Source organism: Streptomyces sp. WAC04114, assembly GCF_019733245.1.
Classification (GTDB): domain Bacteria; phylum Actinomycetota; class Actinomycetes; order Streptomycetales; family Streptomycetaceae; genus Streptomyces; species Streptomyces massasporeus_A.
Genome location: NZ_JAIGQA010000025.1, coordinates 1 through 57671, shown reverse-complemented (window position 1 = coordinate 57671; position 57671 = coordinate 1). Strand labels below are relative to the sequence as shown.

The following is a 57671-nucleotide window of genomic DNA, read 5'->3' as shown; positions in this document are numbered from 1 at the left end:
CGCGCGTGGTGCGCACCGACGTGTACACGGCCAGGGCGAGGGCCGCGACCAGTGCGGCACCGAACCCGGCGATGCCCGCCCGGATAGTGGTGTCGGCGCGGTCCTCCAGACGCTGCTCTTCTTCGCTCATCTGGTCGTCCAGGCGGGCGTTGGTCACCTCGAACGCGTCGAAGCGCCGAGAGGCCTCGCGGGTGAGCATGACGGCCCGCGCGCTTCCCGGAGTGCTCTTCGCCTGGTCGTCCGCAACGCGCAGATACGCCTCGATCTGCCGCTGCTGTGTCGTGCGATCGTCTTCGTCCAGGACCTCGTGCGCACGGACGTCGCCGCTGATCGACGCAATGCTCTCCCGGGCCGCACGGAAGTCGGCGAGCTCACTCTGGTCGCCCGTGACCAGGTAGCCCCGCATCGAACGCTGCGCGCTGATACAGGCGCTGAGCAGGCGCACGTTGTCCTCCTGGGCGGGGAGCACGCGGTCGATGATCCGGTCGCGCTGGCTTTCCAGCGCCAGCGCGCCGATCAGCGTGCTGGCCCCGCACAGGGCGATCAGCAGGGTCAGCAGTCCGAATGCGAGGACGAGCCGGTGCGCCACCCGGCCGGCGCCCCGTCCGGAGGTACGGCTCATGCACGATCACCTCCCTTCTCCCTGACCGGGCCGGGAGAGTCGAATCCGGCCCGGGTCATGGCACCCCACACCTGGGGAGATCTGCGCAACCCGTCCCACATGCCGCGCAACCGCCACCACGCTGTCAGCTGGCGGTATCCGATGTTCTCGGCCACCACCCCGACGAGGCCTCCCCAGACGTCCCGCCACCGCGTGAACCGGTGGAAGGCGTACTCCTCCACCGCGACCGACACCATGCCGACGACGACGGCGTAGATGTAGGTGACGACCAGGAAGCGCCACAGGAAGTCCACGTTCACCGCGCCCATCAGTACGCCCAGGGGCACGAGGACGAGCCCTGCGAGCTCCACCAGCGGGGCCAGCAGTTCGAAGACCACGTAGAAGGGCAGCGCCAGCAGGCCGATCCGGCCGTAGCGGGGGTTACCGATCATGCGGCGGTGCTTGAGCAGGATCTCCGTCAGGCCGCGGTGCCAGCGCCGTCGCTGGTGGGCGAGGACCTTCCGCTGCGAGGGCGCCTCGCTCCAGGAGATGGGCTCGGCCACGAAGACGATGCGGTAGTCGCGGCCCAGCTCGCGCATGTGCTTGTGAAGGCGGATGACCAGCTCGGCGTCCTCGCCGATGCAGTCGGGGTCCATCCCGCCGATCGCCACGACCGCGTCCTTGCGGAAGAGACCGAAGGCCCCTGCGATGATCAGCAGGCTGCCGAGCTTGGACCATCCGGTGCGGCCGAGCAGGAAGGCGCGAAGATACTCGACGACCTGAACGCGTCCGAGCAAGTCCGGGGGCACGCGCGCCTCGACCACCCGTCCCGCCACGACGGTGCAGCCGTTGGCGAGGCCGACCACGCCGCCGGAGGCGACCACCCGCTGCGGGTCGTCGCAGAACGGTTTGGCCACCGCGAGCAGCGCCTGGGAGTCGAGGATCGAGTCGGCGTCCACCATGCACACCAGCGGGTAGCGCGCCAGGTTGATCCCGACGTTGAGCGCGTCGGCCTTGCCACCGTTGTCCTTGCGGGCCACCACGAGGCGTACGGGACCGCCCCTGGGCAGATGGACGGAGGTGACCCTGCCGCGTACCGGGATGTCCTCGGGCACCACGTACTCCACCTCGGCGAGGTCGAAGGCTTCCCGGAGAGCTTCCAGCGTGCCGTCGGTGGAGCCGTCGTCGACGACGACGACCTCGAACTCCGGGTAGCGCAGCAGCAGCATGGCCCGGACCGCTTCGGCGATGCCGGCCGCTTCGTTGTGCGCGGGCATGATCACGGAAACGGGTGGGGTGAGGGGGCTGGTGGCGGCTTCGTCGTGGCCTGCGAAGGGAGCCCGCCGCAGCGTTCTGACGAACTCCCCGAGGGCGATGAGGATCAGCACCAGATAGCTGGTGTTGATGGCCAGGAAGTACACGATCACCACGCTGTCACACGCGGTGATCAGCGTGTGCAGCGCGCCCAGCAGCGACGCCCACGGTTCGCCGGCCGCCACGCTCACAGCGCCACCTCCGCGCGGACGTCGTGGCGTGCGGCCCCGACCGCCGATTCGGCGAGCACGGCTCTGGCCTGGGCGGCGGCCGGTCCGCTGGAACGTTCGTCGGCCGCCGCGTGCAGCTCGGCACGTCCTTCCGGGCCGAGCTGCAACAGCGCGCGAGCGGCGGTGGCGGCCACATGCCGGTCGGAATCGCCGAGCAGCTCCGCCAGCGGGCCCGTCGCGGCGACGGCTCCCAGAGTGCCGAGGGCTCCGGCGCCCACCATGCGCAGGGCGACCGGCTGACCGGGCCGGACGGCCGCCAGCAGCGGCTCCAGGCCCTCGGGCATGCCCAATCTGCCCAGCGCGCGTGCCGCTTTGACGCGCACCTCGATCTGGGGGTCCTCGCGCAGTGCACGGGCGATCTCGGACGTACGGGAAACCACGCCGGTCGCGCCGAGGACCTCGATGGCGACGGCCCTGGCGAGGGGTTGCGGATGTTCCAGCCCGGCGACCACATTCCGTTGGCCCTCGGGCCCCAAGGAGACCAGCGCCCTGATGACCGCGGCGGGCGGCACGGCCCGCGGTCCGTGGAGGGACTCCAGCAGGTACGGCACGGCTTCCGGGCCCCCGCACCGGCCCAGCGCCCGGGTGGCGGCCAGGCGCACCTCGGGGTCGTGGTCGGCCAGCAGACGGCACAGCGACGGGGCGGCGGGGCGGTGGCTGAGCTGACCGAGCACCTGCGCGGCACGCCCCCGCCGGGCCGCGCTGCGGCTCGACAGGGCGGCGACGGCGTCCACGGCGGCCCCGCGCAGCTCGTACAGGCGGATCAGCGCAGTGCGGGCCCCACCGGCGACCTTGCCCAGCAGCGCGGTAAGGGTCGGCTCCAGGGCGGCCCAGCTCCGTCTGTCGATTTCTGCCAGCCGGTTCAGCAACTCGGTCTGCTCATCCCCTTCGGCGCACAGAAGCTCCAGCAGGGAGCCGCGCACCGGTGCCGCGATCCGCTCGCGTCTGCGCTCCCGGTGACTGCGGACGAGACGGTTGCCGACGATCAGCAGGCCCAGCGCCAGGACGACGGCCAGCAGGATCAGCAGCGCGCCACGGACGATGCCGGCGGAAATCACCGTTCCACCCGGTTGAGCACCGCGGTGACCCTGCTGGAGAGCTCTCGCGGGCTGAACGGCTTGATGATGTAGTCGTCGGCTCCCGCCGCGAAGCCGACCTCGACGTCCGCTTCCTGGGACCGGGCGGTGATCATGATGACGGGGAGTGTCGCGGTCTGGGCCGTGGCGCGCAGCTCCCGGCACACGTCCAGACCCGACATGCCCGGCATCCGGATGTCGAGCAGTGCCAGGTCCACGGTGTTCTCCCGCGTTGCCCGGAGTGCGGCCATGCCGTCCTCCACGGCCGTGACCTGATGACCGCTCTGAGTCAGCTTGAACGCCACCAAATCCCGGATGTCCGCGTCGTCGTCAGCGATCAGGACATGAGCCATTACTCCTCCTGGGACTCCTGGGACTCCTGGGCCACAGAGCTCCGGTAGGAGTCAACGAGCCGCACCACGGCCGACTGCCGGAACGGCTTGGGCAGCACCTCGTCCGCGAGGCCGATCAGATCTTCCGGATCGAGCACCGAGGTGACCACGAGACGGCATCTCCTCGTCCGGTCGTCCGCCCGCAGCCTGCGGACGACCTCCCGTCCGTCGATGCCGGGCAGTATCACGTCGACGACCGCGATGTCCGGCGGGTCGGCGAAGGCGAGGCCGAGCCCCTCTTCCCCCGAGTGCGCGACGGCCACGGGGCATCCCCGCTCGCGGAAGTGGCGCTCCAGCAGAGCGCTCACATCCTGGTCGTCGTCGATGACGAGTACGCGAGGTGGGAACATCACCGGCCTGTTCACGAAGTCGGACTGTCAGTCACACATTAGAACCGTTAGTTAACCTTCACCACATATGACCCACTTGCCCCATTCGGGGCGCGGGAGGAAGGCAGGGCTGACCCGGCCCGAGGCCTACGCCGCGCCCGAGGGGCGCCTGACGCCCATCACCCGGAGCCGGTGGGCCCGGGGTCATGCATCCAGGGCGCCGGACAGCACGACGAACAAGGTCAGCGTGATCCCGCGGTCCTGGCGAGGCGGCGGGCGGGCAACGTGGCGGCGGGCATCGGGAGGCCGTCGGGCGCGGTGCGGCGAAGGCGTCGCACGTACTGATCTCGCGGCATGAGGATGCCGCCGAGATCGCGGACGTGCGGGCTGTCCCGCTGCGCGTCGAGCAACTCGCCGCCGGCCTGCGCGAAACGCGCGGCGAGGTCGCTCACCGCCACCTTCGAGGCGCCGGGACGCTGGAAGAACATCGAGTCCATGCTGAAGACCGATCCGACCCTGAGGCCGAAGACGCCACCGATCAGATCGCCGTCCTCCCACACCTCGACGCTGTGCGCATGACCCAGCTCGTGCAGGCGGACCAGGCTTGCGATCAGTTCTTCGGTGAGCCAGAGCGGGACTCGGTCGCCGCGGCATGCACGCACGACCCGCTCGAACCCCTGGTCCAGGCTGGTCGACCACGACAGCCCGTTGCGCAGCCGCCGGGCGAGGCTACGGCTGAGATGCGCGGCCGAAACGGGCAGGACCGGCCTGGGGTCGGGCGACCACCAGGAAACGGCAAAGGGATCAGCCGGCTCCTGTTCCCCCACGAGCGGGATGCGGCCCGCCTGCACCTGATCGGCGAAAACCACCTCATTGAGGGCACGGGCGTACTCGTCGGCTGCCGGGAACGGATAGACCCCGGCGCGGTACGCCGCCAGGAGCCCGGCGGGGCTGAGGTCGGCGGAGAAGGCCACCGGGCCGTCGGCGGGGGCTTCCAGCACGTCCAGCGCATCCCAGTCGGGGCACCGGGTCACCACCGTGCCGCTCCCTGCCCCCGGTCGGCCACCGGCCCTGCCTGCTCGGCCTGTTGCAGGAAGTCGATGAAGCGGTCCATCATCAGCGCGTCCACGGGCGGAACGCCGATCCCGGCATCCACCAGCGCCCGCTCCGCGTTGGTGCGGGTGAACTCCGGGAAAACCCCCTGGAAGTACATCTCGCTCACGGTGATGTCGGCGCCGTGGCACAGGTCGACGAAGAGCGGGACGAATGGTGTTATCGCGTCGGTGGGGTGTCCGGCCGCATACTTCACCAAAGCGGCGATCCACTCTGTGTACGGGATCTCACGGACCGGATACCCACATTGGCGCATGCGCTCGGCCAGTGAACCGAGCAGTGCGGGACGGGGGTTGGTGAGGTGATAGACCTCGCCGTGCGGGGGACGGCGGGTGGAGATGTGTCCGATCGCGCGGACGAGGCGATCGACCGGCAGGAAGTCCAGCGGCAACCGGACGTCTGGGCACAGACCGGTCCGCGCGATGAAGCTGATGAGGGCGGCCATCTCGCTGCTGGTGTTCATCACGCCGGTTCCACTGCTGCCCGCGATGTCCATCAGACGGTAGACGGCGACCGGCAATCCCGCGTCGGATGCCTTCTTCAGCAGCGTCTCGGCGACCCACTTGGTCTCCACGTATCCGACCGACAGATACTCCGGAAAGCCCAGCGGCGTGCTCTCGGTCACCTCGCGCACCCCGGCCGGTCCGAATCCGGCGAGCACCGCCATGCTGGAGGCGAAGTGGACGGGGACGGCCCTGCCTGCGGCGAGGCGGATGATCTCGTATGTTCCGTCGACGTTGACCGCGCGCAACTCGTGGTACGGGTAGATGAAGTTGACCTGTGCGCCGAAGTGGTAGACGGCGTCGATGGTCGATCCCAGCTCCTCGAACCGCCCGGGAGGCAGCCCCAGTCCGGGCTTGCCCAGGTCGCCCACGACCGGCTGCACGCGCGTGCTGGACAGATCCCTGAGGACGTACCGCTGGTGGCTCGCGCGGATCATCTCCATGCCGTGCTGCTCGTCCGAGGCCCTGACCAGGCAAAGGATCCGGCCCTTCGTGCTGCGCAGCAGTTCGTCGATCATGTGGGCGCCGCAGAATCCCGTCGCCCCGGTGAGAAGGACATCGCCGGGGCGGCGGGGATCCGGAGCCGGCCCGTCACGGCCCACCTCCGGAACGCGCCGATCGGTCTCCGAGGCGAAGTCGACGCTCAAACCGCCTGGGCGCGTCAGCGTGCCGGAGCGTGCCTGGCGCACGGATTCGGCGAACGCGGCGAGCATCGGCTGCCGCAGCAGTGAACGGGTCAGGTCGCGGATCTGTGTGACGCCGATGCCGAATACGACGCGGGTGCGGGCGAGCATCTCCATGGCCAGCAGCGAGTTGCCGCCCAGCTCGAAGAAGTCATCGTGCGGACGGACGTAGTCCACACCCAGGATCTGGCACCACAGCTGGGCCATCCCCTGCACCACCGGACGGTCGTCGGCGCCGTCCGTGGTCGGCGCAGCCGCGGATTTCGGTACGGCCTTGCGGTCGAGCTTTCCGCTGGGCGCGACGGGCAGCCGTTCCACCGCGTGGAAGGCCGCCGGGACCATGTAGCCCGGCAGGACCTCGCTGAGTGCCGACCTCAGGCGTGCGCGCTGCGCCGCCTCGCCGCCGGTCGGTGGCGAGTCGGGCGTGTAGTAGGCGACCAGGTCCCGGTCACCGTTGTCACGCGTCCGGGCCACCACCATCGCCTGGCCGATTTCCGGACGGGAGACGAGCGCGGCCTCGATCTCCGCCGGGTCGACCCGGAACCCGCGGATCTTCATCTGGTCGTCGGCCCTGCCCAGCACTTCCAGATTGCCGTCCGAGCGCCGGCGGCCCAGGTCCCCGGTGCGATACATACGGTCTCCCGGCACACAGCCGTGCGGATCGGGCAGGAACTGCCGTGCGGTCAGGGCGGGTTGTCGCCAGACGCCGCGCGCCAGCCCCTGCCCGCCGATGTAGATCTCACCGCGCTCGCCCGGCTGCACCGGGCGTAGGTCGGCGTCGAGCACATGGACGTGACTCCCCTCCAAGGGCCGGCCGACCGGGGCGACGGCGGTGTCCGGCGCGGCGAGCACTTCCTGATTCAGTTCGCAGAGCGTGGAGGTGATGGTGGTCTCGGTGAGCCCGTAGGCGTTGACGAGCCGTACGCCGGGGATCTTGCCCAAAACGGCGCGGCAGTCCTTCGCGGTGACGATCTCCCCGCCGACGATGGCGAGCCTCAGCGACGCGAGCATCTCACCGCGGTCCGCGACGGAGACGACCCGGTGCCAGTACGCGGGGGGCAGGTCGGCGACGGTGATCCCGTACTCGGGCAGGCGGCGCAGCAGGTCGGTGGGCGCCCACGTCGGGGTTCCCGCGAGGATGAGCGTCGCGCCGCTGATCAGCGTGGCGAAGATCTGCTCCAGTGAGGTGTCGAAGCCGAGCGCCGCGGCGTGCAGCACCCGGTCGGACGGCGTCAGATCGTAGGCCCGGACCACCGCCGTGAGGGAGTGGGCCAGCGATCGGTGGCTGATCATCACCCCCTTGGGCGGCCCGGTGGAACCGGAGGTGTAGATCACGTAGGCGAGGTCGTCCGGGCCGGGGCCGGCTGTCGGCCGCGACGCTTCCGACGGCGTCTGCGCAGCCGGTTCCCCGGCCGCCTCGGCGTGGACGATCCGTGCATCGCACCCGGCGAACATCGGGGCGTGCTCGCGGCTCGTGATGATGAGGCGTGAACCGGCCTCACCGACCAGTGCGACCATCCGCTGCGGCGGGGTCGCCGGGTCGAGCGGCAGAAACGCGCCACCGGCTCCCAGCACCGCCAGCAGGGCGATGATCAGCTCGGGCACGCGGTCCAGGCACACGGTGACGACGCACTCCGGGCCGACGTCCCACTCCCGCAAGCGGCCGGCAAGCCGGTCGGCGCGACCGCTCAGCTCGGCGTAGCTGAGCCGACCGTCGTCCGAGAGCACCGCGAGAGCGGACGGCTCACGGGTCGCTCGCTCCCGCACCAGCCCGGGCACGCTGCCCGGCCAGGACTCCGGTGGCCGCTCGGCGCGGGCACTCGCGGGCCGCATGTCGGCCCAAAGGCGCTCGACCAGAGCCTCGCACCACGTGTCGGACTCCGGTCCGCCGATCCGATGCCACCCGGCCGGAATCCGGCGGTCCGCGGGCCAGACCGCGTACTGCGCCTCGTCGTTGCGCAGTACGACGCACGGTGCAACCGACTCTGCCGTCCGAGGATCACGTTCCGTCACCTCGAGCCTCCTGCCACGCCCGGCTCCTGCGGAGCACTATCCGAACTCCTGGCGGGTAGGGGCCGCCGCCATCACTGCTTCCCTTCCGCCGGCCTCACCGGCAATTCGGCCAAACGGCCGAGCGGCGGTGCGAGGACCAGTTGCGCCGCCTCCTCGGCACTGACCGGTTCTGCGAAGAGATAGCCCTGCGCCAACCGGCAGCCCATGGAGATCAGCAACTCCTGCTGCATCACGTTCTCCACCCCCTCGGCGATGACCGTGAGGCCGAGCGTGTCAGCGAGATGTGCGATGCCCTCGACGAGCGCAAACTGTTCCGGCGACCGCCCGAGTTCGTCGACGAACGATTTGTCGATCTTGAGTATCGAGATGGGGAACTCACGCAGATAGCTCAACGACGAGTAGCCCGTTCCGAAATCGTCGATCGCAATACGAATGCCGAGCTCCGTGAGCGCATTCATCTCGCCCAGAATACGCTCGTCGTTGTACAACAGCACACTCTCGGTCAGTTCCAGTACGAGAGAGGTCGGTTCGATGCCGGAGAGATCCAGGGCGCGCCGGACCATGTTGTAGAAGTCGTCGTCCCGGAACTGTCGGGGTGACACATTCACGCTGATGTACGGCGGTTTAAGACCGGCCGTCCCGTCGCGCAGGACGGAGCTTTCCCAACGGACCGCCTCGGCCGCGGCCTGGTCAAGCACCCAGGCCCCCAGGGGGACGATCTGCCCGCTCTCCTCGGCCAGCGTGATGAACTGCTCCGGCATCACCATGCCGCGCGAGGAGTGGGGCCAGCGAACGAGCGCCTCGAAGCCGGCGACCTGACCACTGGCCAGCTCCACGATGGGCTGGTAAAGCACCAGGAACGACGTCTCGATCGACGAACTGTCCAGGGCCTCCTGCAGGTTGGCGCGCTCGGCCATGCCACTCTGCAGTTCCGGGTGGTAGCGGCGCCACTGGCGCTTGCCCGCCGTCTTCGCCGAGTACAGCGCGAGATCGGCGTGGGTCAGCAGTTCGACCGAGTCGATGCTGTCTTCCGTCGTCGCGACGCCGATGCTGGCGTACGTGCTCATCGGCCCCACACTGAGCCGGAACGGCTCGTCGAACACGCTCATCACGTGTTCGGTGAAGCGCTCCACGCCCTCTGTCCCGACGGAGCCCTCCACGAGCAGTGCGAATTCGTCACCACCGACGCGCGCGGCGGTGTCGGATGCACGGACGGTCGTCTGCAGCCGGAGTGACAGCGCGACCAGGAGTTCGTCGCCCACACCGTGGCCGTGCATGTCGTTGACGACCTTGAAATCGTCCACGTCGATGAAGAGCACGCCGACCACCGTGCCGTCGCGCTGAGCCTGTGTCAGGGCGTGGTTGACCCGGTCCTGGAAGAGCACGCGGTTGGCCAGATTGGTGAGCGAGTCATGGAACGCCTGGTGGGTGAGCTCGCGTTCGAGTTTGCGCTGTTCTGTCACGTCCCGCAGCGTGAGCACCACTCCACCGACGGTCGCCTCCTCCCGCAGGTCGCTCCACTTCAGTTCGACCTCGATGGACGACCGGTCGCCGCGGACCACGCGCCAGTGCTCGCGCCCGGTCTGCGGCTCGCCCCTGCGGATCCGGCCGAGCGTCTCGACCACCGCGCGACTGTCCTGCGGTGGCACCAGATCGACGAGGAGGGTGCCTTCCAGGTCCGGCAGACCGAGGACCGGGTCGGCGGAGGGGCTGGCGTAACGGACCCGGTCGTCCTCGTCGAGGATCAGGATGACATCCGAGGCGTTCTGCACCAGCGTGCGGAAGTACATCTCGCTGTTGCGCCGGTTGACCTCGTGGGCGAGAGTGACCCTTTGCGCGGCAAGTGCGGCCTGCGCGCCGAGAGTCACCAGCGTATCGCGGAGCACGAGCAGGTCGTGCTCCTCCCCCACCACGATCAGCACTCCGATCAGCGGGTCGCCCGAGGGATGCCCCTGCGCGGCGAGCCGGCAGACCAGCGCGTGGTCGTTGCGGGGAGGCTCCACCGTGAGGTGGTCGACAAGGACGGGCCCCACACCGTCGAGGGTCACCAGGCGGTTCTCGCCGGACGCGGTCAGTTCCCGTACGGCTGTGGTCGCCCGCGCGGCCAGGGGCCCCCGCAGGACGCTGTGGGCCCCGTTCACCCAGAGTGTGCTGTCAGGCAGGGTGAGCAGCGCGGAACGGGGCGGGCCGACCGACATCAGCTGCGTCACCGCGGAGTGGACTGCCGCGGCCACGTCCCGCAGCTCGCCCGCTCCGCCCAGCGACGACACCGCGTCGCGCAGCGCCTTCTCCCGGCCGACCGCCCGCCGGTGGGTCGCCACCACCCCCGCCAGGCGGTAGAGCACGAGGAGGAAGAGCACCGCGGAAAAGACCCCGATGACGCCGACGTTGGACCTCACGCCGCGCACCGCCTCCGTCAGAAGGATGGCGGGCGCGATGAGCGACGCCAGAGTGAGCAGGGCCAGCCGGCCCGTGCCGGTCTCGGCTCGCCACGGCAGCGGTTGAGTCAGCAAGCGCATGGACGGATCGAGCGCGGCAACCGCCCAGGCGCCGTACAGGACGGCCCAGCCGAGTTCGACCGCGCTACCCGTGCGCCACGTCCCGTTCAGCTGGATCAGACCGTACAGCACGTCAGCGGTGAGCAGGCCGACGGTTCCCATGGTGAGCAGCATGAGCGAGCGGCTCTTGCCGCCGCGGCCGACGAGCAGCCGCAGCAGCATCGCCAGGACGAGGATGTCGCCGAGCGGATAGGCGATGGCGAACGCCTTCTGCACCCAGGTGAGACCCTCGGCACGGGCGTACGGATCGATGAGAAAGAGCCACGACAGCAACGCCAGGCCGACGGTCAGCGTCAGCGCGTCGACGAGACTCGCCCGGTCGCGCCAACTCGTGCGCCAGTGCGCGAAGCCCAGCAGTCCCGCCGCATAGAGCGGATATGCCGCGAGATAGAAACCGTCAGCGATAGACGGGAACGGGATGTCTTCATTGAGTATCTGGATGAGAATGATCTGGGTTGCCTGGCCCGCGACGAAGGTAAAGTTTCCCGCGGCGAGCAGCAGCCAGGGGAGTCGATGCGCCGGATGGTTGATAAAGACACCAAGGACGATACCGATGACGCCGGCCGCTCCTATGGCCACGAACAGCAGCCGCTGCTCCGGGAATGCGTAGTAAAACGCTGTCAACACGACGATACATGAGCTGACGACGACGATCGCAGCCTGGCTTCGCAGTCGTGCGTTCATCCCAACTAACCTCCTGGGAGGACCACTTGGTGGGCGGGTCGAGCTGGGCGAACGACACCGGACGGCGACGGAGAGGCCTGTGGGCCGAGCTGATGAAAGATAATTCTCCGGGCCCCGGGCCGGGACTCGACCCTGATCGCCTGCGAACGCGATTCCGGTAAACATGGTCTCCGGTATACACGGTCACCGTTGTGCGGGCTCCTTCTGTACCGAGACATCGCCGTGCCCTCATTCAGCTTACCCGGATTGCCCTTTCTCGCACGCGAGCAGCGATATACCACGTCGGTTCGCGGAATACCACGACATGCGCGAAAATGTAGGGCGTCGAGACCGGGCCCGGTCCGGTCTCCACGACGATCGGCTCTCCTGGCAGAAGCGTGAAGGCCCGTGCTCATCGACTGCCGCAAAACCTGCTCTCCTTCTGGTATTTGGCGTCCCGCGAGCGGGCGGCGCGCCGGCACCTCGGTGCCGTCGATCGGCTCGGGCGCATCCGGCCGCAACGGCAGCGTGTGCGCCCAGAGCATCCCCATCAACACCGCCGCAGCCCGTAATCGCTACGGCGTGACGCGCGCCCGCGAGCCGTACGACGCCTTCAGCGACGCCGTCGAGGAGAGCACGCGGGCAGAATGGTTGGACGTCACCCTCCACCACGGCACCGCCTGGTTCCAGCCGTTCGGCGGCGCGTACTTCACCACCAAACACAAGCTGCGCAGAGCCGACGCAGACGGCAGCGGCACTGTGAGGGACCTGCCTCTCCCTTCTCGGGAGGCCCCCGCCCCGTTCAAGGACCACGCAACGGGCGGGTCGCCTGTCACCAACGTCCCGGGACAGCACACCTGGGGCAGGTGAAAGGCGTCGGAACCGGCCCGGCAGTTTCGAGCGCCGGGCTCAGCCACCGCGGCGCACCCGGGCCGCTCTGCGGGCCTCGGCGAGCTTGCGGGCCTCGCTACTCTTGCGGGACGACCTGCTGCCGGAGCCGCTCTTCGCGTCCTTGGTGCTGCCCAGGCCGCGGAACGGGGCGTTGTGGTTCTTGGGCCGGCTTGCCGCCGGGCCGCCGTCGAGCGGCTCTCCGGAGGGGGCCCTGGCGCCGGTGATCCGGCTGAGCTCCGCCTCCCCGGACCGTACCTTGGTGACCTTGGAAGTGACGTCGGCGTCCGCCATGACCTGGCTCGACTCGCGGCGCTGTCCCGGCAGGACGAGCGTCACGACGGTGCCGGAGCGGCCGGCCCGGGCGGTGCGGCCCGCGCGGTGCAGGTAGTCCTTCGGGTCGGTGGCCGGATCGACGTTGACCACGAGGTCGAGATCGTCGATGTGCAGGCCGCGTGCGGCGACGTTCGTCGCCACCAGCGAGGTGACCTGGCCGTTCTTGAACTGGGCCAGGGTCTTGGTGCGCTGCGGCTGGGACTTGCCGCTGTGCAGGGCGGCGGCGGCCACGCCGCTGGCCCGCAGGTGCCGCGTGAGCTGGTCGACGCCGTGCTTGGTGTCCAGGAACAGCAGGACGCGGCCGTCACGGGCGGCGATCTCCGTGGTCACGGCGTACCGGTCGGGGCCGTGCACGACGAAGACGTGGTGCTCGATGGCCGGGACCGCGCTGGACGAGGGGTCCACGGAGTGCACGACGGGGTCTCGGAGGTAGCTCCGCACCAGCTGGTCGACGTCACGGTCCAGGGTCGCCGAGAACAGCATCCGCTGGCCGTCGGGACGCACCTGGTCCAGGATCTCGGTGACCTGCGGCAGGAAGCCCATGTCACACATCTGGTCGGCCTCGTCCAGGACCGCGATGCGCACCCGCCCGAGCCGGCAGCCCTTGCGTTCCACGAGGTCGTGCAGGCGGCCGGGCGTGGCGACGACGATCTCGGCGCCGTCCCGCAGCGCGGCGGCCTGCCGTCCGATGGACACGCCGCCCACCACGGTCGCGAGCCGCAGCCGCAGGGCCTCGGCGTACGGGGTGAGCGCCTCACCGACCTGCTGCGCCAGCTCCCTGGTGGGCACGAGGACGAGCGCCAGCGGCTCCTTGGGCTGCGCGCGCCGCCCGGCCGTCCGGGCGAGCATCCCCAGGCCGAACGCGAGCGTCTTACCCGAGCCGGTGCGGCCCCGGCCCAGGACGTCCCGTCCCGCGAGCGCGTTCGGCAGCGCCGCCGCCTGGATGGGAAAGGGCACGCTCACACCGTGCTCGTCCAGCACCCTCAGAATGCCGGCCGGCAGCCCCAGCTGCGCGAAGGACGTCACCGTGGGCGGCGCCGAAGCATCGCCCGCCGCCTCGGTAACAGGGTCCTGCTGCCGGGCATCGACACGTGCTGATTCGCTCACTGGAAGCCTTCCTCGACGGGACCGTACCGAGGAAGGCGCGGCGGGGACGCGGCCACCGGCCAAGGCGCCGAACGGAGCACCGGCACAGCGACACAACAAAGAATCGACGGTAGCACGCGTCCGACGGGCGACGTCGCATCCGGGCCGTACACCGGCGGGGTGGAGCCAGGATCGTCCTGGCTCCACCCTGAGTGCGGGCCTGTCACTGGAACTGTGCGAAGAACCTCCAGATCTCTGCCTTGGTCCAGGTGGTGACGCCGCTTTCGTTGGGCGAGCCGTCGACCGGACCGGGTATGTGATCCCCGTCGAACGCGGACCATCGGACCGGGTAGCCGGCACGGCAGCCCGAGTAGGCGGTGGTGATGTGCGTTCGGCTGCCCCGCGCGGGTTCGCGAGGGCTCTGGGGGGTGCAGCCGTTGTTGCCGACGAACCTGTCGCGCAGGGACCGGCCCTGCGCGATGTTGAGGACGGAGTCACTGATGCCGTGGATCCCGAGGTAGGCGATGGGCTGGGTACCGCCGCTGCACCCGCTGATCTGAGCGCCGGATATGACCGCGACGGCCCTGAAGACGTTCGCCCGGCTGCAGGCGAGTGCGTAGCTCATCCCGCCGCCCCAGCTGAATCCGGTGGCGAAACGCTGTCCCGGATCGACGCAGAGGCCGCTCTCGATGCGCCGGATCATGTCGTCGACGAAGGTGACGTCCTCATCGCCCGTATTGGCCCAGCCGTTGCCGAGGCCCTGCGGGGCGACGAGGATCGCGGTGTTGTTCGACTGTTCCTGCTGGCCGTAGTAGGACCAGGCGGTTCCGCTGGTGCCGCCCGAGGCGACGTCGCCGGCGGTGCCGCCCCGCCAGTGGAACGCGAAGATCAACCGGTAGCGGTGGCTGTTGTCGTAGTTGGCCGGAACCCTGAGGATGAAGCTGCGGCTCTTGCCGCCGCTCTGAATCGTGTGCGTTCCGCTCGTCAGGGCCGGGGCGCTGCCGCACCCTCCGCCGCCACCGGACGACAGTTTGATCATCTGCCATTGCTGGTTGGCGCCGCCCCAGTCGGTGTACTGGACGACGTTGCCTCCGTCGGCCGTGGCGGCGCCCTGCACCTCCACGGCCTTGCTGCTGGCCCGGTTGATCAGCCGGACGTGGCCCGCGTCGGAGTCGGCCAGGCGGAACTGCTGGTTGGGCCCGTTGTGGTCGGCCCACTGCTGGATCGCGGCGCCGTCGGCGGTCGAGGCGCCGGACACGTCGAGCACCTTGCCCGAGTGCCGGGCCTTCAGCCGGTAGAAGCCGCCGCCGGAGTCCACGAACTGCCACTGCTGGCCGGCTCCGTCGTCGCGCGTGCGCTGGCTGACCCGCGCGCCGTCGGCGGTGGACGAGCCGGTGACCTCGAGCGCCTTGCCGCTGTTGCGGTTGACCAGGACGTACCAGGCTTGCGTGTCCACCGTCGCCGCCTCGGCGGGCGCCGGATGCACTGCAGTGAGCAGGCCGGCCGCGAGGCACGCGGCCACCACGGCGGCGACCCGGGACCACCAGCGGCCGTGTCGTCGTGGAGGGGCGGCGGTGGCCGCACCGTGGGGCTTCATCGATTCACCCTTTCGTCGGTGGCGGTTCCCATCAGGTGCGGGTCCAGCGCTGGTTGCCGCTGTTCGAGCAGGTGGAGATCTGGATCAGGGTGCCGTTGGCGGTGCCGCCCGCGACGGAGTCGAGGCAGAGGCCGGACTGGACGCCGACGATGGTTCCGTCGGAGTTGAGGCGCCACTTCTGGTTGTCGCCGCCCCAGCAGCTGTAGATCTGGACCTTGGTGCCGTTCCCGGTGCCGGCGGCGTCCAGGCACTTGTTGCCGTAGACCCTGAGCTCGCCGGCGTCGGTGTACGTCCACTGCTGGTTGGCGTTGCCGTGGCAGTCCCACAGCTGGAGCTGGGTGCCGTCGGCGGTGCCGGCGCCGGGCACGTCCACGCAGCGGCCCGAGGCGACGCCCTTGATCTGTCCGGAACCCGAAGGGGGCGTGGAGGTGCCGCCGTTGAGGGCGTTGAGGACGGCGGTGTAGGCGGGCTTCTTGCTGCCGTCGCCGTTGAACAGCAGCGGGGTCTGCTCCGACCGCCAGGAGTCGGTGTCGCGCACGCCCCAGACGGTGATGCCGAGGCAGCGCGGGACGGCCAGGCAGTCGTTGGTCACGCTGGCGTAGGTCGAGGCCGGGGCGCCCTGGATGTCGAGTTCGGTGATGGCCACGTCGACACCGAGGGCGGCGAAGTTCTGCAGCGTGGTGCGGAAGTTGCTGTTGTACGGGCTGCCGCTGTTGAAGTGCGACTGGAAGCCGACGCAGTCGATCGGCACACCGCGCTGCTTGAAGTCGCGGACCATGTTGTACATGGCCTGGGTCTTCGCCCAGGTCCAGTTCTCGACGTTGTAGTCGTTGTAGCAGAGCTTGGCGGCCGGGTCGGCGGCGCGGGCGGTGCGGAAGGCGACCTCGATCCAGTCGTTGCCGGTGCGCTGCAGGTTGGAGTCGCGCCGGGCTCCCGAACTGCCGTCGGCGAAGGCCTCGTTCACGACGTCCCACTGGGCGATCCGGCCCTTGTAGTGCGCCATGACGCCGTTGATGTGGTCGATCATCGCCTGGCGCAGGGTGCTGCCGCTGAGGCCCTGCATCCAGCCGGGCTGCTGGGAGTGCCAGGCCAGGGTGTGGCCGCGTACCTGCTTGCCGTTCTGCACGGCCCAGTTGAAGACGCGGTCGGCGGCGGCGAAGTTGAACTGGCCTCGCTGCGGTTCGGTGGCGTCGATCTTCATCTCGTTCTCGGCCGTCACCGAGTTGAACTCACGGTTCGCGATCGTCGTGTACGCCGAGTCGCCCAGTCTGCCCGAGGCGATGGCGGTGCCGAAGTAGCGGCCGCTCTGCGCCGCGGCGGCGCCGAGCGTGTTCTCGGCGGCGTGTGCGGCCGGTGGCGAGACCAGTGCGCCGGCCGCGCCGAGGACGCCGGCCAGCAGCGCCAGCAGCAGGCCGCGGATCCGCCGGCGGACAACCGGTCCGGGAAGGGCGTACAAGCCCATGACTGTGCCTCCAAGGTGGACATCACGCAAGGACTGAAGTGCACGGACGACACCCGGCCGGCCGCCTTGAATGACGCACGGCGGTCACCGGAACGTGACGGGGTGGCGCGCGCTTTCGGCGCACGGTTCGTGATATCGAACCGCGTCCGGGTTCACAGACAGGGATGTTGAGGTGTTGACGATGCATCGTCAACACTTCCGACAGGAGATGTTTCGATTCGATGCTCGAAACCTTTCGCGGCCCATGCCCGGGATCCACGCGCGGCACCTCCGTCCATGAGGCGCCTGAGGCGCTGTTTGTGGACAGATCGGCGACAGGCCTTGACCGGACGGCTCCGTATTCCTAGCTTGTGGCGGCACGGCTTCCGGGAATTCTTCGAAACATTCGAGATGATCAGGAGCGCCCTCTGATGCGTCCAAGACGCTTGTTCGCCGTACTCGCCCCCCTGTTGCTCGTGGCCGCCTTTCTCGGCGCCCAGCCCGCCGCCGCGGCGACCGTGGACCCCAATGCCTCGTACGTGCTGGTCAACCGCAACAGCGGCAAAGCGCTGGACGTCTACAACATGGCGACCAGCGACGGCGCCCGCATCACCCAGTGGACCAGGAACGATCAGAACCAGCAGCAGTGGCAGTTCCTCGATTCCGGCGACGGCTACTACCGCATCAAGTCCCGCCACTCGGGCAAGGTACTGGACGTCCTCAACCGGTCGACCGCGAACGGCGGCGCGATCGTGCAGTGGGCCGACCAGAACGGCACCAACCAGCAGTGGCGGCTGGCCGACAGCTCGGACGGCTATGTGAGGCTCATTTCGCGCCACAGCAACAAGGCCCTCGAAGTACAGGGTGCCGCCACCGCCGACAACGCCAACGTCGTGCAGTACGACGACTGGGGCGGCGCCAACCAGCAATGGCAGCTCGTCAAGGTCGGCGCCGGCAACCCCGGCTCGTGCGATCTCCCGTCGTCCTACCGCTGGACGTCGACGGGCGCGCTGGCGCAGCCCAAGCCGGGGTGGGTCTCGCTCAAGGACTTCACCGTCGTCCCCTACAACGGCAGGCAACTCGTCTATGCGACGACGCACGACACGGGGACGAAGTGGGGCTCGATGAATTTCAGCCCCTTCACCAACTGGTCGGACATGGCCTCGGCCGGACAGAACACGATGTCGGCCTCCACCGTCGCGCCCACGCTGTTCTACTTCGCGCCGAAGAACATCTGGGTGCTCGCCTACCAGTGGGGCGGGACCGCTTTCTCGTACCGGACGTCGAGCGACCCCACCAACCCCAATGGCTGGTCCTCCCCGCAGGTGCTCTTCTCCGGAAGCATCTCCGGCTCCGGGACGGGGCCCATCGACCAGACGCTCATCGCCGACGGGTCGAACATGTACCTGTTCTTCGCCGGTGACAACGGCAAGATCTACCGGGCCAGCATGCCCATCGGGAACTTCCCGGGCAGCTTCGGCTCGAACTCGACCGTGGTCATGAGCGATACGACGAACAATCTGTTCGAGGCCCCGCAGGTCTACAAGCTCCAGGGCCAGAACCGCTACCTCATGATCGTCGAGGCGATCGGCTCGCAGGGCCGCTACTTCCGCTCGTTCACGGCCACCAGCCTCAACGGCTCCTGGACGCCCCAGGCCGCGACCGAGTCCAATCCCTTCGCCGGCAAGGCCAACAGCGGCGCCACCTGGACCAACGACATCAGCCACGGCGAACTGATCCGCACCGGTCCCGATCAGACCATGACCGTCGACCCCTGCAACCTGCAGCTGCTCTACCAGGGGCGCAGCCCGAACTCCGGCGGCGACTACGGCCTGCTGCCCTACCGTCCGGGTCTGCTGACGCTGCGGCGCTGACGGTGTGAGGCGTCTGCGCGTCCTGTCTCAGCCCTGACCGAGGGCCCCGGGCCGTCCGGGGCCCTCGGTGCGTCCCCCGACCGCCTTCTCGGTGGCCGTACCTTCGATGTCCGACGGTGACGACGCCCTTCGTCCTGGCGCCGGTCCCCTGCTGAGGCATGGCTGATGACGGACAAGGCGGAACGGAAGGGACGAGCGGTCGGCGAGGTGGCGGCAAGTCCTTGCCGTGGGCCTGCCGTTGCACGCGGGGGAAGGGTGTGGCGAGAGTTTCGGCGACGCCCGGGACAGCGTCAATGGCTTTCGAACAATGTCCGACAGGTCGACGTGGGTAATGCTGCGTCAGCTCACGCCCCTCGTCGCCACCACGGCCCAGGTGCGGTGCGGGACTTGGACGACATCGCCGGGGAAGCGGCCACGCAGCATCCGGCCGAGGGCGTCGTCGAAGCGCTCCACCTCGTCCGGCGGGAGGCCGGCGCCGGCCCGGATCCGGCCCCGCCACGCCTCGGGCGGGTACGGCACGTCCAGGTCGAAGGAGAAGGGCCGCCGGGGCGCAGCAGCCGCCGTATCTCGGCCCCGGCCTTCGGCGCGCACGTCCTTGCCGGGGAAGGCGATGCCGTGCCAGTACAGGTGCGAGACGAGCTGCGGGGGGGGGGGAGCCGGCGCGGTGGCGGCCGTAGTCCTGCGCGGTGAGTCCGAAGTCAGGACGGAACGACCTGGCCATGACGGGTCTCCGTTCCGCCGGGCTGTCACCCGGCGGGCAACTGTCGTTCATCGGCACCGGGAGGCCGGGCTTTCGCGGACGAGGGCTGGTAGTTTCTACAGTGTTGTAGAAACTACCGACTTCATGGAGTGCACATGGCCCTGTGGGACCGTCTCAAGGAATCCGCCTCGACGATGCAGACGCAGCTGATGGCGAAGAAGAACGACCTCAAGAGCGGTGCCTTCCGCGACTCCAGTATGGCCATGTGCGCCCTGGTGGCCGCCGCCGACGGTACGGTCGACCCCGCCGAGCGGCAGCGCGTCGCCCAGCTCATCGCCACCAACGAGGTGCTGCAGAACTTCCCGGCCGAGGATCTGCGCCGCCGCTTCGAGGACAACCTCGACAAGCTGACCGCCGACTTCGACTTCGGCAAGGTGAGCGTCATGCAGGAGATCGCCAAGGCGAAGAAGAAGCCGGCCGAAGCACGGGCCGTCGTCCAGATCGGCATCGTCATCGGCGGCGCCGACGGCGACTTCGACAAGGACGAGCAGGCCGTGGTCCGCGAGGCGTGCTACGCCCTCGACCTGCCGCCGCACGAGTTCGATCTCTGAGACCCGGCGCGCCCCGGGCCAACGTGGTGTTCCCCGGCTGTGTCGAGCGGCCGGGGCGCCTGGATTCGGCCATGCTGGGGATGTTCGGCGTTGTTTGATGCTGTTCGGCACTCCCTCCCCACGACAAGGAGCCCCGCATGCCCACGGACCCGCTCGGACGATTCCTGGCAGCTCTGGACCCGGAGCACCGCGAGGCGGTCGGCACCAGGCCGCGCCAGGAGCAGGAGCGCCTCGCGGCGGCCTGGGAACGGGAACTGGAGGCGGACGACGAGCTCGACACCCTCGACGAACTGTCGCCGCCCGCGGCCGAGGCCGAGGCCGCCCGCCGTGTCCTGGAGCGCGAGACCGACTAGGGCGCCCTCCCCCGGCCGTCCAGGCGGTGCCCGGGACACCGATGCCCGTCCGCCTATGCTCAACGTCGTTGCGCTGCGAAGGGCTTGAGGGGCGGGGTCGGCCTTCGGCCCGGACGGTACGGTGCTCAACACCGGAGGCGCCGGCGCTCTGGGCGTCGAAGTGGCCCGCCCTTTGGCCGCCGAACACGGCGTACGGCATCTGCTGCTGACCGGACGCCGTGGTCCCGAGACCCCCGGGGCCGAGGAACCGCGCGCCGAGCTGGAGGAGTTGGGGGCCCGGGTCGATCGCGTCGCGTGCGACGCGGCGGACCGCGCCGCCCCGGCCGAGGTGATCAAGCGCTGCGACCCGCCACTGAGGGTGCGGTTCACGCCGCAGGTCTCCCGGACGACGGCACAACCGCATCTTCCTCGGCCGGAACCCCGATCCGCTCGCCGCGCCGACGCTCCTCGTCCGGGCCTCGCACCCCACCTCCGCGATGGCCGCTTCCGCGGACGGTGACGAGTGGCGTACGTCCTGGCCGTCGGCGCACGACGTTTCTGGACGTCTCCGGCGGCCGTCTGACGATGATGCGGGACACGCGAACACCACGGCTTCGGCCGTCCGCACCTGGATCGAGGGGGTGTCCGCGAACCCGGCGTGAGCGTGCCGAGCGGGCCGTCGGGATACCGCCGAGCAGCAGGATTGTCCGTGATCCGTAACAGCCGGATCCACCGGCCGCCTTCCGCCCTCTTGCCGTATGCACGGGCTCCACGGCGACGGCGAAGGAACAGAGGACATGGTGCGAAACGGCGGGCGGGGATGGTACGCCAAGGTGCTGGCGGCGGCGCTCGGGGTGACCGCGGTGGCCGGCCTCAGCTCGTTCTGGAACGCGCAGGTCGGTTCCGGCGAGGAGCGGCCCGCCCAGGGTGTCGCGGCGCCCCCCGCCCCGTCGCAGGGCCGGAAGGCGGCGCCCGTGGCGGCGGGTATCGTGCACGCCTCGGATGCGGGGGCCCGTGGCGTCAACATCACCATCGATGACGGACCGGACCCCGCCTGGACCCCCGAGGTGCTGCGGGTGCTGCGGGACAACGGTGTGAAGGCCACGTTCTGCATGGTGGCCACGCAGGCCCGCGCCCACCCGGACCAGGTCAAGGCGGTGGTGGCGGCCGGGCACCGGCTCTGCGACCACACCGTCTCGCACGACGTCACCATGGACCGCAAGTCCAAGGCCTACCAGTCACAGCAGATCCTGGACGCCGAACGCATGATCACCAAGGCGTCCGGGGGCGTCCGCCCGCTGTACTACCGGGCGCCCGGCGGAGCCTTCACCCCCTACAGCCGTCACCTCGCCGCGTCCCACGGGATGCGCCCCCTCGGCTGGAACATCGACACCAAGGACTTCGAACGGCCCGGCACGGAGGCCATGGTGGCCACCGTGAAGAACGAGATTTCCAACGGTCCGACCCTGCTCTTCCACGACGCGGGCGGGGACCGCTCGCAGACCGTCGCCGCCCTGCGAGAGGTCCTGCCGTGGCTGAAGGAGCAGGGGTACTCCTTCGGTTTCCCCGTGCGCTAGCCGCGGTCGGCGGGGCCGGACGGCGGTCGCGGGACGCCTGCGGTTCATGCCCCGGCCGGGGTGTCATCGTCGAGCTGATGCTTGATCAGGACCGGCGACAGGTAGCCGTCGGACAGGAAGCAACTGCCGTCCGGGGCGCGGTGGAGGCGGCGACGTCCGCCGGGCGGGCCGTGCCGGCCCGGGGGCGGAGCTGCTCGGAACGCCGCGGCTCCGCTGCGCCGTCCGCCCCGGCCGGTACCGGCCTTCGGGGGAACTTCGGGCCCGTTCCGCTGTCCGCCGGCCGGTGGGTGGTACGGGCATGAGGTGTCGACGCCCCCCGATCCACCCGTCTCGGCGCTGCCGGACCTGAACGACGCCGAGTCGCGCGTGCCGGGCGTACTGCGGACCGCGGCCGCGTACGCGTGGCGCCTCATCGCGGTCGGCATCGTCGTCCGGGTCGCGTTCTCCCTGCTCGGGCAGTTCCACCGGGTCGCCGTGGCCGTCTTCCTCGGTCTGGTCATCACGGCGGTGCTCCGTCCCGCCACCGCTCTGCTGGCGCGGTTCATGCCCCGGCCACTCGCGGTCGCCACCGCACTCATCGGCGGCATGGTCCTCGTCCTCGGGGCGCTGGCCCTGGTCGGTGAGACCGTGGCGGATCAGCGGACCGGGCTGGAGAAGGAGTTCGTGGCGGGGATCGACCGGATCGAGCGCCGGCTGGAGGAACCGCCCTTCCGGCTGCCCGCGGACGCGTTCGACGATCTCCAGTCCCGGATCGGCAAGCTCCTGTCGGACCACCGCTCCACCCTGATCAGCACGGCGCTCAGCGGCGCGAGCAGGCTGGTCGAGGTGCTGACCGTGCTCGCGCTGGCCCTGTTCTGCGCGGTCTTCTTCACGCACTCCGGCGAGAAGCAGTGGCAGTGGCTGTGCGACCAGCTGCCCGAACGGGCCCGGCAGCCGGTCGCGGTCGGGGCGGGGGCGGCGTGGCGGACCTTCACCGGGTACACCCACGGCATCCTGCTGGTGGCCGCGACCAACGCGGTCCTCGTGGGCATCGCGCTGTTCGCCCTCGGGGTGCCGCTCGCCGTGCCGTTGGCCCTGCTGGAGTTCATGGCCGCGTTCATCCCCCTGATCGGCTCGCCCATCGCCCTGGCGGTCGCGGCGGTCGTCGCCCTGGCATCGAAGGGACCGCTCATCGCACTGGTGGTCGTCGCCCTGATCGTGGTCATCGGCCAGATCGAGGGCCATCTCCTGCACCCCATCGTGATGAGCTGGGCCGTCCGACTGCACCCGGTGGTGGTCGCCCTGGCGGTGGTCGGCGGGGCGGTCGCGGCGGGAGTGATCGGCGCCGTGGTGGCCGTACCGCTGGTGGCCGTGGTGTGGTCCGTGTACCAGGCGCTTCGGAGACCTGCGGGCGAGCCGGCCTGAACGCCCCGTCGGTGAGGTGCGCGAGCGGACGGGCCTCAGGCGTGGTCCGGCGCCGGAGATCGTCACCGGCCGCCGGACGTATCATCGCGCGGTGGGCACTGGGGTGGGGATCACGGCGCCGTTCGGCCGGCTGCTGCGCGGGTTGCGGCAGAGTCGCCGGCTGACGATCGAGGAACTGGCCGAGGCGTCGGGAATCTTGGGGCGGGCCATCGGGGACATGGAGCGGGGTCGGAGCCGGCGTCCGCACCGGGGCACCATCACCGCGCTCGCGCAGGGCCTGGAGCTGGACGAGGCGGCGCACGCGGACCTCCTCGCGGCCGCCCGGGCGGCCCGCCCCGGCGCGCGGCCCGCCGAGTTCGCCAAGGCCTCGCCGCACACACTGCCCAGGGGCGTACGGGACTTCGTCGGCCGGCAGGCGGAACTGACCGTGCTGCGCGCCCTCGCCCACGAGGCCGCCAAGGGGCTAGGGGTCGCGCCGCCGGCGGCCGTGGTGTCGGGTCCGCCCGGCAGGCGTGGGCGCACGCCTATCTCGGCTGGCTGCGGGACACCGTCGACGACCTGGTGGCCGCGGCCGACCACTATCACCGCGCGGCGGTGCTGTTCACCGAGGCGGACGACGTCAATGGCTGTCTCCAGGTGTCCTGCGGGATGATCCGGGTGCTGCGCGGAGCGGGGCGCGCACCGGCGGCAGTGGAGACCTTCCGGGGGATCATGGACACGCTCGCGGATCCCCGCCACCGGGACCGGATCCCGCCCAACGTACGGGAGTTCACCGCCCTGTCCGCCGTCTACGCGGTGTCCTTCGTCCATCTCGACGAGGGGCGGTGGGCGGAGGCCGCCGACGCGCTGCGGTCCGTTCGCGGGCAGTTCGACGACCGCGGGTGGTACAAGCAGGCGGGCAAGGTGCATCTGCATCTGGCGCATGCGCTGGCCCGGCTCGGCGAACGAGCCGAGTCCGCCGCCGAGTACCGGGCCGTGCTCGCGCTGGAGAGCCGTGTTCCCGCGGACGTGCGGGACGAGGCACACACCGGCCTCACCCCGCTGACCGCGGGCCGGCCGGTGCCGCGCATCCGGTTCGTGCAGTGACGGGCGTCAGCCTCTGCGGCCCGTCGTGGACGCGAAGCCCAGCCATGTGTGCCGGTTGTTCCACCAGCACCAGCCGACCTTGGGGGCATTGCGGCGCTCGCGGCCGTCGCGGCCGGTGCCGTTGCTGATCCAGATGGCCGGGGTGCGGGCGTCCAGGGTGCCGTTGGGCTTGCGCAGCCGGGAGCCGATGGTCATGAAGCAGAGGTTGCGCTCCAGGGCCTCGGGTTGCTGGAGCACCCAGTGGATGCCCTCGGTGAGCACCAGCGGGGTGCGGTCCTCCTTGGTGAGGGCGGGCAGGGCCTCGTCCGGGGACCAGTTGGACATGTGGTCGCCGCGGTCGATGCCGGTGACCAGGTAGAGCGGGGCGTCGGGCAGTTCGAGGGCACAGGGGGTGAACTCGTCGACGTCGGGCATGTCGACGACGACGAAGCCCGGCTTGCCGTCGCGGCGGAGCAGCGGTGCGAGGGCGGAGGCGGGGGCCCGGTCCGGATGTACGGCCAGCAGGGCACCGTCGCCGTCGGCCCCGGCTGCGGCCCGCGCGGCGAACGTGCGGACCTCGTCGGCGGACAGGCCCGCCCTCTCGTGCACCCCCAGCTCGATCAGCCGCTCGGCCTGCGCGCTCAGGGCCGGGAGTGCGGGGAGGACGGTGGACGGGTCGGGCGTGGTGTCGGGCACGATGCTCCCTGGGTGGACGACGTGGGGCGAAGCTCGGACGCGGGACGGACTCGCCTGCGGGGCGGACTGGCCCGCAGGGCGGATTCGCTCCTGCGTGAACTCATGGGCAACGAGCCGGTCCGCCGGGACGTTCCCGCTCCGCCGTGCCCGTTGCCCCCACACCTGCCCCGGCACCCGCCCCGCGAGTGGCAGACGCACGGACTGTCCGGCGACGGGAAGGCCGCCGGTCCCGCCGGCCTTCCCGTCGCCGGACAGTCCGTGCGTCTGCCACTCGCGGGGCGTCATCCCGTAGGCCGTGCGGAAGGCACGGCTGAAATGGCTGGGGCTCGTGAATCCCCAGCGCCGGGCGACGGCCGCGACCCCGTGCCCCAGGGCCGGGGAGCCCAGCAGGTCCCGGCGGCACCGCTCCAGCCGCTGGGTGCGGATCCACTCCCCGACCGTGACACCCTCCGCCTGGAACAGCTTGTGCAGGTAGCGGACCGACATGAAGTGCGCGGCGGCGATCCCGGGCGGTGCCAGGCCGGGGTCGGCGAGGTGCCGCAGGATGTGGTCCTTGACGCGCTCAAGGGTGGCCGCGGCGGTCTCCGGGCCCTGCGGGACGAAGCGGCCGCTCCGCTCGTTGATCAGCAGCGCCAGCAGGTCGAGCGCCGTGGCGGCGAACTGGCGTCCGGCCAGGGCGTCGAGATGCCCCGCCTCACGTGCCAGGCGCGCGAAGTAGGTCCCCACCACAGCCGCGCTGCCCTCCCGGCCGGAGAACGCCGTGGCTGTCAGCGCCCGCAGGTCCTCGTCACGCACCCGGAGATCCTCGCGGGGGAAGTGGAAGGAGGTGAAGCTGAACGCGTCCTGCACCTTCTTCCGGAACAGCCGCGAGGAGTCGGAGAGGGAGAAGTCGCCCGGTCCGATGCGGGCCTGTCTGCCGTCCTGTTCCTTGAGCGCGCTGCCCCGCCGCTGCAGGGTCAGGATGAGGAACTGCTTGCCGTCCCGGGCGATCAGCCGTCTGCTGCGTGTCACGACCTGCGGGCCCGCCTGGACCTGCGAGACCTGTAAGGAACCCAGCCGGTGGCTGACGATGCTGCCGGGCGACGGATCGTCCTCCAGGAGTCGCACGTCGAGCGGGATGAAGGTCCGGGACACGGCGTGGTGCCAGCGCTCCCCCCGGTCGGCCGCCGGCAGTGACGCGGTGGAAAGGACGACGGACACCTGGATTCCCCCCGGGCATGGTCAAGGGCCGGCGGGCGGGATCCGCCGCCGGCCCTGATGATGTCACCATGCCGCGCCGGGGCGGTCCAGGAAGAATCGGGGGAAGAAACCGATCACTTCGCCAGGAAGGCCAGCAGCGCCGCGTTGACCTCCTCCGCGTGGGTCCAGAGCAGGCCGTGCGGGGCGCCCTCGATCTCCACGTAGTCCGCCGACGGCAGGGCCTTGCGGAACGGTCGCGCGGTCCCCTCGACGGGCAGGATGCGGTCGCCCGTGCCGTGCAGGATCAGGGCCGGCACGTCGATCGCGGGGATGTCGGCGCGGAAGTCCGTGTACCAGGTCGCGGGCGCGGCGGACGCGGCGAAGAACCCACCACCCGCGGCGACGTCCCAGCTGCGGCGGACGGCCTCCTCGCTGATCCGGGTGCCGAGGTTCTCGTCGAGGTTGTAGAAGTCCTTGTAGAACTCGGTGTAGTAGGCGTAGCGGTCGGCCTTCACCGCCGCGACGACCCCGTCGAAGAACTCCTTCGGGGCGACCCCGTCCGGGTTGTCGTCGGACTTCAGCAGGCAGGGCTCCAGGGAGGCGAGGAAGGCGACCTTGGCGACCCGGGCCGAGCCGTACCTGGCCACGTAACGGGCGACCTCGCCGGTGCCCATCGAGAACCCGACGAGGACGGCGTCCCGCAGGTCGAGGGTCTCCATCACGGTGTTCAGGTCGGCCGCGAAGGTGTCGTAGTCGTAGCCGGTCGTCGGCTGGGAGGACTGCCCGAAACCGCGCCGGTCGTACGTGATCACGCGGTGTCCGGCGTCGAGCAGGACGGCGGTCTGCCGCTCCCAGGAGTGCCCGTCGAGCGGGAAGCCGTGGATGAGGACGACCGGCTGCCCGGATCCGTGGTCCTCGTAGTACAGGTCGATGGCGGTGGAGTTCTCCTGGCCCACGGTGATGTACGGCATGTGCTGCTTCCTCGTTTCCGAGCGACTGGTGCAAGGGACCCGGCCACGCTAGGACGGCCGCGGAGGCGCCGATTGCCGTACAGCGCACGGAGGGTTGACCGGGGGTGCACAAAGCTGGAGCAGGTCGGGGAGGCTGACGGTCGATATCCACGAGAAGTGAGTGCCCGCCCATGACACCCTCGGGGACATGGAAGACTTCTTGACACCTGATCAGATGTCCGCCCGCACCTCCAGGGCCCTCGCCGCCGCCATCGCCGCCGGGCGGGATCTGGGGCTCGCCGTGAGTGACGCGAGGGTCATCTACGACGTGTTCTCGGTCGTCGTGCACCTGGCTCCGTCACCCGTGGTGGCCCGGGTGCCGACCGTGCTGCCGTCGTACACCGACACCGAGTTACAGGCCGCCCGGCAGCGGCAGGAGCTGGACGTGGTGGGGTGGCTCGCGGATCACGGGCATCCGGTGATCCCGCCGAGTCCGCTCGTGCCCCGGGAGCCCGTGACGCGTGACGGCTTCTCGATGACGTTCTGGCAGTTCGTCGAGCTGGACCAGAGCGCCGAGCCCGACCATGTGCGCCACGCCGGCCTGGTCGCCGACCTGCACGCCGCGCTGCGCGCCTACCCGGGTGAGCTGCCGTTCCTGTCGGCGGCCGAGCCGCGGTTCGTCACCGAGGGGCTCGCCGTGCTCGAAGGGCGCCCCGATCTTCTGGATCCGGCCGATCTCGACCGGGCGCGGCGCGAGTGGGAGGTGCTGGAGCCGGTCGTCGGCTCACGCGCGGGGTTCGAGGCCGTGTTCCCCGGCGTCGGGCTCCAGCCGATCCACGGGGACGCCCCGGCGGCCAACATCGTCTCTGGGCCGGACGGCGTGCTGTACTCCGACTTCGAACTGACCACGCTGGGGCCGGTCGAGTGGGATCTGGCGGCCATCGGCCCCGAGTGCGAGGCCGCGTACGACGCCGCCGCCGGGCGCCTGGGGCTGCGCCGGCTGGACCAGGACGTGCTGCGGGTCGTCAACGCGGTGGGCATGTCCCGCGCGGTGGCGTGTCTCGCCCTCGCGCCGCAGCTGCCCCTGCTGGTGGACGCGCTGAAGCCGGCCGTCGAGCAGTGGCGGACGATGCCGTTCGCCGGAGGGCTGGACGCCTGAGGCCTGCCCCTGCGCCACGGCCGCTCACTCGGGCAGCGGGCGGTCGTCGACGATGTGCTTCATGACGAGGGTGGAGTTGAGGCGCTGCACCCCGGGCAGCCGTGCGAGCTGCTGGTCGTAGAGCTGCTGGAAGGCGGTCAGGTCGGTGGCGGCGACACGCAGGAGGTAATCGGGGTCGCCGAACAGGCGCTGGGCCTGGAGCACGTGCGGGACGGCGGCCACGGCCTCTTCGAACGCGGAGACCGTGTCGGCGTCTTCCAGGCGCATGGTGACGAAGACCAGCGCCTCGAAGTTCAGGCCCACGGCTGCCGGGTCCACCATGGCGCGGTACCCGCGGATCGCGCCCTCGCGTTCGAGATCGCGCAGCCTGCGGTGACAGGGCGAGACGCTCAGTTTCACGCGGGCGGCCAGCTCGGTGACGGTGAGACGGCCGTCCAACTGCAGCTCGGTAAGAATTTTCCGGTCCATGGCATCCATGGAGAAGATTCTGCCCCAGATACCGCGATCAAGGAGTAAAGAAGGGAACACTTTCGGGCAGATCCGGCCTAGCCTTCCTCTCGCACCACAGCACGTGAGAGGGAACGATCGATGGACACGACCACGCTGGCGGCCTTCCTGGCAGTGGATCTGCTGCTGATATTCACGCCCGGCGCGGACTGGGCCTACGCGATCACGGCGGGCCTCAGGGACCGGTCGGTCGTGCCGGCGGTCGCCGGGCTGGTGGCCGGATACGCGGGGTACACCCTGCTCGCGGTGGCCGGACTGGTGGTGATCGTGGCGAGCTCAGGGACACTGCTCACCGCGCTGACCGTGGCCGGGGCCGGCTACCTGGTGTGGCTCGGCTGGGGAGTGCTCCGGCAGCCGGCCACCCTGACGGCCTCCGAGGCGGAGGTGGCCGCCGAGGGCTCCTCCCGGCTGCGGGTCATGCTCAGGGGAATCGGGATCAGCGGCCTGAATCCCAAGGCGCTGCTGCTCTACTTCTCCCTGTTCCCGCAGTTCATCGACCCCGCGGGTGCGTGGCCGGTGGCCGGCCAGACCGGCCTGCTCGGCTCGCTGCACATGACCGCGTGCGCCGTCGTCTACCTCACCGTCGGAGTCCTCTCCCGCACCGTCCTGCGGACCAGGCCCTCCGCGGCCCGGGCGGTGACACGGATCTCCGGTGCGATGATGATCGCCATCGGCGGGTTCCTGCTCGTGGAACGCCTGGCCGGCTGACGGAGCTTCGCCCGCCGGGGCCTGATGGCCCACCTCGGTGCCCGGGCCCGCGCCAGGGCCGCCGCCTCCGCGTCGCGGCCGATGGCGGCGAGGTCCTCGGGCGTGTGGCTGTGGTCGACGTCGATGACCTCCTGGGCGATGATCGGGCCTTCGTCGAGGTCCGCGGTGACGTAGCCGGGCCTCGGCCTCCGGCTTGGTCGCGGCGGTGACCGGCACGTGGAAGAACGGAATTCCGTGCCAGGCGACCACGTCGATGGGCAGGTCCCCGCTGCGGGTACGGAAGAGCAGGTCGTTGAGGCACTGTGTGGCCGTCCCGGCGGTCGCCGAACTGGTGGTTGTCGATGATGTCGCTGCCGTGGTCGAGCAGGAACCGCGAGACGGCGGCGACGATGCCGGGCGACTCGGGGCAGTCGAGGGTGAGGACGTACTCGGCCCGTTGGATCAGGGCACCTCCGGTCGGCTGAACTCGCTCATCGCGTCGATGAGCCAGCGCGCCAGGTAGTCGGCGAACGAGGAGCGCGGCAGCAGCCGGTACGTCGGTGCGTCGTCGACCTGCCAGAGCAGCACGGCGACGGGCCCCACCGTGGTCGACACCGCCCGGTCCGGACCGAAGGCCCGGGGATGCAGGTCCAGCGGGCACCCCTTCTCCAGCACCTGGCGGGCGCAGGGGCCGCTCAGCTCCAGCGTGGTGCGGTTCGCGGAGACGTCCACGACCGACCCCGGATCCGACCCCAGCGCGTCCCGCAACGCGGCGGCCTCCGACTCCCGCAACGCGGCGCCCTCCTCGGACGGGGAGAGCACGAGCCATTCGTCGGGTCCCAGCCACAGGACCGTGCGAGGACCGGACGCGGTGGTGTCACCGCACCGGCGCGGAAGCGGTGCCCCCAGGGCCGTCTCGATCCGGCCCGCCGCCTCAGAGGCGGGGTCGACGCGGAGGTCGACCATGGTGAGGAACGGCAGCTCCGTCAGCGTGACGCCGCGTGTGCCTGTGACGGCGGCCCGGCGCATCCGCTCCTCCAGATGGGCCAGGGGGCTCCGGCGCAGCGTCCCGGGGCGTGTCTCAGCCATCTCGCTTGGTCCCTTCGGGGTCGTAGAGGACGCAGTCGGTCACCTCGACGGGCACCAGGTCCTCGCCCACCGGGGCGAGCAGGGTCTCGCCGATCCTCGCCCGTCCGCCGGAGAGGAGGGCGAGGGCGAAGGGCCGGCCGAGGGCTGGGCTGTGGTAGCTGGAGGTGACGTGCCCGAGCATCGGCACCGGCACCGTCTCCAAGCTGACGTCCGGCGCGACGAGTTGGGTGCCCTCGGGGAGCCGGGTCGTGCGGTCCCTCGGGAGCAGTCCGACCAGGTGCTTGCGGTCGGTGCGGGCGGTGTCGGCGCGGGTGAAGGACCGCTTGCCGATGAACTCCTTCTGCTTCGAGACCACCCATGACATGCCCGCGTCCTGCGGGGTGACCGTGCCGTCGGTGTCCTGTCCGACGATGATGTAGCCCTTCTCGGCCCGCAGGACGTGCATGGTCTCGGTGCCGTAGGGGGTGATGCCGTACGGTTGCCCGGCCTCGTGGACCTGCTCCCAGACGGCCAGGCCGTACCAGCCCGAGACGTTGATCTCGTAGGCCAGTTCGCCGGAGAAGGAGATCCGGCAGATGCGGGCCGGGACGCCGCAGGCCAGAGTGGTCTCGCGGAAGGCCATGAAGGGGAACGCCTCGGCGGACAGGTCGACGCCGGGCGCGAGCCGGGCCACGACCTCGCGGGACTCGGGGCCGACGACGGCGATCGTCGACCACTGCTCGGTCACCGACGTGCAGTGGACGTCGAGTTCGGGCCACTCGGTCTGGAGCCACTCCTCCAGCCAGTCCAGGACGCCGGCGGCGCCGCCCGTCGTGGTGGTCATGAAGTAGCGGTCGTCGTCGAGGCGCAGGGTGACGCCGTCGTCGAAGATCATGCCGTCGGGCTTGCACATCACGCCGTAGCGGGCGGTGCCGGGCTTCAGCTTCTTGAAGGCGTTGGTGTAGATCCGGTTGAGGAACTCGCCCGCGTCCGCGCCCCGGATCTCGATCTTTCCGAGGGTGGAGGCGTCCATGAAGGCCACGCCCTCGCGGGCCGCGCGGCACTCGCGGGCCACGGCGGTGTCCATGTCCTCCCCCGGCCGGGGGTAGTACCGGGGGCGCTTCCACTGCCCGACGTCCTCGAACTCGGCGCCGTGCGCCACGTGCCAGGCGTGCAAGGGCGTGGTCCGCTCCGGGTCGAAGAGGTCGCCGCGTTCCCGTCCGGCCAGGGCGGCGAAGGCGATCGGTGTGTAGGGCGCCCGGTAGGCCGTGGTGCCGATCTCGCCCATCGAGCTCCCGAGGGCCTCGGCGATGACGCCGATCGCGTTGACCCCGGACGTCTTGCCCTGGTCGTTCGCCGTGCCGAGGGAGGTGTAGCGCTTGACGTGCTCGACGCCGCGCATGCCGGCGCCGGTGGAGCGCCAGACGTCGGCGACGGTGACGTCCCGCTGGAGGTCGACGAAGTGGCGGTCCCAGGTGCCGGGTTCGCCGTCGGGTCCGGGGACCAGCCACAGGGCGCGGGCCGGACCGGCCGGGAGCGGCGCGCCCTCGGGGGGTACGGCGACCGGGAACCCGGCCTCCGTCGCGGCCACCGCGCCCGCCCGGGCCCCTTCGGCACGGCAGCCGTCGAGGTCGTACGTCCCGCGCGCCGCACCGACGACCTGCTGGCCGCGCACGGCACCGTCGGGCACGAAGGCCACCAGCGTCTCGTCCCAGCGCAGCCGGCCCTGACGCTGGCTGTGCAGATGCACCACCGGACTCCAACCGCCCGAGACGGCGAGCAGGTCGCAGTCGAACCGCTCGGGTGCGCCGACGAGTTGGCCGTCGGCGTCGAGGGCCCGGACGGTGACACCGGTGAGCCCGGGGCCGCCCTCGGTGTCGATCACCGCGCTGCCTGTCAGCACCCGCACACCCGTGGCCCCGGCCACCTCGGCCGCCCGCCGGGACAGTTCGGGCCGCGCGTCCACGACGGCCTCGATGCCGATCCCGGCCGCGTGCAGATCGGCGACCGTGTCGTAGGCGCTGTCGTTGGTCGTGCTCACCACGGCCCGCGAACCCGGCGTCACGGCGTACCGGTTGAGGTACGTCCGGACGGCCGAGGAGAGCATCACCCCGGGCCGGTCGTTGCCGGCGAAGACCAGCGGACGCTCGTGCGCACCGGTCGCCAGGACCACCTGGCGGGCCCGGATGTGCCAGAGCCGCTGGCGCGAGACCCCCTCGGGGGCGGCGGTTCCCAGGTGGTCGGTGCGGCGCTGGAGGGCGAGCACGTAGTTGTCGTCGTAGGAGCCGAAGGCCGTGGTGCGGGGCAGGACGACGACCTCGGGGGCGGCGTCGAGGGCCGCCCGGACCTCGGCGACCCAGGCGGCGTCCGAGCACAGCGGACCACCGGGCTCGGGCTGGTCGTCGACGAGGATCACCCGCGCGCCGGAACCGGCGGCGGTCGCGGCGGCCGCCAGTCCCGCCGGTCCCGCGCCGACGACCAGGACGTCGGTGTGGACGTACTTCTTGTCGTGGACCGCGGGGTCGGGAGCCGGGTCGAGCCGGCCCATCCCGGAGAGGGTCGTGGCGGACAGACCGTCGTACAGCTCCACGGTCGTGGCCGGGAGCATGCCCTCCGAACAGGGGCCGTCCAGCTGTACCAGGGCGTTGGGCTCCTCGACGCCCGCGGCGACGATGCCGCGCGGGCGTCCGCGGTAGAGCGACGGGGCGACCTCCACGCGTCCGTTCGCCAGCATCGCGGAGGCGAGGGTGTCGCCGGGGTGGCCGGTCGCCTCCCGTCCGTCGACGGTGAAGCGCAGCACGGTGCCGCGGTCGACACGGCCCCCCTGCGGGAGCCGGAAGGGCTGGTCGGTCATCGGGTCCCTCCGGGGCGCGGCTCGTCGAGCCGGTAGGTGGTCAGCACCTCGTGGGTGGCGGTGTCGCGCAGGACGTTGAACCAGCGGCGGCAGCCGGTGCCGTGCATCCAGCGTTCCGCGAAGGGGCCCTTGGGGTTGTCGCGGTAGAAGACGTACGCGGCCCACTGCTCGTCGGTGAGGTCGGCCGGGGTCTCGGGGTGGGGGACGTGGGCCTGTCCGCCGTAGTGGTACTCGGTCTCGTCCCGCGGCCCGCACCACGGGCAGGTGATCAGCAGCACGGTGGTGTCCTCCTCAGTGGGCCACGGCCGCTGCGCCGTGTTCGTCGATCAGGGCGCCCGTGGTGAAGCGTTCGAGGGCGAAGGGGGCGTTCAGCGGGTGCGGCTCGCCGGTGGCGATGGTGTGCGCGAAGGTCCAGCCGGCGGCCGGGGTGGCCTTGAAACCGCCGGTGCCCCAGCCGCAGTTGACATACAGCCCCGCCACGGGGGTGCGGCCGATGATCGGCGAGGCGTCCGGGGTGACGTCGACGATGCCGCCCCAGGTGCGCAGCACGTGCGCCCGGGCGAAGACGGGGAACAGCTCGACGGCGGCGGCCATCTGCCGTTCGATGACGTGGAAGGAGCCGCGCTGGCCGTAGCCGTTGTAGGAGTCGACGCCCGCGCCCATCACCAGCTCGCCCTTGTGGGCCTGGGACACGTAGACGTGCACGTGGTTCGACATGACGACCGTCGGGTGCACCGGCTCGTGCAGCTCGGAGACCAGTGCCTGGAGCGGATGCGACTGCACCGGCAGCCGTACGCCCGCCCGTTCGGCCAGGACACTGCTGTGCCCGGCGGCGGCGAGTCCGACCCGGCCCGCGTGGATGCGGCCCCGGTTGGTGTCGACGCCCACGACCCGGTCGCCGTCCTTGAGGAAGCCGGTGACCTCGCAGCCCTGGATCAGGTCCACGCCCAGCTCGTCGGCGCGGCGGGCCAGCGCCCAGGCGACGTGGTCGTGCTTGGCGATGCCGGCCCGGGGCTGGAAGGTGCCGCCGAGGACCGGGTAGCGGGTGCGGGGCGAGACGTTGAGGATGGGGCAGACCTTGGCGACCTGGTCGGGGTCGAGCCACTCGGCGTCGACGCCGTTGAGGCGGTTGGCATTGGCCCGGCGCATGCCCTCGCGGACGTCCTGGAGGGTGTGGGCGAGGTTGAGGACGCCGCGCTGGCTGAACAGGAAGTCGTAGTCCAGTTCCTCGGGGAGCCGCTCCCACAGCTTGAGCGCGTGCTCGTAGATCGCGGCGCTCTCGTCCCAGAGGTAGTTGGAGCGGATGATCGTGGTGTTGCGGGCCATGTTGCCGCCGGCCAGCCAGCCCTTCTCCAGGACGGCGACATTGGTGATGCCGTGGTTCTCGGCGAGGTAGTAGGCGGTGGCCAGGCCGTGGCCGCCCGCGCCGACGATGACGACGTCGTAGGAGGAGCGCGGGTCGGGGTTGCGCCAGAGGAAGTCCGGGTGCTCCGGGAGCGGTCGGGCGGTCATGCCGGGGCTCCGTCCAGGTAGAGGGGGAAGGCGGCGGCGAGCTTGTCGACCCGCTCGCGCAGTGCGTCGTCCGGCTGTTCGCCCTTCAGGGCCTCGGCGATGATGTCGGCGACCTCCCGGAACTGCGTCGCGCCGAAGCCACGGGTGGCCAGGGCAGGGGTGCCGATGCGCAGGCCCGACGACACCATCGGCGGGCGCGGGTCGAAGGGCACGGCGTTGCGGTTGACAGTGATGCCGATGCGGTGCAGCCGGTCCTCGGCCTGCTGTCCGTCGAGCGCGGAGTGCCGCAGGTCGACGAGGACCAGGTGGACCTCGGTACCGCCGGTCAGGACGGTGATGCCGGCCTCGGCGACGTCGTCGGCCAGCAGCCGTCCGGCGAGGATGCGGGCGCCGTGCAGGGTGCGTTGCTGGCGTTCCCTGAACTCCTCCCCCGCCGCCACCTTGAACGCCACCGCTTTCGCGGCGATCACGTGCTGGAGGGGCCCGCCCTGCTGGCCGGGGAAGACGGCGGAGTCGATCTTCTTGGCGAGGGCGGCCCGGCTGAGGATCACCCCGCCGCGGGGGCCGCCGAGGGTCTTGTGGGTGGTGGTCGTGACGACGTCGGCGTACGGCACCGGGTTCGGGTGGAGGCCCGCGGCGACCAGACCGGCGAAGTGCGCCATGTCCACCATGAGGTGGGCGCCCACGGCGTCGGCGATCCGCCGGAACGCGGCGAAGTCCAGCTGTCGCGGGTAGGCCGACCAGCCGGCGACGATCATCTTCGGCCGGTGAGCGAGGGCGAGCCGCTCGACCTCCTCCATGTCGACGCGCAGGTCGGACTCGCGCACGTGGTAGGGCACGACGTCGTACAGCCTGCCGGAGTAGTTGATCCGCATGCCGTGGGTCAGGTGGCCGCCGTGCGCCAGGTCGAGGCCGAGGATCGTGTCGCCCGGCCGGAGCAGGGCGAACATCGCGGCGGCGTTGGCCTGCGCGCCCGAGTGCGGCTGGACGTTCGCGGCCTCGGCGCCGAACAGTTCCTTCACCCGGTCGACGGCCAGCCGCTCGACGACGTCGACGTGTTCGCAGCCGCCGTAGTAGCGGCGGCCCGGATAGCCCTCGGCGTACTTGTTGGTGAGGACCGAGCCCTGGGCCTCCAGCACGGCGGCCGGGGCGAAGTTCTCCGAGGCGATCATCTCCAGCGTCGACTGCTGGCGGTGCAGCTCGGCCCGTACGGCGGTGGCGACGTCCGGGTCCAGTTCGCTGAGCGTCAGGGCGAGGGGGGACGCGAGTGTGCTGGTCGAAGGGCTGGTTGCCATGGGTGCACCATCCTGGGAGCCAACTAATGCGCAACTGATATATCAGACTGTGCGGTACGGTATGGGAGCTCGCCGGACAGGTCAAGGGGGCATCCATGCAGCAGTTGGCGACCGAGCCCAGGAGTGGGGATTCCCGGGGCCCAGAGCCCGGCGGCGAGGAGCTGTCGCTCGCCGAGCGCGCCTATCGCGCCATCCGTGACCGGCTAGTCATGCTCGAGATCCGCCCGGGCGCCCCGATCCACGAGGAGCAGCTCGCGCAGTCCCTCGGCGTCGGGCGGACACCGGTGCGTGAGGCGCTGAAGCGGCTCCAGTACGAGCGCCTGATCACGACCTACCCCCGGCGCGGCACCTTCGCCACCGAGGTCAACATCACCGACCTCGCCCATATCTCCGAGGTGCGCCAGGAGCTCGAGCCCCTGGCCGCCGCCCAGGCCGCGCGGCGCGCCACGGCGGCGGACCGGGCGGTACTGACGGCCCTGCGGCGGGAGCTGGAGGGCGCGGACCCCGCCCGGCAGGACGCCGGCGAGCTGATGCGTCTGGACCTCCAGGTCCACCGCGCGGTCTACGCCGCCGCGCACAACCCGTATCTGGAGGACACCCTCGTCCGCCACGACAACCTCGCCACCCGGATCTGGTGCCTGTTCCTCGACCGCCTGTCCGACATGGCGGGTCATGTCGGGGAGCACGGGCCGCTGATCGAGGCGATCGTCGCGGGCGAGCCGGAGCGGGCGGCGCGGCTCGCCCGAGGCCACGTCGAGGGGTTCGAGCAGGCGATCCGCGCGGCCATCTGAGCGTTCGCGCTGGTCACCGAGGCGCTACTCGGCAGACGAGCCCCGGCGGCCCGGTAGCGGGACAATCGGGTGCAGGGACTCAGCAGGCAGTGGCGGCATATCCGGAGGCACCGTGCAGGGACGCGTACCGAAGGACTTGGCGTTCGTCGTCGACGCCGGTGGAGCGATCACGGTGTGGAGCGACGGGGCCCGCCGTCTGCTCGGCTACGAGCCCGCCGAGCTGGTGGGAAGGCCCGTCGACGACCTGCTCGCCGCCCGTCTCCCGGAGTCCACGCGGCGGCACGCGACCGAGGGCCTGCCGTGGGCCGGTGAGGTGGCGCTGCGGCATCGCGACGGCAGCCGGGTCGTGGTCCGGCTGCGGGGGACGCCGCTGCTGGACGCGGAGGGCGGACGGCTCTGGCTGGTGACCGGCTCGGTGCCGGTGCACCCGGGCCCGCGGGACGAGCACGGGCCGCCGCTGTGGGACCTCGCTCTCGCCCAGCTCCCCGTACCGGTGGCGGTCTACGACCGGGACGCCCGGCTGGTGGGCGCCAACGAGATCATGGCCGAGGTGATGGGCAGGTCCGAGGAGGAGATGAAGGGCCTGACCCTGTGGGAGATCGAGCCCAACCCGCCCTTCGACACCAACGACCGCCTCCAGCGGGAGGTCCTGCGCACCGGCGAGATGATCTTCCACGAGGAGCACGGCAAGGCCCCGGGCGACATCCGGCCGCACGCCTGGTCCATGTTCATGTCGCCGCTGAAGGACGAGGCCGGCGTCGTCCAGGGCCTGTCGGCGACCGTGTTCGACACGACGGAGCAGTACTGGTCGCGGCGCCGGCTGGCGGTGATCAACGAGGCCAGTCTGCGCATCGGGAGCACCCTGGACGTGGCCCGCACGGCCGAGGAGATGGCGGAGGTGGCCGTCGCCCGGGGCTTCGCGGACTTCGTCACCGTGGATCTGCTGGAATCCGTGACCCGGGGTGACGAGCCGGGGCCGCTGCCGATCGACACGCCGGTCACGCTGCGGCGCACCGCGCAGCGGTCGGTGCTGGAGGGCTGTCCGGAGTCGGTGGTGACGCCGGGCGGCACGGTCCGCTACCCGGTCGGGGCGCTCCCGCTGCGGACCCTGGCCGCCGAGCGGGGCGCCCGGCATCATCCGGGGGATCCGGAGCTGCTGGACTGGCTCAAGGCCTCCCCCGCCCGGGCCGAGACCGTGTCCAGGTACATGATCCACTCGGTGATGATGGTGCCGCTGCGCGCCCGCGGCGTGACCCTGGGCCTGGTGCACTTCCTGCGCCACCGCACCCCGGACTCCTTCAGCGAGGACGATCTGCTGCTCGCGGAGGACATCGTCGCCAGGGCGGCGGTCAGCGTGGACAACGCCCGCCGCTTCACCCGGGAGCGCCGTACGGCCCTGGCGCTCCAGCGCAGCCTGCTGCCCGAGCGGCTTCCGGAGCTGGCGGCGATGGACATCGCCTACCGCTATCTGCCCACCGGGGCCGGTGCGGACATCGGGGGCGACTGGTTCGACGTCATCCCGCTGTCCGGTGCCCGCGTGGCCCTGGTCGTGGGCGACGTGGTGGGCCACGGCATCCAGGCGTCGGCGACGATGGGCCGGCTGCGGACCGCCGTGCGCACGCTCGCCGATGTCGATCTGGCCCCCGACGAGCTGCTCACCCAGCTGGACGACCTCGTCATCCGGCTCGACCGGGAGGAGGGCCCGGAGGTGCGCGGGGCGGAGGAGGCGTCGGGGCAGGTCGGCGCCACCTGTCTGTACGCCGTGTACGACCCGGTGTCCCGCCGCTGCACCATGGCCCGTGCCGGGCATCCGCCGCCCGCGCTGGTCACGCCCGACGGCGGCGTCCGGTTCGTGGACCTGCCGGCCGGGCCGCCGCTGGGGCTGGGCGGCCTGCCGTTCGAGGCCGCCGAGGTGCAGCTGGAGGAGAACAGCCTGCTCGCCCTCTACACCGACGGCCTGATCGAGGCGCCCGGCCACGACGTCGAGATCGGCATCTCCCTGCTGCGCCAGGCACTCGGCGCCCCCGCGCCGGAGCTCGAGGAGACCTGCGAGCAGGTGCTGCGCACCCTGCTGACCGGCCGGCCCGCCGATGACGACGTCGTGCTGATGCTGGCGCGCACGGCCGTGCTCGACGTCGGGAAGGTCCGCACCTGGCAGCTGCCCCCGGACCCCGCGGCCGTGGCCCGGGCCCGCAAGATGGCGGGCGCGCAGCTGGCCGAATGGGGTTTGACGGAGGCGGAGTTCGCCACCGAGCTGATCGTCAGCGAACTGGTCACCAACGCGCTGCGGTACGGCGGCGCCCCCATCGAGCTGCGGCTGATCCGCGACTCGACCCTCATCTGCGAGGTGTCCGACGGCAGCAGCACCGCCCCGCATCTGCGCCGGGCCCGGGTCTTCGACGAGGGCGGGCGGGGACTGCTGCTCGTCGCCCAGCTCGCCGAACGCTGGGGCAGCCGCCAGACCGCGACGGGCAAGACCATCTGGGCGGAGCAGGCCCTGCCCGCCGGGGTGTGAGCCGGGCCACCGCGTGTCGTCGATGCCGCCGGTCACCAGCGATGACAAGTCCGTCGCCGTGCACCTGGCCAGGCGGGGCGCAGGTGCCGACGTGGGGGCACCCGGCCCGACCTGGACACCGCTGAACGAGGCGGATCCGCACATGCCGCCGGACGGCCTCGCCCCCATCGGCGGCGAGTCCCCGCCGGAACGCGCGGCCCGGCCCGAGGAGATCGCCCCGACGTACGTCCGCCTCGCCTCCGACGCCGACTCCCGCTGCACCGTGGGCGAGGGTAGGCGGCATTGCTGACCAGGATGTTCAGCGTCGTAGGCCGGTTCGTCCACGGCTCGGCCCGAAGCTTCGGGCGCGCCGTCCTTACCCGCCCTGCGTTCCCATGGGAGCGGCGGGCATGTTCCCTGCCGTCCGGAACGTGGTGCGGTGTCCGGAGCGGCCTGCCGGCAGGCGCCAGGGGTACTCCGACGATCTTGCAAGCCGGCCTTCGGGCCGTACGTCGTCGAAAGGAGAGCCGTGTCTGACGAGACGGTGAAGAACGTCTTCGTGATCGGGCTCGACGAGGCCAACCTGCCCACGCTTCAGCAGGTACCGGGAGCCGACCAGCTGCGTTTTCACCAGCTGCTGACGATCGAGGAGCTCCAAGTCGGCGAAGTGGACCTGCCCGCGCTGCTCGACAAGGCCCAGGGCGTGCTCGACGCCTTCGACGGCGGCATCGACGCGATCGTCGGCTACTGGGATTTCCCGGTCAGCACCCTCGTCCCGATCCTGAGCGAACGCTACGGCACCCGCAGCACCAGCCTGGAGTCGGTCGTCAAGTGCGAGCACAAGTACTGGAGCCGGCTGGAGCAGCAGAAGGCCACCGACCGGCACCCGCCGTTCGGCCAGGTCGACCTGTCGGCCGAGCCTCCACGCCCGCCCGAGAACGTCAGCTATCCGATGTGGCTCAAGCCGGCCCTCTCGTATTCCTCGGAACTCGCCTTCGGAGTCGGTGACGAGGAGGAGTTCCGCACGGCGGTCGCCGAGATCCGCGACGGCATATCCCGCATCGGCCGCCCCTTCGAGCACATCCTCGAACGCATCGACCTGCCGCCCGAGATGAACGGCGTGGGCGGCCGGGTCTGCCTCGCGGAGGGGGCCATGTCCGGCGTCCAGGTGGCCGTCGAGGGCTACGTCCACAAGGGCGAGGTGACCGTCTACGGGGTCCTGGACTCCATCCAGTACCCGGACTCCTCCTGCTTCCTGCGCCACCAGTACCCCTCGATGCTGCCGCCCCCGGTCATCGCGCAACTGCACGACGTCAGCGAGCGCGTGATGCGGCAGATCGGCATGGACTCGGCCACCTTCAGTATCGAGTTCTTCTACGACCCGCGGACCCGGGAGATCAACCTGCTGGAGATCAACCCCCGGCACTCCCAGTCGCACGCGGAGCTGTTCCAGTACGTCGACGGCGTGCCCAACCACCACTGCATGGTCCGTCTCGCCCTGGGCGAGGATCCGCACATGCCGCACCGCGAGGGCTCGTACGCGATGGCGGCGAAGTGGTACCACCGCTGGTTCACCGACGGTGTGGTGCGCCGGGTGCCGGGTCCCGAGGAGATCGCCCGCATCGAGCGGGAGACACCCGGGGTGCGCATCGAGGTGATTCCCGCGGAAGGTGACCGGCTCTCGGACCTCCCCGGGCAGGACAGCTACAGCTATGAGCTGGCGCACATCTACACCGGCGGGGCCGACGAGGCGGAGTTGCGGGCGAAGTTCGACCACTGCGTGGCCGCCCTGGGCCTGGCCTTCGAGGAGGCCCCGGCCGAGGCCGACGCAGCCGAGAAGTGAGGAGCACGTGGGTTCCATGCGTTACGTGACCAACCTGCCGTACGAGACGAAGGAGGAGGAGCACGTCACGATCCCGATGTCCGACGGGGTCCGGCTCTCCGCGCACATCTGGCGCCCCACCTCCTCGGACCAGGAGCCGGTGCCGGCGGTGCTGGAGTACATCCCGTACCGCAAGCGCGATCTGACGGCCGTGCGGGACTCGATCCACCACCCCTACCTCGCCGGGCACGGCTACGCCTGCGTCCGCGTCGACCTGCGCGGCACCGGTGACTCGGAGGGCGTGCTGCGCGACGAGTACCTGGAACGGGAGCAGGCGGACGCCGAGGAGGTCCTGGCCTGGCTGGCGGAGCAGCCCTGGTGCGACGGCGGCACGGGCATGATGGGCATCTCCTGGGGCGCGTTCGCCGCGCTCCAGGTGGCGGCCCGCCGGCCGCCGTCCCTGAAGGCCATCGCCATCGCCTCGTTCACCGACGACCGGCACGCCGACGACATGCACTACATGGGCGGCGCCCTGCTGTCGGACAACCTGGCCGAGGCGGGCACCATGTTCGCCTACGGCACCTGTCCGCCCGACCCGTCCGTGGTGGGCGAGCGCTGGCGAGAGATGTGGCACGAGCGGCTGGAGAACACCGAGCCGTGGGTCCTGGAGTGGCTGCGCCACCAGCGCCGCGACGACTACTGGCGGCACGCCTCGGTGTGCGAGGACTACACGAGCGTGCAGTGCCCGGTCCTGGCCTCCAGTGGCTGGGCGGACGGCTACTCGAATGCCGTGACCCGGCTGCTGGGGAACCTCGACGTGCCCCGCAAGGGCCTGATCGGGCCCTGGTCGCACAAGTTCCCCCACCTCGGGGAGCCCGGCCCCGCGATCGGCTACCTCCAGGAACTCGTACGGTGGTGGGACCACTGGCTCAAGGGCGTCGACAACGGCGTCATGGACGGGCCGATGCTCCTGGCGTGGATGCAGGACAGCGTGCCGCCCTCCACCTCCTACGAGGAGCGGCCGGGCCGCTGGGTCGGCGAGCCGCACTGGCCGTCCCCGCACATCCGGCCCGAGACGCACCCGCTCACGCGGCACACGATCGGGCCCGCCCAGGACGCCACGGCTGTGCCCTCCGAGGGCGGCGCGGCCATGACCGTGCGCTCGCCGCTGTCCGTCGGCCAGTTCGCGGGCAAGTGGGCCTCCTACAACGCGCCCCCGGACCTGCCCTACGACCAGCGGGAGGAGGACGGCGGTTCGCTCGTCTTCGACAGCGAACCGCTGACCGAGCCGGTGGAGATCCTCGGCTCGCCGAGCGTGGAGCTCGACCTGTCGGTCAGCGAGCCGGTGGCCCTGGTGGCGGCGCGGCTGTCCGACGTGAGCCCCGACGGCGCCGCGACACGCGTCTCGTACGGCATCCTGAACCTGACCCGCCGTGACAGCACCGAGTCTCCCGAGCCGTTGGAGCCGGGCCGGCGCTACCGGGCCACCATCCCGCTCAACGGTGTGGCGCAGGCGTTCCCGCCGGGCCACCGCATCCGGCTGTCCCTGTCGACGTCCTACTGGCCGCTGGCCTGGCCCGCGCCGAAGCCGGCCCTGCTCAGCGTCCACGAGCACTCCAGCACGCTCACCCTGCCCGTGCGGCCGGTGGAGGAGCCGGACGAGGTGCCGTCGTCGCCCTTCGGCGAACCCGAGGGCACTCCCCCGCTCGCCATGACCCAGGTGACGCCTCCGGAGGAGCGATGGGAGGTCAAGCGGGATCTGATCGACTACCGCTCCGAGCTGGACATCGTGAAGGACCGGGGTACGGTCCGCTTCGAGGACATCGGCCTGGAGGCCGGCCGCCGGGCCCGCGAGCGCTACACGGCGGTCGCCGACGACTTCACCTCGGTCGGCGGCGAGACCACCTGGACCATGCGGTTCCGGCGGGACGACTGGGACGTACGGGTGGTCACCCACACCCGGCTCACGTGCGACGAGACGGACTTCTTCGTCGACGCGACCCTCGACGCCTACGAGGCCGACCGGCGGGTCTTCTCCCGCACCTGGAACGAGAAGGTCGCCCGCGACCTGCTGTAGTGCGCCGTCACCGCAACAGGGCGGCGCACCAGCGGAAGTGCCCGTCCTGCGGGCCCGTGCCGAAGAGGTCGTACGTGATGAGGGCGTAGGCCTTCCGGTAGAGCTCCAGGACCTCTTCGGCATGGCCCAGTTCGCGGGCGAACAGACGGGTCAGCTCGGCGGTGTGGTGGGCGGCGTCGGGTCCGTACATGTCCCAGACGGCGGCCGTGACGGCGGCCTCGAAGGCGGGGTCGCCGGCGGTGGTGCAGAACCCGAAGTCGAGGACGGCGACCGGGTGTCCGGCCTCGTCCAGGTGGATGTTGGGCGGCACCAGGTCGCCGTGGACGACACTCTCGGGCCGGTCGGGCAGCGCCCGCAGCGAGGCAGCGGTACGGGACACGACGCCGGCCAGTCCCGGCACGTGCGCGGCGAGGGCGTCCCGGTTGCGGCCGGCGGCTCGTTCCACCAGGGCGGCGAGCGCGTCGGGGAAGCGGGAGTGGCCCTGCCACAGCGGCCGGTCGTCCCCCTGGATCACCAGGCGCCGCATGACCTCGCTGCCCGGCACGGAGGCCAGTGCGCGCAGGACGGTGAGCAGGGCGTCGGTCTCCCGGCGGGGCAGGTCACGGGCGGGCCGCCTGCCGTCCCCGTCGGAGCGCAACGGGCTTCCGCCGAGCTCCAGTTCATAGCTGACGAGCACCCCGTCGTGCTCCTCGGCGTCGAGGATCCTCGGCGTGCCGAAGGGCAGGGGATGACGGGCGATGTCGGCGTAGAGCCTTCGGGTGAGGTCGAAGTCCTCCGGGGCCCGCCCGGCCCACACCTTGGCCACGGTCCCGTCCCGGAGCCGGTAGACGGTCCCCTCCGTGCCGGAGGCGAGCCGCCGGGCGCTCGGGTATCCACGCCGGGCGAAGTACTGGACCCAGCGGTCGGGCCCCTGCACGTCGGTCTCGGTCATGCCCGGCATTCAACCAGCGCCCCTGATCAGGTTCGCGGGCAGGATCCACCAGGCGTTCGGCTACGGCCGCCGAGCGGCGGTTCGTGGCCGCGTACCGCAGGGGTGACCGGCTGACCGGTCCTGCGCGGCGGGAACGGACCGGTCTACCGCTCCCGCCTTGTGGCCCTCCCCCGTACGGCGGCGGATACTGGGGGACTCGCGAAACGGACCCCGGTTCCCGACCCCACCGTCACCGCCAGGAGGAACTCATGACCGTGCGCACAGGACGTGTCGAACTGACCCCCGCCGCCGAGGAACTGCTGCGCCGGCTGACCGGGATGCACGGGCCGGTGATGTTCCACCAGTCCGGCGGATGCTGCGACGGCAGCGCCCCCATGTGCTATCCGCGCGGCGAGTTCCGGGTCGGCGCCTCGGACATCCTGCTGGGGCACGTGGCCGGGGACACCCCGTTCTGGATGAGCGCGGACCAGTTCAGGTACTGGTCGCACACCCATCTCACCGTGGACGTGGTGCCCGGCCGGGGCAGCGGCTTCTCCCTGGAGGCCCCTGAGGGCGTCCGCTTCCTGCTCCGCTCCCGCCTCCTCACCGACGAGGAACTGCGCAGCCTCGACGCGGAACCGCCGCTGCCGAACGGGGTGGACCACACGGCCTAGGGGGCCCGTGTACACGTCCCGGGTCTCCGGCGATGTCGACGCTCCTCGTGCCGCCGTCCACCGGGCGCTGGTGAGCGCGGAGGCGATCGCGCACCGGCGAGTGCCGGTGCTCGCGTTCGAGACGGCCGACCCGGCGCTGGGCGCCATGACGCTGACGACGACGCTCACCGACGCCGAGGGCGGCGGCACCGAGGTCCTCATGGTCCACGAGGGTCTCTCCCCGACGCCTTGCCCGCCGCCGCCAACGAGACGGGCACGCGCATGGCCCTGGCCAACCTGGCCCGGCTCGTCGAGGCCGACGGCTCCTTCTGAGCCGACGGCCGACCGCACGACGGCACCGCCCGGTCCTACGCGACGGCATTCCTCGCCCGATCCGTGTATACGGAAAAGATGTAAAGGTGCTTCGAGACGCCGAAGTGACGGAAGGAGACCACCTGTTCGCGTGGTGTGTATCGGTAATGATTCACCCAGTGCTTCCCCGTGCACCCGTGCGCCCCCTTGGAGAAAGGGTTCACCAAGTCGGCGGCCGGCTTGTACTGGGCAGGACATGAGGCAAGCGCCACATCGGTGAAACGTCACCGTTTTCAAAGGTCGACTGAAGCAGGTGGTATTTCGATGAACAGTTGCGTTCCTGAATCGGAACAGGCATGGACGGCTGGTACTGCTCCCGGCATATTCCCATCCATCGGCCACGGTATCGCCTTGTTCCGCCGCCCGCTGCAGTTTCTGAATTCTCTGCTCTCGCAGGGCGATCTGATCGAGATACGCCTGGGCCCGCGGCGGGCGTGGATGGGGTGTCACCCCGAGCTGGTCCACCGGATGCTCCGCGACACCCGGCAGGAGGTCGATGTCAGTGCCGCCACGCTGGGTCTGACGACCCGGCTGATCAGCCGGCTCCTGCTCTCCGACTCGCTCACCCCGGCGGCGGCCGACGAGGTGCGGAACTGCCTCGCCGCCATCATGCGCGGCCTGTTCGTGCGCATGATCGTGCCGGTGGACGCGCTGTTCCGTCTTCCCACGCCCGCCGACCGCCGCTACCGGCGCGCGGTGGAGCGGGTGCGCGAGCTCATCGACGCGGCGATCGCCGAACGCCGCCGGGGCACCCCCCGCGACGATCCGCTCGGGCTCCTGCTGCTGGCCGCCGAAGCCGGGGACGGCGGGGCCCCGGTCACCGACCGGGAGGTCCACGACCAGTTGGTGTCCCTCCTGCTCACCGGTTCCGAGAGCCCGTCGATGTGCCTGGCCTCCACCTTCAGCCTCTTGGCGCAGCACCCGGAGGTGGAGCGGCGGTTGCACGCAGAGGTCGACACCGTCCTCGCCGGCCGGTTACCCGGCGTCGACGACCTGCCGCGCCTGGTCTACACGAGGTCCGTCCTCACCGAAACACTGCGCCACTCCCCGCCCGGCTGGTTCTTCACCCGGGTCACGACCCGGGAGACGGAGCTGGCCGGACGCCGGCTGCCGCGGGGGACCACGGTCCTGTACAGCCCGTATCTCCTGCATCACGACCCCGCGTCGTTCCCCGAGCCCGAGCGGTTCCTGTCCGAGCGCTGGCTGGAGGGCGAAGCCGCCGTCGGTCCGCACGGGGCGCTGATCCCGTTCGCAGCGGGCATCCGCATGTGCATCGGCGACCTGTTCTCCATGGCCGAGATGACCGTGGCCCTGGCGACCGTCGCGGGCCGCTGGCGGCTGCGGCACCCGGCCGGGCGCGTCGCAGCACCGCGCCCCGGGGCGACGCTGGGACCGAGGGCACTGACGATGATCTGCGCATCACGAACGGACACACCGGACGGCACCGCACCGCACGCCGCCGCCCTCACGCCCGGAGCCGCGCCGACGGCGTCCGGGGTGGAGAAGACCCGGAGGGACGGTGACAACGGTGTGCACCACACATGAGGAGAGGGCGGCCGTCGCGCAGGACGTGATTCCCGCTGCCACCCTGGTGGAACTGATCGACGCCCACCTCTACATGCCCTTCCCGTTCCGCCGCAATCCTCAGGAGCAGGCGGCCGCGGCGGGGGTCGACGACTGGCTGCGCGCAACCGGGCTGAGCGACGAGCCCGGGGTCGCGGCCATGATCTCCCACACCCGTCCGGCCGAGCTGGCGTCCTACAACAGCCCGGACGCGGACCCCGGCATCCTGCAGCTCGTCGCTCACCAGATCGCTTACCAGTTCGTCTTCGACGACCGGGCCGAGGAGGTCGGCCGGCACCGGCCCGGCCAGCTGCTGCCGATGCTGTGCGAGAGCATCGCGGTCCTGCGGGACGGCGCACCGCCCAGTACCCCGCTGGGAGCGGCCCTGTCCGACCTCTACCGGCAGATCCGCGAGCGGTGCACACCGGCGCAGGCCGCGCGCTGGGCGTGGAAGAGCCGTGAGTATGTGCACGGACTGCTCTACGAGGCGGTGGCGCAGGCCCATCCCTCGCCGCTGCGGTCAGAGCTGTGCACCTCGATACGGTCACTCACCGCGGGTGTCGAGCCCTTCTACCCGCTGTGCGAGGCCGCGCAGCCGTGCGAGCTGACCTCCGGGGAACTCCACCACCCGCACATGCGGCGTCTGAGCCGGCTGTCGGCTGACGCGGCGGTGTGGATCCCCGACCTCTTCTCCTCGGTCAAGGAGCAGCGGTCCGGGGAAATGATCAACCTGGCCCTCGCCTACCAACGGGCCCACCACTGCTCCCTGCCGGTGGCCGTCACCCTGGCCATCCAGCAGATCAACCGCACAATCCGCGAGTTCGAGACGCTCTACGCGGAGATCGAACCGGAGTTGAGCTCTTCGGGCGTCGGCTATGTGGAGGGCATGGCCGGCTGGATCCGCGGCTGCTACTACTGGTCGCGCACCGTGCCGCGCTACGCGGACGCGGCGGCTCCGGCGCTGCCGTGAGGAGGCGCTTCGTCAGGCCGCGGAGCGGGTGCCCATTCGAGCTACGCTACCCGCGGAATCCGCACTTCACGCGGCTTTAGCAGGTCATTTCATCCTTCTTCGTCGCGCTCGTTCCGGAATCCGGAACGAGGCCCATCGGGAGGCGTACGCTCGCGCTGCCTCCCGATGGCCGACGACAGGAAGCGGTACGGCACATGGCGCATGAGCTGCGGCAACCCACGCCCGAGGACCGGCCGTTGCTCGAACGACGCAAGGAGCTCCGGGCGCTCGACTCGGCGTTGACCGGCCTGCGGGGCTCCGTCGACGGCGTGCCCCAAGCACCCCGGGGCGGGCTCCTCGCCTTCACCGGACCCGGAGGCATGGGCAAGACGGCCCTGCTGCATCAGGCCCGGGCCCGCGCCCGGGCGCAGGGATTCACCGTGCTGTCGGGCAGGGCCGGTGAGAAGGAGCAGGAGCTGGCCTTCCACCTGGTGCGCCAGGTCGTCCAGCCCGCGCTGGCGGCGATGGACGAGCAGGAGCTGCGCACCTTCCTGGGCGGCTGGTACGACATCGTCGCCGCCGCGCTCGGCCTGGTCGCGACGCCGAGCGGCCATGTGCCGGACCCCACCGGGGTCCGTGACGGTCTCGACTGGGTGATGACGCGCCTCGCCGTGATGAAGGCGCCCGTCGTCCTGCTGCTGGACGACCTGCACTGGGCGGACGTCGAGTCACTGAGCTGGCTCGCCTCGTTCGCGCCCCGGGCCGTGGACCTGTCGATGCTGATCGTCGTCGCCTTCCGGCCCGAACTGCCCCTCGAGGCCGCCGCCTTGAGCTCACCGTCCACCGATCTGGGGAACCGTCCCTTCACCCTGGAACCGCTCAGCGCCACGGCCGTGGCACGGATGATCCGGGACGAGGTCGGCGAGGAGGCCGAGGACGCGTTCTGCGAGGAATGCTGGGAGGTCACCGGAGGCAGCCCGTTCGAGGCCGTGGAACTCTCCATCAGGCTCGGCGAGCGCAAGCTCCGGGGCACCGGTGACGATCTGCCCGCGATGCGCGACCTCGCGGCAGCGGTGAAAGGGCCCGGGCTGATCGAGCGGCTCCAGGGCTTCGGCACCACCACCGTCCGCTTCGCCTACGCTGCGGCGGTCCTCGGGCAGGCCATCTCCCCGGAACTGGCCGCCCGGATCGCGGCGATCGGCAGCACGGCGGCGGCCGAGGCCACGGAGGAGCTGCGCACCGCCCGCATCCTGGCCGACGGCGAGGGGCCCGGCGGAAGTCTTGAGTTCGTCCACCCGCTGATCGCCACCACGATCTACCGGTCCATCGGGGCGAGCCTGCGGGAGGGCATGCACAACTCGGCCGCGGTGGCGGTCAGGGCGGCCGGGCTCGGTCACGCCGCCGCTGCCCGGCACCTTCTGGAGGTGCCCTGCGAGGGCAGCTCAGAGGCGGTGGCCTGTCTGCGGGAGGCCGCCCGTCAAGCCCTGCATTCGGGTGCCCCGGAGGCGGCCCGGCGGCTGCTGAACCGGGCGCTGCAGGAGCCGCCGCTGCCGGAGGAGCGCGCCGCGCTGCTGCACGAACTCGCCTGCGCGACCTTCCTCATCAACCCCACGGCCACCGTGGCGCATCTGAGGGAGGCGCTCGCGGAACCGGGCATCGACCCCGAGCTGCGTGCCTCGATGGTGTACCGGCTGACCCAGGCGCTGGCCCACACCGACCGGATGGCGGAGGCCGCGACGGTGGCCGCCGAGGAGGCGCAGCGGGCCGCCGCCCATCCCCGGATCCGGCTTCGGATGCAGGGGGACCACTTCGTGTGGAGCGCGTTCCGCACCGACGAGGCGGACTCGGCGGGCCGTTCGCGAAAGCTGGCCCGGCTTGCCGACCGGCTGTCCGGCCGCGGTCTGGAGGAGCGCTACATCCTGGGATCGCGTGCCTGGGACGCGATGATGTGCGGCGAGCCCCGGCAGAAGGCACTCGCCTACGCCGAGGAGGCCCTGCGCGGCGGGCTGAGCTGGACGCATGAGAACCGGGGCTTCGAGGTGCCCGTCTCGATCGCGCTGGTGTTCATGTACTGCGACCAGCCGCGACGGGCCGAGGAGCTGTTCGCGAAGGGCATGGCCGAGTGCGAGTCGAAGGGCTGGCGCGGCTCCCATCTGGCGCTGGGCCAGACGCTCTCCGGGTACATCCGGTACCGCCGCGGCTGTCTGGCCGAGGCCGAGAACCTGGTGCGGGAGGGCCTGCGCATCGCCGACCGAGTGGAAGGCGGCGTACCGGCCCAGTGGTTCGCCATCGGCATCCTGATCCAGACCCTCCTGGCCCGCGGCCGCGTCGTGGCGGCACGCCGGCTCGCCGACACGTACCACTACGGCGACATCATCCCGAACGCCGTCATCTTCCCCGACCCGCGCACCGTCTACGCCGAGCTGCTCCTGGCGGAGGGCCGGCCCGACGACGCCGCTCCCCTGCTGTCCCGCGTCGGCGAGTGGCTGGAGGGCCGGGACTGGCGCAACCCGGCGTGGTGCCCCTGGCAGTTGGGGCTGGCCTCGGCTCTGTCCCGCAGCGCGCCCGACCGGGCGGTGCGCCATGCGCGGGACGCCGTGAAGCGGGCCCGTGACTTCGGCGCGGCATCGGCGATCGGCCAGGCTATGCATGCGCAGGCGGAGGTGACGGGCGGTGAGGCGGGGCTCGATCTGCACGCGCAGGCCGTCGACCACCTCCAGCGGTCGCCCGCCGCGTACGAACTGGCCCGTGCACTGGTGGGTCACGGCGCCGCGCTGGCCCGCGCCGGGCGGCTGCACGACGCCGCCGACCGGCTCTACCAGGGCCTGGAAGGAGCCGTGCACTGCGGTGCGGAGGGCCTGGCCGCCCGGGCGAGGCGGGAGCTGTCGGCGGCCGGGCTGCGGCCGCTGCCCCTGCGCTACCCGCAGACGGACACGCTCACCGCGCAGGAGCGCAAGGCCGCCGAGATGACGGCACGGGGCCAGGCCGCGGCGGTCGTCGCCGAGGCACTGCACCTCACCGAGCAGGGTGTGCGGCAGTTGCTGTCGTCCGTGTACCGCAAGGTCGGCACGGACGCGGCGGGCCTGGCCGAGGCCTTGGAGACGTTCCCCCGGCCACGGCCGTGACCGTCGGGGGTGCCACAGCCCGACGGAGAGCGGGATCGCCCCGACTTCCCTTCATGGATCGGGCGGGCCTCACATCGGGCCGGGGCTCGCTCCCCCCTTGAGGCGTTCCAGGTCGGAGGGGCGAACCTGGATGACGACCAGGGCGATCAGCGCGGCGACCGCGGTGAAGATCGCCGCCATGATGAAGGCGGCCGAGACTCCGGCGGTGAGGATCTCGTCGGACCAGGGCTTGGGTAGTTGCCCGGTGCGTTCGAACCGGATGCGTTCGGCAGGGGTCGCCTGCCGGAGGAAGTCCGGGATCTGCTTGTCCGCCTCGTTGGTGCTGGCCGTGCCGTACATCGTGACCAGGATGGACAGGCCGAGGGAGCCGCCGACCTGCTGGGTGGCGTTGAGGAGCCCCGAGGCCGCGCCGGTCTCCGGCGTAGGCACGTTGGACAGCGCCATGAGGGTCAGCGACACGAACTCCATGCCCATGCCGAGGCTGAAGACGAGCATCGGGCCGAGGACGCTGCCCGCGTACGTGGAGTGAACGTCGGTCAGGGTCAGCCAGGCCAGGCCCGCCGCCGCCAGGATCGCGCCGACCACCATGAACGGCTTGGGTCCGTAGACGGGCAGGAACCGCGAGGCCAGTCCGGCGCCGATGGCGATGACCGCGCTGACCGGCAGGAAGGCCAGTCCGGCCGCGAGCGGGCTGAACCCGAGCACGTTCTGCACGAAGAGCGTGAGGAAGAAGAACATGCCGAAGATGGCGGCGGCCAGGCACAGCATGATGCCGTAGGTGCCCGCGCGGTTGCGGTCGGCGAACATGTGCAGCGGCGTGATGGGCTGTTTCGAACGCCTCTCGACCAGGATGAAGACCGCCAGGATGATGACCGCTCCGGCGAACGAGGCGAGGGTCAGGGGGTCACGCCAGCCTTCCTGCGCGGCTCTGATGAAGCCGTAGACGAGCAGCACCATGCCCGCGGTGGAGGTCAGTGCGCCGGTGATGTCGAAGCGCCCGGGGTGGCGTTCGGACTCCCTGATGTAGCGCGGTGTGGCGAGCACGATAAGCAGGCCGATGGGCACGTTGACGAACAGCACCCACCGCCAGTTCAGCCACTCCACCAGCATGCCGCCGGCGAGCAGGCCGATCGCGCCGCCTCCGGCGGAGACCGCGGCGAAGACTCCGAAGGCGCGGTTGCGTTCCGGTCCCTCGCGGAAGGTGGTGCTGATCAGGGCGAGGGAGGTCGGGGAGGCGATGGCTCCGCCGACGCCCTGCAGTGCGCGGGCGCCGAGGAGTTGGCCTGCGTTCTGGGCGAATCCGCCGAGCAGGGAGGCGAGCACGAAGAGCAGCACGCCGAAGACGAAGACGCGCCGGCGGCCCAGGATGTCTCCGGCCCGGCCACCGAGCAGCAGCAGGCCGCCGAAAGTGAGGGTGTAGGCGTTCACCACCCAGGACAGGCTCGTGGTGGAGAACTCCAGGGAACTCTGGATGTGCGGCAGCGCGATGTTCACGATGGTGATGTCGAGGACCACCATCAACTGGCAGGAGGCGATGACCAGCAGCGCCATCGCGTTTCCACCACCACCGGATTCCCTGGAGGTGGTCGCCTGTGGTGAAGCCGGCTGCGGGCTGCTGCCTGCGGTGTCCACCGTTCGACGGTACGCCCGGGCCCCCCACCCCACCACTCGGACTGAAATATCAGCGAAGTGCGGCGATAATCCGATCAAGGCGGCCCAGTGGCCCGCGTACGGCGCAGTGGGAGGGACAGTGATCCGTGTTCTTCTCGTCGAGCGGACCCGTCTCGTGCGGGGAGCGTTCGCCGCTCTGCTGTCGCGGGAGGACGACATCGAGGTCGTCGCCGAGGCCGACGGCGACGGTGACGTCCTCGCGCGTGCCCTGGTGTACCGGCCGGACGTGGCGGTGATCGGCGTGGACTCCAGGGAGGGCGAGGAGGTCGCCGTCCGGGGCGAGCTGCGGGCGCGGCTGCCGGAGTGCCGGATGCTGCTGATGATGGCCTCGACGACACCCGAGCGGCTGCGCCGCATGCTCGATCTGCACGCCGCCGGTGTCATCAGCACCAATGCCCCGCCGGACCGGCTCGTCCACGGCGTCCGCAAGCTGGTGAGGGGGCAGCGGTTCGTCGACCCCGAGTTCGCGCTGGCCGCGCTGGACGCGGGGGCGAATCCGCTGACCCCGCGCGAGGTGGAGGTGCTGCGGCTGACCGCCGACGGTACGCCCACCCGGGAGATCGCCGAGCGGCTGTGCCTGTCCGCGGCGACGGTCCGCAACCATCTGTCGGCGATCACGCGGAAGACGGGCGGCCGCAATCGGATCGACGCGATCAGGATCGCCACCGAGTCGGGCTGGATGTGAGCCCCACGCCCCCCGTTCCGCCCCCTGACAGAAGAACGGCCGGGCAGGTCCATCGAGGTGTACCTGCCCGGCCCCCGCGGGCCCTCGCGCCCTGTCCCGGGATCTGATACGAGCATCCCAGAGCGGGCGCGCCGCCCACCAGCACCGTTTGTCACGCGTCCGGCGTGAAAGGGTCATCCCGCGACCGTGACGAACGCCGGTGCGGGATGGTCGTTCGGCTCGTTCTCCCGGGTCAGCGGCCGCCTCGGATGAGGCCTGTCAGATAGCGCCACAGCGAGGAGCGCTGCCGGGCGGCCGGGTCCGGCAGGACCTCCTCGTTCACCCCCGGCGCGGGTTCCTCCGCCCAGGGCCGCGGCGGCGGCGCGGAGGCCAGTTCGTAGTGCACGGGCAGGGAGCGCAGGCCGCGCATGAACGGCGAGGAGCGCCAGGGCAGTTGGTCGGCGGGCAGGGCCAGGTCGAGGTGGTCGAACCGCTCGAAGAGGCGCCCCACACCGGCCGCCGCGACCACCGAGGCGAGCTCGCGGGCCGGGCACTGGCGCGGTCCCGCTCCCCAGGACAGGTGGGCCCGGGTGCTGATGGCGGTGCCCGACGCCACGTGGTCGGCGAAGAGCGGGTCGGCGTGGGCCGCCCCCGGGGAGACCCACACCGGGTCACCGGCCCGGATGGTGTGGTTGCCGAGCGGGGTGTCCCGGGCCGCGAAACGCGGGACGAAGTTGACCAGGGGCGGCTTGCGCATGACCACCCGGTTCATGGTCTCCCTGACCATCCCGGCGGACAGGCTGGCGCGCACGCTCCCCTCACCCGAGATGACCTCCACGACGGTGTTGGAGATGAGGATGCCGACGTGGTCGGAGGTCATGCCGAGCAGCATGAACAACTCGCGGGCGAGGTGGTCGAGCGGCAGGTCCGGGTGGGCGGCCAGCAGGTAGGAGGGGAAGTCGTCGCCCGGCTTCTCCAGTTTCAGCGCGGCCAGTTCGGCCAGCGTGGCCAGCAGGCGCTCCAGGGCTGCCTCGGCGTCCGGGCCCGCGTCGAGCACGCGCCACATGTCCATCAGCGCGTCGTCGCCCTGCGAGCCGGGGAAGCCCAGCAGGTGGCTGGCCACCATCAGCGGCAGCGGCCGGGAGAACTGCGCGGACAGGTCTGCCACGCCGGTCCTGCCGCCCTGGCCGACCAGGGTGATCAGTTCGTCGGCGTAGGCGGTGACGGCGGCCTTCAGGCGCTTGGCCTGGGGGTGGCGGGGGTCCTGGAAGGGCTTGAGGGCGACGTCCCAGGCGGTGCGCAGCGGCCGGTAGCCGGCGCCGCCCTGGATCAGGATGTGGTTGACCTCCAGGGAGGGTCCGAGCGGCCAGTCGGCCGGCACCCTGCCCTCGGAGCGGGCCCGCCAGTTCTCCAGGCCCTTGGGCCAGCCGTCGTCGTCCTGGAGCACCTGGAGCGACTCGCGGTAGCCGAGGACCAGCCAGGCCGGCACCCCCAGCAGATCGACGGGCGCGACCGGGCCGTGCCGCTGCCGCAGCCGCTCGTACACGAGCGCGGGACGCGTCTCGTAGTCCCTGGTCAGCAGCGGTTCGGGAGCGAGATCCTCCAGACTCGTGCCGTCCAGGTCCACGGGTCCGCCGTGACCCCGCTGGGATTCCATCGTCTTGCCACCCTCCGACACGCGCTGTACCGGACCACCGTCAGCCGGTAGCCGGAAACGGTGGGGACCCTACCCCAGGCTGAACTCGCGGGTAACGAGGGGGTGGGGTGGCGAGGACGGCCAGGTCGCGGATCAGGCCGCCGTGTAACCGAGTTGACGGCGCATGTAGGGCGTCATGAGGCTCTTCGCCTTGGCGAGGGTGGTGGTGCGGCTGCCGAGGACCGCGGACTCGCCGCCCGGGGCGGGCAGCACGGTCAGACCGTCGGCGGGGCCGAACGGCACGATGAGCGGGGTGCGTCGAGTCGGCCGGTACAAGCGGGGTTCCCTGCGGTGCTTGCCGGAACTCCGCAGGTAGGTGCGGATGTTGTGGGCGGCGATGTCGGCCTGGGCGAGGGCGGCAGGGGTGATCTTGAGTTCGCTGACGTCGTTGACGTCGCCGACGGCGAACACGTCCAGCCTGCCCTCGACCCGGAGCGTCCGGTCGACCTTCACGTGCCCGGCGTCGAGCCAGTCGCCGTGCCCGGCCAGGCGCAGCCAGAGCGTGTTGGGGGTGGTGCCCGTCGCCCAGAAGGACAGGTCGGCCTCGACGATCGTGCCGCGGGCGTCGCGGTAGGTGCCGAAGTCGGTGCCGGGCGACATGAAGGAGTCGAGCCGTACGTCGATGTCGTGGGCCTCCAGCCAGGCCAGCGCCTTCCGCCCGGGGCGGGCGCTGCCCGTGGAGTCGAGCAGCGCGGGGCCGGAGTGGGCGAGCGTGACCCGGGCGTCCGGGCGGGCGAGGCGGATCTCGGCGCTGAGTTCGACGCCGCCGGGGCCGCCGCCGACGACCAGGACATGCTCGGCAGCGGCGATGCCGCGCTGGTGCTCGGCGAACGACTTGGCCGCTTCCTCGGTGGTGGTGCCGGTGAAGCGGGCCGGCTCGGGGTAGTCGGCGCCGGTGGCGATCACGACCACGTCGTAGGGCAGCCGCTCGCCGGTGGCGAGGACGACCTGCCGCTCGGTGGTGTCGACGCGCACGGCCTTGCCGGTGGCGACCCGGCCGTGGCGCAGCAGTCGGTCGTAGGGGATGAAGGGAGTGTGCGTCCACTCGGGGTGCACTCCGGCGCGCAGGGAGGCGACGCGGTGGAAGAAGACCTCCTTGCGGTCCACCAGCGTGACCCGGGCCGTGTCGTCGAGCCGTCTGGCCAGCCGGACACCGGCGTAGCCGCCGCCGATCACCACTACGTCGCCGTCGTACACACCGAGTCTCCTGTGCCTGGTGGGGGGAGCGAGGGCCGCCGCGGACGGGCTCCGCTCGGATCGACCCTCGGCGGCCGGCCACTCGACTGACGCGACAGTAGCGCTTGAAACCTAAAGGGATTCCGACGTTCGGTGCATGTTCCGTGAAGAGATCGGGACCTGACCGGCCGTCACTTTCCCCAGATCTTCCGGTAGGCCTCCCGGTACCCCGACGGGTCCCAGGTCGAGGCGCCTTCGCTGTTGTCGGCCGTGGCGATGTGCACGGGGGCCACATATCCGCTGTCGGGCCGGCCGGAGAAGGCGCGGTTGAACTCGTCGACGATCTGCCAGCCCTGCAGGGACAGCGGCTCGGGCACGGTCGCGGCCTGGTACTGCTCGTTGTTGACGCGCTGGAAGGCGGACGGGTCGCCGTCGCCGGCCCCGATGTTGTAGGGCGGCCCGGAGCCCTTCTCGCCGGCGGCGCGGAAGGCGGGGGCGGCGTCGGCGAAGTACAGGTCATTGATGGCCACGGAGTGGGTCCAGCGGTCCTGGAAGCGGGAGAGCAGGGAGGAGATCTCCCGGGGGGTGCGGCTGCTGGCGTCGGGGATCGGGATGTTCTCCACCGAGAGCAGCCGCACGCCCTGACAGCTCGCCAGCTCCTGACGGATCAGGTCGGACTTGTTGCGCGCGAAGGGGATCGAGGCGTCGGTGATGAGTACGACCCCGGCGCGGCCGCCCGAGTCGGAGATGATCCACTGCGCGCTGATCCGGGCCACGTCCTGGACGCGGGTGGTGACGTTGGTGAAGAGGTCGGGCCGCCGGCTGGGGCCGGGCTCGGGGACCGCGTGCCAGCCGATGAGCTCGATGCCCTGCGCGCCCGCCCGGGCGGCCTGTTGAGCCGTCGAATCGGGGTCGAACCCGCCGATGACGATCCCCGAGGGCCGCAGGGCGACGGCCTCGCTCATGGCCGCCTGGATGCCGGCCGGGGTACCGCCGCCGTCGATCACCCGCACGTTCCAGCCGATGGTCCGCGCGGCGTCCCGCACCCCGTTGGCGGCGCCCGCGACACCGGGGTTGGTCATCGTCTGGGCGACGAAGACCAGGGTCTTGCCGGACACCGCCTCGGGACCGGCGGTGGGTCCTCCCCAGGGGATGTCGGTCCGCTCCGCCCGGGCGACGGCTTCCCGGGCCCGGGTGTGGACGGCGGGGCAGCCGCTCGGGCCCGTCGCGGTCTCGTCCGCGCCGTCGGAGGAACCGCGTTCGCAGCCGGTCAGGGCGGCGGTCGTGGCCAGCAGGGCGCAGGAGGCGAGCCGCGCGGTGCGGACTGCGGGTGCGGCCTTGCGGGTGCGGTGCACGGGAGCTCCAGTGGGGGGATCGACGCGGCGGGGCCGAGCGGCTGCCCCGCCGTCCACACC

At 71.2% G+C, this 57671-nt stretch carries 46 protein-coding genes and 2 pseudogenes (1 of these 48 running past the window's edge); 21 read left to right on the top strand and 27 right to left on the bottom strand.

What is annotated here, in order from left to right:
• From K4G64_RS10250 to K4G64_RS10215, 8 genes are all read right to left on the bottom strand, one after another.
• Positions 1-622 carry the beginning of an ATP-binding protein gene (locus tag K4G64_RS10250; RefSeq protein WP_221755703.1) on the bottom strand. 1478 nt of this gene lie to the left of the window's left edge, so only the first 622 of its 2100 coding nucleotides appear in the window; it begins with the start codon at positions 620-622; the stop codon falls past the left edge of the window.
• Positions 619-2106 carry a glycosyltransferase gene (locus K4G64_RS10245; RefSeq protein WP_221755702.1) on the bottom strand — a complete coding sequence of 496 codons (1488 nt, stop codon included), beginning with the start codon at positions 2104-2106 and terminating at the stop codon, positions 619-621. The genes K4G64_RS10250 and K4G64_RS10245 overlap by 4 nt, the downstream gene beginning before the upstream one ends.
• On the bottom strand, positions 2103-3203 hold the full coding sequence (locus tag K4G64_RS10240; protein ID WP_221755701.1) for a HEAT repeat domain-containing protein: 1101 nt from the start codon (positions 3201-3203) through the stop codon (positions 2103-2105). The genes K4G64_RS10245 and K4G64_RS10240 overlap by 4 nt, the downstream gene beginning before the upstream one ends.
• Entirely contained in the window at positions 3200-3574 is a 375-nt protein-coding gene (locus tag K4G64_RS10235; protein WP_221755700.1) for a response regulator transcription factor, read from the bottom strand. Before K4G64_RS10235 ends, K4G64_RS10240 begins: the two co-directional genes overlap by 4 nt.
• A complete protein-coding gene (locus K4G64_RS10230; RefSeq protein WP_221755699.1) occupies positions 3574-3978 on the bottom strand; it encodes a two-component system response regulator in 405 nt (134 codons plus the stop codon). Before K4G64_RS10230 ends, K4G64_RS10235 begins: the two co-directional genes overlap by 1 nt.
• 206 nt (positions 3979-4184) lie before the next feature.
• Positions 4185-4979 carry a leucyl/phenylalanyl-tRNA--protein transferase gene (locus tag K4G64_RS10225; protein ID WP_221755698.1) on the bottom strand — a complete coding sequence of 265 codons (795 nt, stop codon included), beginning with the start codon at positions 4977-4979 and terminating at the stop codon, positions 4185-4187.
• The gene (locus tag K4G64_RS41015) at positions 4973-8254 is read right to left on the bottom strand and encodes an amino acid adenylation domain-containing protein (protein WP_221755697.1); all 3282 of its coding nucleotides are present in this window, start codon (positions 8252-8254) and stop codon (positions 4973-4975) included. Before K4G64_RS41015 ends, K4G64_RS10225 begins: the two co-directional genes overlap by 7 nt.
• Positions 8255-8325: 71 nt before the next feature.
• Positions 8326-11496, bottom strand: a complete 3171-nt coding sequence (locus tag K4G64_RS10215) for a bifunctional diguanylate cyclase/phosphodiesterase (protein WP_221755696.1) — start codon at positions 11494-11496, stop codon at positions 8326-8328.
• Positions 11497-11883: 387 nt separating this feature from the next.
• Here K4G64_RS10215 and K4G64_RS10210 point away from each other — a divergent pair, with 387 nt between their 5' ends.
• Positions 11884-12345, top strand: a complete 462-nt coding sequence (locus K4G64_RS10210; RefSeq protein WP_221755695.1) for a hypothetical protein — start codon at positions 11884-11886, stop codon at positions 12343-12345.
• Positions 12346-12384: 39 nt separating this feature from the next.
• On the opposite strand, the gene K4G64_RS10205 is transcribed toward K4G64_RS10210, so the two are convergent.
• The 3 genes from K4G64_RS10205 to K4G64_RS10195 form a co-directional block, all read right to left on the bottom strand.
• Positions 12385-13806, bottom strand: a complete 1422-nt coding sequence (locus K4G64_RS10205) for a DEAD/DEAH box helicase (protein ID WP_221755694.1) — start codon at positions 13804-13806, stop codon at positions 12385-12387.
• Between the two features lie 202 nt (positions 13807-14008).
• A complete protein-coding gene (locus K4G64_RS10200) occupies positions 14009-15310 on the bottom strand; it encodes an RICIN domain-containing protein (protein WP_221755713.1) in 1302 nt (433 codons plus the stop codon).
• 103 nt (positions 15311-15413) lie between these two features.
• On the bottom strand, positions 15414-16844 hold the full coding sequence (locus K4G64_RS10195) for an endo-1,4-beta-xylanase (protein WP_221755693.1): 1431 nt from the start codon (positions 16842-16844) through the stop codon (positions 15414-15416).
• Positions 16845-17254: 410 nt separating this feature from the next.
• Between K4G64_RS10195 and K4G64_RS10190 the strand changes: the two genes are divergently transcribed.
• Positions 17255-18697: a non-reducing end alpha-L-arabinofuranosidase family hydrolase gene (locus K4G64_RS10190; RefSeq protein ID WP_221755692.1), complete on the top strand. Its 1443-nt coding sequence runs from the start codon at positions 17255-17257 to the stop codon at positions 18695-18697.
• A 339-nt stretch (positions 18698-19036) separates the two neighbouring features.
• Here K4G64_RS10190 and K4G64_RS10185 read toward each other — a convergent pair whose 3' ends face one another.
• The gene (locus tag K4G64_RS10185) at positions 19037-19288 is read right to left on the bottom strand and encodes a hypothetical protein (protein WP_260460264.1); all 252 of its coding nucleotides are present in this window, start codon (positions 19286-19288) and stop codon (positions 19037-19039) included.
• 264 nt (positions 19289-19552) lie between these two features.
• Here K4G64_RS10185 and K4G64_RS10180 point away from each other — a divergent pair, with 264 nt between their 5' ends.
• From K4G64_RS10180 to K4G64_RS10150, 7 genes are all read left to right on the top strand, one after another.
• Positions 19553-20008 (top strand): tellurite resistance TerB family protein, encoded by a 456-nt coding sequence (locus K4G64_RS10180; protein ID WP_221755691.1) that lies wholly within the window; start codon positions 19553-19555, stop codon positions 20006-20008.
• Between the two features lie 137 nt (positions 20009-20145).
• The gene (locus K4G64_RS10175) at positions 20146-20361 is read left to right on the top strand and encodes a hypothetical protein (protein ID WP_142165351.1); all 216 of its coding nucleotides are present in this window, start codon (positions 20146-20148) and stop codon (positions 20359-20361) included.
• Positions 20362-20482: 121 nt separating this feature from the next.
• Positions 20483-20860, top strand: a complete 378-nt coding sequence (locus tag K4G64_RS40025; RefSeq protein ID WP_308122311.1) for a ketoreductase domain-containing protein — start codon at positions 20483-20485, stop codon at positions 20858-20860.
• Positions 20861-21137: 277 nt separating this feature from the next.
• Positions 21138-21917 (top strand): polysaccharide deacetylase family protein, encoded by a 780-nt coding sequence (locus K4G64_RS10165; RefSeq protein ID WP_221755690.1) that lies wholly within the window; start codon positions 21138-21140, stop codon positions 21915-21917.
• Positions 21918-22220: 303 nt separating this feature from the next.
• The gene (locus K4G64_RS10160) at positions 22221-23321 is read left to right on the top strand and encodes an AI-2E family transporter (RefSeq protein WP_374206396.1); all 1101 of its coding nucleotides are present in this window, start codon (positions 22221-22223) and stop codon (positions 23319-23321) included.
• A gap of 91 nt (positions 23322-23412) precedes the next feature.
• On the top strand, positions 23413-23973 hold the full coding sequence (locus K4G64_RS10155) for a helix-turn-helix domain-containing protein (protein WP_221755689.1): 561 nt from the start codon (positions 23413-23415) through the stop codon (positions 23971-23973).
• The gene (locus K4G64_RS10150) at positions 23970-24407 is read left to right on the top strand and encodes a hypothetical protein (RefSeq protein WP_221755688.1); all 438 of its coding nucleotides are present in this window, start codon (positions 23970-23972) and stop codon (positions 24405-24407) included. The genes K4G64_RS10155 and K4G64_RS10150 overlap by 4 nt, the downstream gene beginning before the upstream one ends.
• Positions 24408-24413: 6 nt before the next feature.
• On the opposite strand, the gene K4G64_RS10145 is transcribed toward K4G64_RS10150, so the two are convergent.
• The 3 genes and pseudogenes from K4G64_RS10145 to K4G64_RS10135 form a co-directional block, all read right to left on the bottom strand.
• Positions 24414-25082 carry a DUF5701 family protein gene (locus K4G64_RS10145; RefSeq protein WP_221755711.1) on the bottom strand — a complete coding sequence of 223 codons (669 nt, stop codon included), beginning with the start codon at positions 25080-25082 and terminating at the stop codon, positions 24414-24416.
• Positions 25083-25358: 276 nt separating this feature from the next.
• Positions 25359-26216: pseudogene (locus tag K4G64_RS10140) on the bottom strand (helix-turn-helix domain-containing protein); the annotation flags it as partial.
• Between the two features lie 179 nt (positions 26217-26395).
• A complete protein-coding gene (locus tag K4G64_RS10135) occupies positions 26396-27232 on the bottom strand; it encodes an alpha/beta fold hydrolase (RefSeq protein ID WP_221755687.1) in 837 nt (278 codons plus the stop codon).
• 187 nt (positions 27233-27419) lie between these two features.
• On the opposite strand from K4G64_RS10135, the gene K4G64_RS10130 reads away from it, so the two are divergent.
• Entirely contained in the window at positions 27420-28370 is a 951-nt protein-coding gene (locus tag K4G64_RS10130; protein ID WP_221755686.1) for a phosphotransferase, read from the top strand.
• Between the two features lie 24 nt (positions 28371-28394).
• Here K4G64_RS10130 and K4G64_RS10125 read toward each other — a convergent pair whose 3' ends face one another.
• Positions 28395-28847: an Lrp/AsnC family transcriptional regulator gene (locus K4G64_RS10125; protein ID WP_221755685.1), complete on the bottom strand. Its 453-nt coding sequence runs from the start codon at positions 28845-28847 to the stop codon at positions 28395-28397.
• 111 nt (positions 28848-28958) lie between these two features.
• Here K4G64_RS10125 and K4G64_RS10120 point away from each other — a divergent pair, with 111 nt between their 5' ends.
• Positions 28959-29585 carry a LysE family translocator gene (locus K4G64_RS10120; protein ID WP_221755684.1) on the top strand — a complete coding sequence of 209 codons (627 nt, stop codon included), beginning with the start codon at positions 28959-28961 and terminating at the stop codon, positions 29583-29585.
• Positions 29586-29629: 44 nt separating this feature from the next.
• Here the strand turns inward: K4G64_RS10120 and K4G64_RS40020 are convergent.
• The 6 genes and pseudogenes from K4G64_RS40020 to glyA form a co-directional block, all read right to left on the bottom strand.
• Positions 29630-30030 (bottom strand): annotated as a pseudogene (locus K4G64_RS40020) (hypothetical protein); the annotation flags it as partial.
• Positions 30027-30653 carry a sarcosine oxidase subunit gamma gene (locus tag K4G64_RS10115; protein ID WP_260460263.1) on the bottom strand — a complete coding sequence of 209 codons (627 nt, stop codon included), beginning with the start codon at positions 30651-30653 and terminating at the stop codon, positions 30027-30029. The gene K4G64_RS10115 and the pseudogene K4G64_RS40020, both read right to left, overlap by 4 nt.
• Positions 30646-33486 (bottom strand): sarcosine oxidase subunit alpha family protein, encoded by a 2841-nt coding sequence (locus K4G64_RS10110; protein WP_221755683.1) that lies wholly within the window; start codon positions 33484-33486, stop codon positions 30646-30648. Before K4G64_RS10110 ends, K4G64_RS10115 begins: the two co-directional genes overlap by 8 nt.
• Positions 33483-33764, bottom strand: a complete 282-nt coding sequence (locus tag K4G64_RS10105) for a sarcosine oxidase subunit delta (protein WP_221755682.1) — start codon at positions 33762-33764, stop codon at positions 33483-33485. The genes K4G64_RS10110 and K4G64_RS10105 overlap by 4 nt, the downstream gene beginning before the upstream one ends.
• Before the next feature lie 13 nt (positions 33765-33777).
• Positions 33778-34998 carry a sarcosine oxidase subunit beta family protein gene (locus tag K4G64_RS10100; protein ID WP_221755681.1) on the bottom strand — a complete coding sequence of 407 codons (1221 nt, stop codon included), beginning with the start codon at positions 34996-34998 and terminating at the stop codon, positions 33778-33780.
• Positions 34995-36293, bottom strand: a complete 1299-nt coding sequence (gene glyA / locus K4G64_RS10095) for a serine hydroxymethyltransferase (protein WP_221755680.1) — start codon at positions 36291-36293, stop codon at positions 34995-34997. Before glyA ends, K4G64_RS10100 begins: the two co-directional genes overlap by 4 nt.
• A 95-nt stretch (positions 36294-36388) precedes the next feature.
• On the opposite strand from glyA, the gene K4G64_RS10090 reads away from it, so the two are divergent.
• The 5 genes from K4G64_RS10090 to K4G64_RS10070 all read left to right on the top strand — a co-directional run bounded on the left by K4G64_RS10090 (position 36389) and on the right by K4G64_RS10070 (position 43477).
• Entirely contained in the window at positions 36389-37084 is a 696-nt protein-coding gene (locus K4G64_RS10090; protein WP_221755679.1) for a GntR family transcriptional regulator, read from the top strand.
• 112 nt (positions 37085-37196) lie between these two features.
• The gene (locus K4G64_RS10085) at positions 37197-39599 is read left to right on the top strand and encodes a SpoIIE family protein phosphatase (RefSeq protein WP_221755678.1); all 2403 of its coding nucleotides are present in this window, start codon (positions 37197-37199) and stop codon (positions 39597-39599) included.
• 22 nt (positions 39600-39621) lie between these two features.
• Entirely contained in the window at positions 39622-39888 is a 267-nt protein-coding gene (locus K4G64_RS10080; protein WP_221755677.1) for an SDR family oxidoreductase, read from the top strand.
• Positions 39889-40107: 219 nt separating this feature from the next.
• A complete protein-coding gene (locus tag K4G64_RS10075; protein ID WP_221755676.1) occupies positions 40108-41421 on the top strand; it encodes an ATP-grasp domain-containing protein in 1314 nt (437 codons plus the stop codon).
• A gap of 16 nt (positions 41422-41437) precedes the next feature.
• A complete protein-coding gene (locus tag K4G64_RS10070; RefSeq protein ID WP_221755675.1) occupies positions 41438-43477 on the top strand; it encodes a CocE/NonD family hydrolase in 2040 nt (679 codons plus the stop codon).
• A gap of 7 nt (positions 43478-43484) precedes the next feature.
• Here the strand turns inward: K4G64_RS10070 and K4G64_RS10065 are convergent, their stop codons facing one another.
• The gene (locus K4G64_RS10065; RefSeq protein ID WP_221755674.1) at positions 43485-44408 is read right to left on the bottom strand and encodes a phosphotransferase family protein; all 924 of its coding nucleotides are present in this window, start codon (positions 44406-44408) and stop codon (positions 43485-43487) included.
• Between the two features lie 248 nt (positions 44409-44656).
• Here K4G64_RS10065 and K4G64_RS10060 point away from each other — a divergent pair, with 248 nt between their 5' ends.
• From K4G64_RS10060 to K4G64_RS10045, 4 genes are all read left to right on the top strand, one after another.
• Positions 44657-45061: a DUF779 domain-containing protein gene (locus K4G64_RS10060; RefSeq protein ID WP_221755673.1), complete on the top strand. Its 405-nt coding sequence runs from the start codon at positions 44657-44659 to the stop codon at positions 45059-45061.
• Between the two features lie 702 nt (positions 45062-45763).
• Positions 45764-46957 carry a cytochrome P450 gene (locus K4G64_RS10055; RefSeq protein ID WP_260460262.1) on the top strand — a complete coding sequence of 398 codons (1194 nt, stop codon included), beginning with the start codon at positions 45764-45766 and terminating at the stop codon, positions 46955-46957.
• A complete protein-coding gene (locus tag K4G64_RS10050) occupies positions 46941-47945 on the top strand; it encodes a (-)-alpha-amorphene synthase (protein ID WP_308122309.1) in 1005 nt (334 codons plus the stop codon). Before K4G64_RS10055 ends, K4G64_RS10050 begins: the two co-directional genes overlap by 17 nt.
• Before the next feature lie 194 nt (positions 47946-48139).
• Positions 48140-51049: an AAA family ATPase gene (locus K4G64_RS10045; RefSeq protein ID WP_221755672.1), complete on the top strand. Its 2910-nt coding sequence runs from the start codon at positions 48140-48142 to the stop codon at positions 51047-51049.
• 69 nt (positions 51050-51118) lie between these two features.
• On the opposite strand, the gene K4G64_RS10040 is transcribed toward K4G64_RS10045, so the two are convergent.
• Positions 51119-52600 (bottom strand): MFS transporter, encoded by a 1482-nt coding sequence (locus tag K4G64_RS10040; protein WP_221755707.1) that lies wholly within the window; start codon positions 52598-52600, stop codon positions 51119-51121.
• A 199-nt stretch (positions 52601-52799) separates the two neighbouring features.
• Between K4G64_RS10040 and K4G64_RS10035 the strand changes: the two genes are divergently transcribed.
• Positions 52800-53405 (top strand): response regulator transcription factor, encoded by a 606-nt coding sequence (locus tag K4G64_RS10035; protein ID WP_308122308.1) that lies wholly within the window; start codon positions 52800-52802, stop codon positions 53403-53405.
• Between the two features lie 232 nt (positions 53406-53637).
• Here the strand turns inward: K4G64_RS10035 and K4G64_RS10030 are convergent, their stop codons facing one another.
• The 3 genes from K4G64_RS10030 to K4G64_RS10020 form a co-directional block, all read right to left on the bottom strand.
• Complete coding sequence (locus K4G64_RS10030; RefSeq protein ID WP_221755671.1) at positions 53638-55041, bottom strand: cytochrome P450; 1404 nt, start codon at positions 55039-55041, stop codon at positions 53638-53640.
• Positions 55042-55173: 132 nt separating this feature from the next.
• Positions 55174-56277, bottom strand: coding sequence for an FAD-dependent oxidoreductase (locus K4G64_RS10025; RefSeq protein ID WP_221755670.1), 1104 nt, complete (start codon positions 56275-56277; stop codon positions 55174-55176).
• 170 nt (positions 56278-56447) lie between these two features.
• On the bottom strand, positions 56448-57611 hold the full coding sequence (locus tag K4G64_RS10020) for a substrate-binding domain-containing protein (protein ID WP_221755705.1): 1164 nt from the start codon (positions 57609-57611) through the stop codon (positions 56448-56450).
• Positions 57612-57671: the final 60 nt, after the last annotated feature.

Bases quoted from the DNA above. Each gene is read 5' to 3' on its own strand.
- K4G64_RS10235 (WP_221755700.1), bottom strand. From the start codon at position 3,574: ATGGCTCATGTCCTGATCGCTGACGACGACGCGGACATCCGGGATTTG.
- K4G64_RS10215 (WP_221755696.1), bottom strand. From the start codon at position 11,496: ATGAACGCACGACTGCGAAGCCAGGCTGCGATCGTCGTCGTCAGCTCA.
- K4G64_RS10195 (WP_221755693.1), bottom strand. From the start codon at position 16,844: ATGGGCTTGTACGCCCTTCCCGGACCGGTTGTCCGCCGGCGGATCCGC.
- K4G64_RS10190 (WP_221755692.1), top strand. From the start codon at position 17,255: ATGCGTCCAAGACGCTTGTTCGCCGTACTCGCCCCCCTGTTGCTCGTG.
- K4G64_RS10180 (WP_221755691.1), top strand. From the start codon at position 19,553: ATGGCCCTGTGGGACCGTCTCAAGGAATCCGCCTCGACGATGCAGACG.
- K4G64_RS10175 (WP_142165351.1), top strand. From the start codon at position 20,146: ATGCCCACGGACCCGCTCGGACGATTCCTGGCAGCTCTGGACCCGGAG.
- K4G64_RS10165 (WP_221755690.1), top strand. From the start codon at position 21,138: ATGGTGCGAAACGGCGGGCGGGGATGGTACGCCAAGGTGCTGGCGGCG.
- K4G64_RS10150 (WP_221755688.1), top strand. From the start codon at position 23,970: ATGATCCGGGTGCTGCGCGGAGCGGGGCGCGCACCGGCGGCAGTGGAG.
- K4G64_RS10135 (WP_221755687.1), bottom strand. From the start codon at position 27,232: ATGCCGTACATCACCGTGGGCCAGGAGAACTCCACCGCCATCGACCTG.
- K4G64_RS10130 (WP_221755686.1), top strand. From the start codon at position 27,420: ATGGAAGACTTCTTGACACCTGATCAGATGTCCGCCCGCACCTCCAGG.
- K4G64_RS10125 (WP_221755685.1), bottom strand. From the start codon at position 28,847: ATGGATGCCATGGACCGGAAAATTCTTACCGAGCTGCAGTTGGACGGC.
- K4G64_RS10120 (WP_221755684.1), top strand. From the start codon at position 28,959: ATGGACACGACCACGCTGGCGGCCTTCCTGGCAGTGGATCTGCTGCTG.
- K4G64_RS10115 (WP_260460263.1), bottom strand. From the start codon at position 30,653: ATGGCTGAGACACGCCCCGGGACGCTGCGCCGGAGCCCCCTGGCCCAT.
- K4G64_RS10110 (WP_221755683.1), bottom strand. From the start codon at position 33,486: ATGACCGACCAGCCCTTCCGGCTCCCGCAGGGGGGCCGTGTCGACCGC.
- K4G64_RS10100 (WP_221755681.1), bottom strand. From the start codon at position 34,998: ATGACCGCCCGACCGCTCCCGGAGCACCCGGACTTCCTCTGGCGCAAC.
- glyA (WP_221755680.1), bottom strand. From the start codon at position 36,293: ATGGCAACCAGCCCTTCGACCAGCACACTCGCGTCCCCCCTCGCCCTG.
- K4G64_RS10090 (WP_221755679.1), top strand. From the start codon at position 36,389: ATGCAGCAGTTGGCGACCGAGCCCAGGAGTGGGGATTCCCGGGGCCCA.
- K4G64_RS10080 (WP_221755677.1), top strand. From the start codon at position 39,622: ATGCCGCCGGTCACCAGCGATGACAAGTCCGTCGCCGTGCACCTGGCC.
- K4G64_RS10070 (WP_221755675.1), top strand. From the start codon at position 41,438: ATGCGTTACGTGACCAACCTGCCGTACGAGACGAAGGAGGAGGAGCAC.
- K4G64_RS10065 (WP_221755674.1), bottom strand. From the start codon at position 44,408: ATGACCGAGACCGACGTGCAGGGGCCCGACCGCTGGGTCCAGTACTTC.
- K4G64_RS10060 (WP_221755673.1), top strand. From the start codon at position 44,657: ATGACCGTGCGCACAGGACGTGTCGAACTGACCCCCGCCGCCGAGGAA.
- K4G64_RS10045 (WP_221755672.1), top strand. From the start codon at position 48,140: ATGGCGCATGAGCTGCGGCAACCCACGCCCGAGGACCGGCCGTTGCTC.
- K4G64_RS10040 (WP_221755707.1), bottom strand. From the start codon at position 52,600: ATGGCGCTGCTGGTCATCGCCTCCTGCCAGTTGATGGTGGTCCTCGAC.
- K4G64_RS10030 (WP_221755671.1), bottom strand. From the start codon at position 55,041: ATGGAATCCCAGCGGGGTCACGGCGGACCCGTGGACCTGGACGGCACG.